This window comes from Chromobacterium sp. ATCC 53434 (assembly GCF_002848345.1).
GTDB lineage: Bacteria > Pseudomonadota > Gammaproteobacteria > Burkholderiales > Chromobacteriaceae > Chromobacterium.
On the sequence record NZ_CP025429.1, the window covers coordinates 619,198 to 674,075 of the forward strand.

A 54,878-nucleotide genomic window follows, 5' to 3' on the forward strand; every position below is an offset into this window, starting at 1 on the left:
TTCCGCGCTGAATTGTGTATTTGTGTGTGGATTTTGGCGTTGGCGCGACAAGGCATGGCGCCTGGCGCCATGCCGTCGGAGCGGGCGTTTATTTCGCCGCCGCGTCCTTCACGCATTTCTTGGTGAAGCTCTGCTTGGCGGCGCCGGCCAGCTTCTTCTCGGCGGCCTTGGCGTCGCAGCTGGCCTGGACCGCGGCGACGGCGTCCTTCTCGCATTTCTTCAGGAAGCTTTGCTTGGCGGCGCCGGCCAGTTTCTTCTCGGCGGCCTTGGCGTCGCAGGCGGCGTCGGCCAGCGCCAGATTGGCGCTGAACAGCGCGAGTACGGCGAGCAGCAGCGATTTACGCATGGTTGGGTTTCTCCGGTGGTGAGCCCGCGAACGGGCGGAAAGCTATTCGTTCTTTCTGGCGTTCAGCCAGTAAACGGTGGTCAGCGCCGCCAGTGAAAACAGCAGCAGCAGCAGCGCCAGCCGGTGGGCGGCGCCGTAGTTGGCCTGCTCCACCTGATTGTACAGCGCGATCGAGATCACCCGGGTCTCGCCGTCGATATTGCCGCCTATCATCAGCACCACGCCGAATTCGCCGACGGTGTGGGCGAATCCGAGGCAGGCCGCGCTGAGCACGCCGCTGCGGCAGGACGGCAGGATCACGTGGCGCATCCGCTGCCAGCGATTGGCGCCCAGCAGCCGCGCGCTTTCCAGTTCCTCCTGCCGCACCGCGCGGAAGCTGGCCAACAGCGGCTGCAGCACGAAGGGCAGCGAGTACAGCACCGAGGCGATCACCACCCCCTGGAAGGTGAAGGCGAGGCTGGGCAGGCCCAGTGACGCGGTCAGCTTTCCCAGCGGGCCGTGCGGGCCGAAGGCCAGCAGCAGGTAGAAGCCGAGCACCGTCGGCGGCAGCACCAGCGGCAGCATCGCCGCCGCCTCGGCCAGCGGCCGCAACCGCGAGCGGCTGCGCGCCAGCCACCAGGCGGCCGGTACGCACAGCGACAGCAGCAGCAGCGTGCTGACGCCGGCCAGCCGCAGGGTCAGCGCGATCGCGCTCCAGTCCTCCGAACTCACGGCTTGAAGCGATAACCGGCCTGGGCCATCAGCGCGCGCGCCTGCTCGCCCTTCAGGAAGGCCATCAGCGCGGTCGCGGCCGGCGTCGGCTTGATCTGCAGCGCGTCCTGGCGTATCGGCTGATGCAGTTTTTCCGGTACCAGCCAATAGTGGTCGCGTATGCCTTGCTCCAGCAATTGCGAATAGGCGACGAAGGCGAAGTCGGCGCCGCCGGCCTCGGCGAACTGCATCGTCTGGCCGATATTGTCGCCGGTCAGCAGCTTGGGCTTGACCGCCGCCTCCAGCTTCAGGGCGCCCAGCGTTTCCATCGCGGCGCGGCCGTAAGGCGCGGTGGCCGGATTGGCGACCGCCAGCTTGGCGAAATCGCCCTTGCGCAAGGTCGCCTCGCCGGCGTCGCCGCGTTTCTTGCTCCACAGCGCCAGCTGGCCGTAGGCATAGGTGAACTGGCTGCCAGGCTGGCCGACGCCGGCTTTCGCCAGCTCGGTCGGCCTCTCGTCGTCGGCGGACAGGAAGACGTCGAACGGCGCGCCCTGGCGGATCTGCGCCGCCAGCTTGCCGGAGGCGCCGGCGCTGGCCTTGATGTCGTGGCCGGTCGAGGCCTTGAACGCCACGGCGATCTTGTCCAGCGTCTGCTGGAAATTGCTGGCCACCGCGACCGAGACGGTATCGGCCAGCGCCAGCGAGGGCAGGGTCAGGCAGAGCAGGGCAAGGTTCAAGCGTCGCATGCGGCAGGTCTCCAGAATGATGGTGGTGGCATTATGCGACCAAAATCACGATGCCCGCGATGGCCTGGGTCAAATTTTGTCGCCGGCGGCCGCATCGAACGGAGGCGCAATCGGACAAGGGCTGGAGATTGCGGCAAAATGCCTGGGCTAGCCTGCGGCCAGCGTGTCGTCGGCGTACTGCAGCAGTTGCTGCCAATCGCAGACCAGCAGGTCCTGCCAGCCGTCGCCGCCGGGCGCGTCCAGCTGAGGCCGGGGTCCCCGCAGATTGACGCCGCCGGCCAGCAGGCGGCCATCCAGAGAGTCCTCCAGCTGGACGATGCTGGAAACCTGTTCCAGATAGGCGCCGATGCCGCGGGTCAGCGGTTCGAGCTCGACGGCGGACCGCCCCGGCCTCAGCGGCAGCGGAGAGGTGTCGCCGCTGTTGCCGCGCAGCACCAGCCGCAGTCGCGCGATCGCCGGACCGGCCTCTTCGGCCTGGGGCATCGCGGGCAGCCAGCCGCGCAGCAGCGCCTGCAGGCGCAGGTTGAGACTGTTGCCGGGGGAGGTGGAGCTCAGCAGCCAGCGGCCGTCGCGGTTGCGTTCCAGCAGCCACAGCGGCTCCAGCAGCAGGGCGCGGTAGGCGCCAGGCAATTGCGTCGGCGCGGCGCAGAGGAATTGCCGGTTGTGCCGTCCCTGACGGAACGCTTGTTGCGGCGCGCCGTAGCCGGGGCGCTGGCTGAGCCGGGCTACCCGGCACAGCTCGCCCCATGCCACCAGCGCGCATCCAAGATTAAAGAACGGTTTCATCGTCGTCGGCCATGATCGGGTGCGGCGCTCCGGACGAAGATCCGGATGCGGCGGGTTTGATCGGGGAATATAACGGAAACATAGGCAAAAGCCGGCGCGCTATTGTTGATATGGAGCAACTTATAGGGAATGCGGCCAGTGTGGCCTGGCATGTCGTACAGGCGGCTTGCTGGTATGATTCCGCCTTTGCCGCGCGGCGGTGCGATCACGAATTCAGGTTATGAGAAGACTTTCCGGCTTTTTACTATTGCTGCTGTTGTGTCTGGCCGGCTGGCTGGCCTGGGCCGCGCTGTTGCCGGTCGAACTGCCGGCCGGCGGCTACAAGCTGCTGGTGGGGCCCAACCGCACGATGAAGCAGATCGCCCGCACGCTGGAGCAGGATGGCGCGATACGCAACCGTCAGCTGCTGGTGGCGCTGGCGCGGCTGGACGGCGCCGATCGGCGGATCAAGGCCGGCCTGTACCGCTTCCAGGGGCCGCAGTCGATGCTGGACGTGTTGCTGCGCCTGAGCCAGGGACGGCCGGACGAGGCCAGCCTGACGACGATAGAGGGCTGGACCTTCCGCCAGTTCCGCCAGGCGCTGGACCGCAGCCCCGATATTGTCCACGACGCCAGGCCGCTCAGCGACGCCGAGCTGATGCGCCGGCTCGGCGCGCCCGACGCCAGTCCGGAAGGGCTGTTCTTCCCCAGCACCTATCTGTTCACGCCCGGCGTCTCCGACATGGACCTGTACCGCCAGGCCTTCTCGACGATGGAGCAGCAGCTCGCCGCCGCCTGGGCCGCGCGCAAGCCGGAATTGCCTTACCGCACGCCGTACGAATTACTGACGATGGCCAGCCTGATCGAGAAGGAAACCTCCAGCGAGGCCGACCGTCCAATGGTGGCGGCGGTCTTCGTCAATCGGCTGAAAAAGGGTATGCGGCTGCAGACCGACCCGTCGGTGATCTACGGCATGGGCGCCGGCTACCAGGGCAATATCGGCAAGGCCGATCTGCGCCGCGATACGCCGTACAATACCTATACCCGCGCCGGCCTGACGCCGACGCCGATCGCGATGCCGGGCAAGGCGGCGCTGTACGCGGCCGCCCAGCCGGCCGAGACCGACGCGCTGTATTTCGTCGCCCGCGGCGACGGCAGCTCGCAGTTTTCCAGCACCCTGGAGCAGCACAACCAGGCGGTGCGCAAATACATACTGAAGAAAGGCCAGCAATGAGCAGCGCGCAGCAGGTCCGATCCGGCCGTTTCATCACGCTGGAAGGCATAGACGGCGCCGGCAAGAGCACCCATCTGTCCTTCATCGCCGACTGGCTGGCGCGGCACGACGTCGACGCCGTGTTCACCCGCGAGCCGGGCGGCACGCCGCTGGGCGAGCAGGTTCGCGAACTGCTGCTGGCGCCGGAGACCGTGGTTTCGCTCGACGCCGAGACGCTGCTGGCCTTCGCCGCGCGCCAGCAACACATCGCCGACGTGATCGCGCCGGCGCTGGCCGCCGGCCGCTGGCTGGTGTCCGACCGCTTCACCGATTCCACCTACGCCTTCCAGGGCGGCGGCCGCGGCGTGCCGTACGAGCGCATCCGCGCGCTGGAGGACTGGGTGCAGCGCGGCCTACAGCCGGACCTGACGCTGCTGTTCGACCTGCCGACCGAAGTGGCGGCCGGACGGATGGCCGGCACCCGGGTGCCGGACCGTTTCGAGCAGGAGGCGGCCGATTTCCACCGGCGCGTGCGCGCGGCCTATCTGCGCCGGGCCGAGGAGGCGTCGCAGCGCATCGTCGTGTTGGACGCCGGCCGCGGCATAGAGGACATCCAGGCCGACATCGCCGTCCACCTGCGAAACCTGCTGGAGCGAAGCTGATGCTGTACCCGTGGCAGAGCGATGACTGGACGCGGCTCTCCGCCGAGCGCGAGCGGATGCCGGGCGCCTGGCTGTTCACCGGCGGCGCCGGCATCGGCAAGCTGGCCTTCGCCGAGCATCTGGCGCAGTCGCTGCTGTGCGAGGACCCTGCCGCCGGCCACCAGCCCTGCGGCCAGTGCCAGGGCTGCCGCTGGCTCGCCAGCGGCAGTCATCCCGACTTCCGTCGCCTGTCGCCGTTCGTCGACGAGGACGAGGAGGGCAAGGAGGCCAAGACCACGCGCAAGCTGCCGCAGATCAAGATAGAGGCGGTGCGCGAGGTGATAGATTTCGCCCACCTGACCGCGCATCGCGCCGGTCGGCGCGTGATTCTGGTGGAGCCGGCCGAGAACGAACCTGAACCTGGCCGCCGCCAACGCCTTGTTGAAAATACTGGAGGAGCCGCCGGAGGCGGTGCTGTTCCTCTTGGTGTCGCATTCGCCGCAGCGGCTGTTGCCGACGATACGCAGCCGCTGCCGCCAGTTCGCGCTGACCCGGCCGGCCGCGCCGGCCGCGCTGGCCTGGCTGAAGGAGCAGGGCGTGGCCAATGCCGAGGCGGAACTGGCGCACAACGGCGGCGCGCCGCTGTTCGACCACGATCCGGAGCTCGCCGCCCTGCGCGGCCAGTTCGTCCGCGGCCTGGGCCAGCCCAGCTTCGCCGGCATGCTGCAACTGGCGGAGCTGGCCGACAAGAACAAGCAGGTGTCGCTGTTGCAGCCGCTGTCCTGGTTGCAGAAATGGCTGCACGATCTGGCGGCGCTGGGCCTGGCCGGTCGCGTCCGCTATTATCCAGATCAGGAGACGGCGCTTTCGGCGCTGGCGGCGCGCAGCGACGCCGTCCAGCTGATGGCCTGCCAGCAGGCGCTGGCCGCGCTGGCGCCGTTCGCCCAGCATACGCTGAATCCCCGTCTGCAACTGGAGGCGGTCTTGATGGATTACCTGAAGATTTTCGCCAGCGCCAAGTCCGGCTGAGAACATACGAAGGGGCCCGCCGCATGGATGCCGCCAACAACCGGCCGGATCTGCACAATCCCAACCGTCCCGGCGTGCTGTCGCTGCATATCAAGGAGCGCAGCGCGCTGTTCGCCGCCTATATGCCCTTCGTCCGCAACGGCGGCATCTTCATCCCGACCAACAAGGAGATGCAGCTGGGCGAGGAGGTCTTCCTGCTGCTGACGCTGATGGAGGACCCGCAGCGCATCGCGGTGCAGGCCAAGGTGGTGTGGATCACGCCGGGCGGCGCCAACAACAGCCGGGTGCAGGGCGTGGGCGTCGAGTTCGTCGCCGGCGACGCCGGCAAGCAGGCCAAGGACAAGATAGAGAGCCTGCTCGGCGGCGTGCTCAATTCCAGCCGCCCGACCCATACGATGTGAGGCGGCGGTCGTGATATCCTGTACGCTGGATTCACGTTTTCGCCGCCTACCATGTTGATCGACTCCCACTGCCACATCAATTTTCCCGATCTCGCCGAGCGCATGCCCGAGGTGCTGGCCAATATGCGCCAGAATCAGGTGACGCACGCGCTCGTCATCGGCGTCAGCCGGCCCAAGTATCCGCAAGTGCTGGCGCTGGCCGAAGCGCATCCGAACCTGTACGCCACCGTCGGCGTCCATCCGGACGACCCGGAGGCCGAAGAGTACAGCGAGGACGAGCTGGTCGAGCTGGCCGCCCATCCGCGGGTGGTCGGCATAGGCGAGACCGGTCTCGACTACCACTGGTGCAAGGGCGATCTGGCATGGCAGCATGACCGTTTCCGCACCCATATCCGCGCCGCCAGGCGCACGGGCCTGCCGCTGGTGATCCATACCCGCGAATCGGCCGAAGACACGATACGCATCATGAGGGAAGAGCATGCCGAGCAATGCGTCGGCGTGATGCACTGCTTCACCGAGACCTGGGAGGTGGCCGAGGCGGCGCTGGCGCTGGGCTTCTACATCTCCTTCTCCGGCGTGGTGACCTTCAAGAACGCCAAGCAGGTGCAGGAGGTGGCGCAGAAGGTGCCGCTGGACCGGATGCTGATCGAGACCGATTCGCCGTATCTGGCGCCGGTCCCGTTCCGCGGCAAGATCAACGAGCCGTCCTATGTGCGCCATGTGGCCGAGTTCATCGCCCAGCTGCGCGGCATTTCGCTGGATGAGGTGGCCGCGGCCACCACCGACAACTTCTTCCGCCTGTTCGCCAAGGCGGAGCGCTGAAACGGGAGGCTGCGATGCGGCGGTTCGCGTCTGCTCTGGGCTTCATCGGTCTGCTGGCCGCCGCCGCGGCGTCGGCCAACTGCATCAATCTCGGCGGCCGCAGCTATTGCGCGCAGCAGGGCGGCCAGGCGGTGCTGCACCAGGGCCTGCCGTATTGCGGCGCCGGCGCCTGCGTCGCCGACGAGTTCGGCAATCTGTTCTGCTCGCCGTATCCCGGCGGCGGGGCGATACGCGCCGGTGGCGGCTTCTATGCCGGGCCGGGCATGTGCCTGCTGGGGCCCGACGGCAGCCCGCATTGCGCGGCGACGCCGGGCGGCAGCTGCAATATCGGGCCGGGCGGCCAGGTGGTCTGCGACGGCGGCGCCGTCGCGGTGCCGGCGGTGCGGCCGCAGCTATGCCGATGACGGCGGGGAGGAGCGTGAATACGCTGGAAGTCACCATCCTGGGCTGCGGCTCCAGTTCCGGCACGCCGGCGATAGGCTGCCGCTGCGCCACCTGCCTGTCGGACGACAGCCGCAACCGGCGCACCCGCGCCAGCGCCTATGTGCGCGTCGGCGAACTGGGCTTTCTGATCGACACCGGTCCCGATCTGCGTCAGCAGGCGCTGCGCGAGGGCCTGTCCCGGCTGGACGCGGTGCTGTACACCCATCCGCACGCCGACCACCTGAACGGCATCGACGATCTGCGCGCCTTCTGCTACCTGAAGCAGGGGCCGATCTCGCTGTACGGCAACGACTTCACCATGTCCAATATCCGCGAGCGCTTCGGCTACGCGCTGCAGCCGCCGTCCAAGATGTGGGACAAGCCGGTGCTGCTGTCGGAAACGATAAGCGGGCCGTTCCGCCACCAGGGCGTCGAACTGACGCCGATTCCGCTATTGCACGGCAGCTGGCCCTGCCTGGGCTGGCGCATCGGCAATATGGCGTGGCTGACCGACTTGTCGCGGATACCAGACGACAGCCTGCCGCTGTTGCAGGGCCTGGACCTGTTGTTCCTCGATTGCCTGAATCCGGATCCCTATCCATCCCATCTCAGCGTGGACGAGGCCCTGGCCTGGGCGGCGCGGCTGGGCGCGCGGCGCACGGTGCTGATCCACATGACGCACAGGCTGGAATACCATGCGCTGAGCGCGCGGTGTCCGCCCGGCGTCGAGGTCGGCTTCGACGGCTGGAAGGCCGAACTGGCTATGGAATGATGAGGGTAATGCTATAAAACATGATTTTTATCAATAGCTTACCATTTATTTCTGCATCGGGATTTTTTGATCGAGCACGGCCACCGCGGTGATGGCGTTGTCCGGGCTGCCGTCGATCAGCTTGTCGGAATACGTCAGATAGGTCAGCACATTGCGTTTGACGTCGACGATGCGCACCACCCGCACATGCTTGAACACGAAGGACGCGCCCTCCTTGAACACCTGTTGCTGGGCCGGCAGCGGGCCGCGGAAGCGTATCGCGCCGACCTGGCGGCAGGCGACCGAGAAGCGCGACGGGTCTTTCGCCAATCCGACCGCCCCCTTGTAGCCGCCGGTCTTGGCGCGCGACACATAGCAGGCGACGCCCTCTACCGACGGGTCGTCGAAGGCCTCCACCACCACCTTGTCGTTGGGGCTGAGCAGCTTGAAGGTGGTCGACACCTCGCCGACCTCCTCGGCGAGCGCCGGCGTGGAGAAAAGGGCGAGCAGCAACAGGGCGGTCTTGTTCATCGATTCATTCCTGGCGGGTTGGACGGCCATGCGGCGGCCGTCATGTCATCCGGATTGTAGGGAAAGCGGCCCTCCGTCTCAATCGGTCGCCGCGCGGGCGCGGAAGGCCGCCATCTCGTCGGCGACGAAGTGCGCGATCATCGCGCGGTAGACCGCCGCGGTCAGCGCCGCGTCGGCGCCCAATTCGCCGGCCAGCCGCTCGACGCGGCGCATCACCTGGTCGACGCGTTTGCCGCCTTCCACTTCCTCGCGGCTGCGCTTGAACGCCGCCGCCTGGCGCACATAGATGCCGCGTTCGGCGATCAGCGCCACCAGCGCGCGGTCGACGCGGTCTATCTGTTCCCTGACTTCTTCCAGGTCCTGGCATTGAAAAACGCTGTCCATTCGATTTCTCCTTGACGCATTGAGTCGATAATTATTCTGCGGGCGAGCAGGGGCGGGGTTTCGCCGACGGTTTTCAGCGGCCGGGGCGGGTAGAGCGCCAGCACAGCAGCGAGCCGGCGGTCACCATCGCCGCGCCCTGCCAGAAGGCGAGGCCCAGCGCGGTGCTGAGGATGACGGAGGCCAGCGCCGAGGACAGCACCGGGGTGGAATAGGAGGCGGCCACCAGCAGCATCATATTGCCCTCGGCGATGGCGACGTTCCACGCGGCGTAGCCGGCGGCCATCACCGCCGCGGCCAGCAGCAGGATGCCGATGGACGGCAAGGCCGGCATGGCCAGGCGCTCCGGGCTGAGCGCGTAGTGCATCCACAAGGCCAGCGCCGTCAGCGCGAAGAAGGGCGCGATGCCGTTCCGGCCTTGCGACAGCCGCTTGGCGACATTGCAATAGGTCGCCCATAGCAGCGCGCCGCCGAAGGCCAGCGAATAACTGAGCGGATTCTGCAGCGCGTTGCCCAGGATGCCGGCCGGCGACAGCGCGCCGCCGCTGATGATCCAGGCCACCCCGAGCAGCGACAGCAACAGGCCGGGCGGCAGCAGCCAGCTGGCGCGCTGGCCGTTGAACAGCAGGGCCAGCAGCACGGTGAGGCACGGCCACAGATAGTTGACGATGCCCAGCTCTATCGCCTGCATCCGGTTCTGGGCGAAACCCAGCGCCAGCGCCAGCGAGATTTCGTAGCAGGCGAACAGGCCGCCGCAGATCAGCAGATAGCGCGGCGGAAAATCGCGCAGGCGGGGCCAGCCCAAGACGGCGGCCAGCAGCGCGGCGCTGACGCTGTACATCAGCGCCGCGCCGCCCACCGGTCCGAAGCTTTCGCTGAGCAGGCGGATCAGCGGCGGGACGGCGCTCCACAGCGCGATGGCCAGCAGGCCGAGCAGGGTGCCGCGGCGCGTCGGGGCAGGGTTTGACATGGTCCGCATTCGGCTCAGTAGTAGTTGAGGCCCATCGCCGCCTTCACTTCGCCCAGCGTGCGGGCCGCCACGTCGCGGGCGCGGCGGGTGCCGGCCTTCAGCATCTCCAGCACCGCGGCCGGATCCTGGGCGTAATGCTCGCGGCGCTCGCGTATCGGCGCCAGCATTTCCTGCAGGCAATCTTCCAAATGCTGCTTGATCACGGTGTCGCCGAGGCCGCCGCGGCGATAGTGTTCCTTCAGACCGGCCACCAGCTCGCGCTCAGGATGGAAGGCGTCCAGATAGGTGAACACCACATTGCCTTCCACCTGGCCCGGATCGGCCACGCGCAGGTGGTTCGGGTCGGTGTACATCATCTTCACCGCCTGGCGGATGTCGTCGGGGCTGGCGGACAGCGTGATGGTGTTGCCCAGCGACTTGGACATCTTGGCCTTGCCGTCTATGCCCGGCAGGCGGGAACCGATTTCCGGCACCACCGCCCGGGCTTCGACCAGCACCGGCAGCGCCACGCTGGCGTTGAAGCGGCGCACGATCTCGTTGGTCTGCTCTATCATCGGGATCTGGTCGTCTCCGACCGGCACGATGGTGGCCTTGAAGGCGGTGATGTCGGCGGCCTGGGCGGCCGGGTAGGTCAGGAAGCCGGCCGGGATGTCTCGCTCGTAGCCGCGCTGCTTGATCTCGTCCTTGATCGTCGGATTGCGTTCCAGCCTCGCCACCGTCACCAGGTTCAGATAGTAGGACGCCAGCTCGGTCAATTCCGGCACCAGGCTCTGGATGAAGATGGTGCTCTTGGCCGGATCGATGCCGACGGCCAGATAGTCCAGCGCCACCTGCAGCACATTGTCGCGGACCTTCAGATAGTTGCCCATATTGTCGGTCAGCGCCTGGGCGTCGGCCAGCAACAGGAATTGCCGGCAGCGCTCCTGCAGGATGACGCGGTTTCTGAGCGAGCCGACGTAATGGCCCAGATGCAGCTGACCGGTGGTCCGGTCGCCGGTCAGGATGATGTCTTGCGAGCTGATGGTGTCCAGATTCATGCCTATCTCCGTCTGATTGGGGAGGGAGGAGACCGACAAGGTGGACTGGGAGTGACCGCCAAAAACTAAACCCGGTGCGCCTTGTCGGCAGCCTCCGGGTTTGATTGCATATGCGTTCGCCGGCGCCGCCTAGGAGAGGCGCCACCACCAGAATCGGATTGCGAATGCGGGTGCGATTTTCATGCTTTCATCAAAACACGGGGCCGCGCCCCGCGTCAAGCCCCGTCGGCGTCAGCAGCGGGAGCCGAGGTCGCGGTCGGCGGCCGGGCCCGCCAGCTGGCGGGTCAGTTCGTCGCAGGCGGTGATCCTGCCGTCGCGCAGCGTGATGTGGGCCTGGACCTGGAACAGCGCGGTTTTGCCGTCTTTCTTGGTGACGCGCACCCGATGGTGGGTCAGTACGCAGTCGTGGTCCTGGGCGACGGCCAGGAAGTAGACTTCCATTTTTTCGACGACTTCGCGCTGCGCGCGCAGGTGGCGCTTGAAGCCGGCCAGATCCAGCTCGCGGCCGTCGACGCGCTGGCGGTAGTCCGGCGAGATGTAGCGGGCGATACTGTCGTCGTCGACGCGGCCGGCTTCGATCAACTGGGCGAACATGCCGCGGACGATGGCGAGATTGTCGGGCGCGGGAAGGGTGGGGCTCATGTCGGCAATCTTCTGCGATGGGGCGATGCCGATACTGTAGGGGCTTTACCGCGTGATGCGTTAACGGCAAAGTATCAATTATTGTCGTGATCGGATCATTCTCGTGAGTGTCGTCAACTACCCGCTGCATTGTCTGGCCATGCGGGGGATATCGGACGGCGGCGTCGCCAGCCATGTCCACGACGTCGGCCAACTGATCTACCTGCGCCGCGGCGCGATGCTGTGCCAGAGCGAGACGATGCGCTGGCTGATGGCGGCGGGGCAGATAGGCTGGATTCCGGCCGGCGTGGCGCACAGCGCCGAGCTGGTGGCCGAGTTCGACGGGCTGATGGCCTATGTCGACGGCGCCGAGTACCCTCAGCTGCCCGCCGTGGCGACGGTGATGCCGGCCGGCGCGATGATGGGCTTGCTGCTGGAGCGGCAGCTGAGTTATGAGAGCGAACCGTGGACCGGCAGGCGGCAGCGGCTGGCCGCGGTGATCGTCGATGAGTTCTTGCGCCTGGCGCCGCTGCCGCAGCAACTGCCGCTGCCCGGCGAGCCGCGGCTGCGCCGGCTTTGCCTGCGGGTGCTGGCGGCGCTGGAGCGGTCGTGGCCGCTGGACGGTCTGGCCGCCGCGCATGGTTTTTCGCGCGCGGGACTGACGCGCGCCTTTGTCCGCGATACCGGCTTGCCGTTCGGCCGCTGGTTGAGCCAGGCGCGGATGCTGGCCGCGGTGCAGCTGCTGAACGGCGGCGTCGATGCCGGGACGGTCGCCTTACAGGTAGGCTATCAGTCCCAGAGCGCGTTTGGCGCCGCGTTCCGTCGTCATCACGGTGTGGCGCCGGGCGAATTCCTGCGTGGTCAGCGACGGGAATGAGATCGACGGCGAGTTGGCGATGGCGGGCTGCTGGTTCTGCAGCAGCCGGCGCAACAGCATTTCGGCGAATTCGCGCTGGGCGTCGTCGTCCGGCCGGGCGCCGGCCTCGACGCCGTTGACCTGCCGCTGCGGCGACGGGCGCTGTGGCGTGAACGGCAGGCGATTGGGATCGGGGATGTTCATCGTCGGTTATCCGGCGTGGTGATTTCCTTGTTTGAGAGCGATTAATTTCTATCGTTCTTTGCCGAATGGGAAATTTACAAATAAACAATGGGATAGCGATTGATCTGCTTGAGCCCGGATGGCATGAAAGGCCGTGGGGCGAGGCGGAAGCGCATGATGGAGAGCGGGAAATGGCGATAGCGAAGAACGGCGGCCTGGTATATTCGACCGAGCATGGCCGGATGTGTCCGGCGTGCCGGCGGCCGGAGGCGCAGTGCGAATGCCGGGCGGCCGCGCCGCCGGCCGGGGACGGCGTCGCGCGGGTGTCGCGCGAGACCAAGGGCCGCGGCGGCAAGGCGGTGACGGTGGTGAAGGGCTTGCCGCTGGCCGCCGACGAGTTGGCCAAGCTGGGCAAGCAGCTGCGGACCCGCTGCGGCAGCGGCGGCACCTTGAAGGACTGGGTGCTGGAAATTCAGGGCGACCACGTGGAGATCGTGGTCGCCGAACTGGTCAAACTGGGTTTCAAGGCCAAGAAAGTTGGCGGCTGACCCGCCCAGCGGTCAGAACTTCCTGCCCAGCGACGCCTTGTGCATGATGGTGGAGGCGATCTCTTCGATCGACTTGTGGGTGGTGCTGATGAAGGGCACGCCGTGGTGGCGGAACATCGATTCCGCTTCGTTGACCTCGCGCCGGCAGTTGTCCATGCTGGCGTACTTGGAGTCTGGGCGGCGCTCGGAGCGGATATTGTGCAGCCGCGCCGGATCGATGGTCAGGCCGAACATCTTGTCCTTGAACGGCAGCAGTATCTTCGGCAGCGTCGGGCTGCCGAGGTCTTCCGGCGTCAGCGGATAGTTGGCGGCGCGGATGCCGTATTGCAGCGCCAGATACAGGCAGGTCGGCGTCTTGCCGGAGCGGGACACGCCGACCAGGATGACGTCGGCCTCGTCCAGGTCTTTCAGCTTGACGCCGTCGTCGTGGTTCAGCGAGAAGTTGACCGCCTCGATGCGGTGGTCGTACTTCTCCTCGTTGACCATGCCGTGCGCCTTGCCCACCGTCAGCGAGGCCTTCTGGCCGATCTCGTCCTCCAGCCGGCCGATGAAGGTCTCGAAGAAGTCTATCAGCACCACGTCGTCCAGCCGCAGCGCCTCGCGGACTTCCGGATTGACGATGCTGGTGAACACCAGCGGGCGCAGGTGGTCGCGCTCGGCGGTTTCCCGGATGCGCTGCGCCAGCGTGCGCGCCTTGTCCACGGTATCGACGAAGGGGACGGTCTCGCGAATGAAGTCCAGCGTGTCGAACTGGGTCAGCAATGTGTGGCCCAGCGACTCGGCGGTGATGCCGGTGCGGTCGGAGATGAAGAAGGCGGAACGGCGGTGGGACATGTAGCACCTTGCGCAAGTGAATTCGATTCCGTCAAAGTGTATACCGGGCCGGTCGACGCCGATACCGGGCGATGACGGGATTTACTTTCATGTAATCACAACATTACATGACTTTGTCATAAATAGTCTGTTGTTTTTGAAATCAACTATTTGATTGCATTGGGCTTGAGCGGGGCGCTGTCGCAAAAAATCTTGTGCACTGCAAAAGTTGCTACGCAATTGGCACGTAATTCGGCTAGAATGCGGCCCATCGTCCCAATCCCAACACAGGAAGTGAAGTGATGGCAGAGAACTACGTCATCTGGTTCGAGAAACTGCGCATGACCGACGTGGAAGAGGTAGGCGGCAAGAACGCTTCCCTCGGCGAAATGATCAGTCAATTGGCCGGTTCCGGCGTGCGAGTGCCGGGCGGTTTCGCCACGACGGCACAAGCCTACCGCGATTTCCTTCAGCACAACGGCCTGGCGGACAGGATCAGCGCCGCGCTGGCCAAGCTGGATATCGACGACGTCAGCGAGCTGGCGCGCGTCGGCAAGGAAATCCGCCAGTGGATCATCGATACCCCGTTCCCTGCCAAGCTGGATGCCGACATCAAGGAGGCCTGGGACCAGATGGTGGCCGATGCCGGCGGCGCCGACATCTCGGTGGCCGTCCGCTCTTCCGCCACCGCTGAAGACCTCCCCGACGCCTCGTTCGCAGGCCAGCAAGAAACCTTCCTGAACATCCGCGGCCTCGACAACGTCAAGGACGCGATGAAGCACGTATTCGCCTCCCTGTACAACGACCGCGCGATCTCCTACCGCGTGCACAAGGGCTTCGCCCACGACGTGGTGGCCTTGTCCGCCGGCGTCCAGCGCATGGTGCGTTCCGACATGGGCGCGGCCGGCGTGATGTTCACCATAGACACCGAATCCGGTTTCGAGGACGTGGTCTTCATCACCGCCTCCTACGGCCTCGGCGAGACCGTGGTGCAGGGCGCGGTGAACCCGGACGAATTCTATGTGCACAAGCCGACGCTGAAGGCCGGCCGTCCGGCCATCCTGCGCAAGACCATGGGCTCCAAGCTGATCAAGATGGAGTTCACCGACGCGTCGCAGGCCGGTCGCTCGGTCAAGACCGTCGACGTGGAGCCGGCGCTGAGCAAGGCTTTCTCGATCAGCGACGCCGAGATCGCCGAGCTGGCCGAGTACGCGCTGATCATCGAGAAGCACTACGGCCGCCCGATGGACATCGAGTGGGGCCGCGACGGCGTGGACGGCAAGCTGTACATTCTGCAGGCGCGTCCGGAAACCGTTAAGTCGCAGGAAGACCGCAAGGACACGCTGCGCCGCTACCGTCTGAACAGCAAGTCCGAGATCCTGTGCGAAGGCCGCGCGATCGGCCAGAAGATCGGCCAGGGCGTGGTGCGCACGATTCGGGACGCGTCCGAGATGGACCGCGTCAAGCCGGGCGACGTGCTGGTGACCGATATGACCGACCCGGACTGGGAACCGGTGATGAAGCGCGCCGCCGCCATCGTGACCAACCGCGGCGGCCGCACCTGCCACGCGGCCATCATCGCGCGCGAGCTCGGCATTCCGGCCGTGGTCGGTTGCGGCGACGCCACCCGCGTGCTGAAGGAAGGCATGCAGGTCACCGTGTCCTGCGCCGAGGGCGATACCGGCAATATCTACGACGGCCTGCTGGACGTGGAAATCATCGATCTGGAACTGGACAAGATGCCGAAGGCGCCGGTCAAGATCATGATGAACGTCGGCAACCCGGAACTGGCCTTCGATTTCGCCCAGCTGCCGAACGAGGGCGTCGGCCTGGCGCGGATGGAGTTCGTCATCAACCGCCAGATCGGCATCCATCCGAAGGCGCTGCTTGAGTTCGACAAGCTGAATCCGGAACTGAAGGAAACCATCGCAGACCGCATCGCCGGGTACGCGAGCCCGGTGGACTTCTACGTCGACAAGATCGCCGAGGGCGTGTCCACGCTGGCGGCGGCGTTCTATCCGAAGAAGGTCATCGTGCGGATGTCGGACTTCAAGTCCAACGAGTACGCCAACCTGATCGGCGGCCAGCTGTACGAGCCGCACGAAGAGAACCCGATGATCGGTTTCCGCGGCGCCGCCCGCTACGTGGCCGAGTCGTTCCGCGACTGCTTCGAGCTGGAATGCCGCGCGATCAAGAAGGTCCGCGACGTGATGGGCCTGACCAATGTCGAAGTGATGATCCCCTTCGTCCGCACCTTGGCCGAGGCCGAGAAGGTGGTCGAGATTCTGGCCGAAAACGGCCTGAAGCGCGGCGACAACGGCCTGCGCCTGATCATGATGTGCGAGCTGCCGACCAATGCGGTGCTGGCGGAGAAATTCCTGCAGCACTTCGACGGCTTCTCGATCGGCTCCAACGACATGACCCAGCTGACGCTGGGCGTGGACCGCGATTCCGGCGGCCCGATCGCCTCGACTTTCGACGAGCGCAACGAGGCGGTGAAGGCGATGCTGCACATGTCCATCCAGGCTTGCCGCAAGCTGGGCAAGTATGTGGGCATCTGCGGCCAGGGTCCTTCCGACCATCCGGATTTCGCCAAGTGGCTGGTGGAAGAGGGCATCGAGACGGTGTCGCTGAACCCGGACACCGTGGTGGAGACCTGGCTGTACCTGGCCAAGGAGCTGAACGGCTGAGGCCGTCCGCCATCATCGGCAGGCAATGACGAACCGCCCGGAAACGGGCGGTTTTGTTTTGTCCGCGCGGCGGGCGGGCTTTCAGTTGTCCGATTGCTGCTGTCGCGCCTGCTCGATCTGCCGCGCTTTCTCCAGCAGCCGTTCGGTGCCCTGTTCGCGCTCGCTGTCCTGCTGCTGGCGCGCCTCGGCCGCTTCGCGCTCGGCTTCCAGCGCCTGTTGCTCGCCGGCGCTCAGCAGCGCGTCGATGGCGTCGAAGTCGAAGAAGTCGCGGGTGTTGGCCAGCCGTTCGGAGTAATGCACCACATTGCTGGCGTCGGCCAGAATCACCGCCGGAGCGGTGTAGCCGCTGAGCGGATATTCGGTGATCAGCACGCCATAGCGTTTGTGGAAGTCGCGGCCGCGCAGCGTGGACAGCAGCGCGATGCTGGGCAGGCCGTGTTCGTGGCGGGCGCGCGCCAGCGACGACGGCGAGTCTACGCTGATGATGATCAGCTTCAGGTGCGGCCAGCGGTCCAGGAAGCGCCGGGTTTCGCGCAGCAGGTACAGGCCGCCGTGCTCGTCCTCGTCTACCGACAGCAGCGTGACGATCAGTTTCGGCGTATGGGAGAAGCCTTCCAGCGCGGCGTCCCGCTTCTGGTCGTCGACCAGCATGAAGCTGGGCAGATAGTCGCCGGCGCGCGGGAAATCGCCGATCACCGGCAGCATCTCATCGCCGTATTGCACCCAGAAATCGCTCATGACCGATCCCTCCTCATGTTTTCATCGTGGACGAGGCTAGGACAAAAGCAAGAAATCCGTACTAAGTGCAACGAAAAACAGCCATCGGAACGGATGCCGTAATGACACACCGGGCGGAAAGCGGCGCCGGGCTTCGTTTCGCGGGGCGGGCGGAGCGCTACAGATCCTTGCGCATGATCACCAGATCGTGCCACACCCGCTTGCCGTCGCTGCCCGGCCGGTGTCGCAGCCGCGGCACGATGGTGTGGATGACGCGGAAGCCCTGGCGCTGGTAGAAGCGGTCGGCGGTCTGGGTGCCGAGATTGACGCGCGTCACGCCCTGCGCGCGCAGGTAGCGCCAGATTTCCTCGGCCACCCAGCCGCCGGTGCCGGCCGGCGCGTCGTCGCGTGCGACCACGGTGGAGATATAGGCGCAGCGTTCGCCGTCCTGTTCCGTTACCGAACCCGACATGCCGGCCAGCAGCTTCCCTTCCCCGTCATCCAGCTTCAGCACGAAGCCGGGCTGGATTTTTTCGTCCATCTCGTTGACGGCTTCCAGATAGAAGACGCCTGCGCCGTCTTCCGCCAACTCGCGCGCGTAGCTGCGCGTGTTGTCTGGGCCGGCGGGCATGTCCACCGTTTCTTCCCGGTAGCCGGCGGCGACGAGCGGGCCGCCGAGTTTGTCGCCGTAGGTGGTGAGGATGGCGATGCGCGCGAAGGGGCGGCCGCGGGCGGACTCGGCCGCGCCGATGCGCGCGTCCAGATAGGCGACGGGGTCGTCCAGCAGCCCGCTCAGCGGCTCCGGATATTCGACGACGATGTCGGGATTGAAGCCGAACTCGCGTTCCCGCTCGATCAGGATGGCGAAAAGCGCCTGTTGCTCGTCGCGCAAGCGTTGCCGCGTGGCGCAGCTAAGGTCGAGAAGGGTCGAGGTGAAAGCATTGGAATCAGGCATGGGGTCGCGGTCTCGCGTCAGAGTAAAGAACAATGCGCCCAAGCCGGGCGCGGCAAGTCGGCATTCTAGCGCGATGCCGACGTGCATGGCCAGGCGGCGTGCTTGGACTGTGGCGAAAACGGTCGCCTTATCCTCTTGGAATGATGGATGAAAAATACCCCTCGGGGAGGGGTATTTGAATTTTGGTTTGAACGTAGCCGCTCAGCGCGTCTGCAGCGCCGGCTCCGGCAGGGTGTCGGGGCGGGTCCTGGGCGGGGGCGGCGGTTCGGTGCCTTCCAGCACCTGGCGCATCCGCTCGACGTCCAAGGCCTTTTCCCAGCGGGCGATCACCACGGTGGCGACGCCGTTGCCGATCAGATTGGTGATGGCTCGCGCCTCCGACATGAAGCGGTCTATGCCGATCAGCAGCGCCAAGCCCTCCACCGGCAGCTTGCCGCCCAGCGTCGCCAGCGTCGCGGCCAGCGTGATGAAGCCGCCGCCGGTCACCGCCGCCGCGCCCTTGGACGTCAACAGCAGCACGCCTATGATGGCCAGCTCCTCGCCCAGCGACAGATCGACATTGGTGGCCTGGGCGATGAAGATCGCCGCCATCGTCAGATAGATCGACGTGCCGTCGAGGTTGAACGAGTAGCCGGTGGGCACCACCATGCCGACGACAGGCTTCGAGCAGCCGAGGTTTTCCAGCTTCTTCATGATGCCGGGCAGCGCCGATTCCGACGACGAGGTGCCCAGCACCAGCAGAATCTCTTCTTTGATGTAGACCAGGAAGCGCCACAGGCTGAAGCCGGACAGACGGGCTATCGTTCCCAGCACGATGAAGACGAAGGCGAAGCAGGTCAGGTAGACGCAGGCCATCAAGAAGCCCAGCTGCTTCAAGGAGCCGATGCCGTACTTGCCTATGGTGAAGGCCATCGCGCCGAAGGCGCCGATCGGGGCCAGCTTCATCAGCATGTTGATCACGCCGAACAGCGCGTGGGAGAACTCGTCCAGGATGTGGACGATGGTCTTGCCGTTGTCGCCCATCCGGGTCAGCGCCAGACCCAGCAGCACCGAGAAGGTCAGCACTTGCAGGATCTCGCCGCTGGCGAAGGCGCCGACGACGGTGTCCGGGATTATGTGCAGCAGGAAGTCGACCGTGTTCATTTCCTTGGCGCCGGCGGTGAACTTGGCGATGTCCTTGGAGTGCAGCGTGTGCGGGTCGATGTTGAGACCGGCGCCCGGCTGCAGCAGATTGACGACGATCAGGCCGATCACCAGCGCCAGCGTGGTGACCGCCTCGAAGTAGAACAGCGCCTTGACGCCGACGCGGCCCACTTCCTTCATATCGCCCATCTTGGCGATGCCGACGACGACGGTGGCGAAGATGATGGGCGCGATCATCATCTTGATCAGCTTGATGAAGGCGTCGCCCAGCGGTTTCATCTTGGCGGCGAAGTCCGGCGCGAAGGCGCCGAGCGTGACGCCCAGCGCGATGGCGATCAGCACCTGAACGTACAGGCGCGAAAAGAATGGGGTCTTGGTTTGCATGGTTCTCCCGACTGGCGTTGATTGCATGGCGTGTGGACTCTTCGGTCCATTTTCAACGCGATGCTAACAACTGGGATCAGCCGGGAGCATTGTCGATATCCCTATCGGGGATAACCCTGACGCGATATCCGCTGCGATGATTCAGTGCAGCTGCTTCAGATAGGAGGCGAAGCCGCTGAGCAGCATCTCCACCGAGATCGCCGTCAGCACCAGACCCATCAGTCGTTCGAGCGCGGTGATCGCCTGCTCGCCCAGCAGCCTCTGCAGCCGGTTGGAGAACAGGAAGGTGACGGTGGTGACCAGCATGCAGATGGTCAGCGCGCCCATCCATTCCAGCATCCGGCCCGGTTCGCGGGTGGATAGCAAGAGCACGGTGGCCATCGCCGACGGGCCGGCGATCAGCGGGATGGCGATAGGCACGATGAACGGCTCGCCGTGCAGCTTGTCGCCGCCGAACACGCTGCCCTCGCCGGGGAAGATCATCTTGATCGCGATCAGGAACAGGATCACGCCGCCGGCGATGCGCATCGACTCGTCGGTCAGGTGCATCAGTTCGAGGAAGTTGCGGCCGAACAGCATGAAGATGGTCAGCACCAGGAAGGCGATCAGACACTCGCGGTAGACCACGCGGCGGCGGCGCTCCGGCTTGACCTGTTTCAGCGCGGCGATGAACAGCGGGATATTGCCGAGCGGATCGGTGATCAGGATCAGCAGAATGGTGGCGGACAGGAAGGAGGTTTGCATATTGGGCGTGGCCAGGGTGGTTCCGGCCGCGATTATCGCATGTCGCCAGAATGGCGGCGAGCGCGGATGCGACTGAAAATTAACCGTTTTCGCGGAAAATGGACGAAAAAAATACCGCCCGGCTGGAAGGCCGGACGGCATGCTGGCGGCGGGCGCTTATTGTTCGTCGCCGGATTCGGCTTCGTCCCCGGCCGCGTCCTTCTGCTTGCGCGCGCTGCCCTCTACCATATTGATGACGAACAGCCGGCATTGCAGCGAGCCGTTGTACAGCGGCGTGCGGCGTTTCGGCGCCAAGTGGATCAGTTTGCCCAGGCGCAGGTCGCCGCTGAACAGGCAGGCGGTCCAGCCGGAGAAATGGGCTTTCAGCCAGTCGCCCAGCTCCGGATACCAGGCGGCCAGCTGGTCCTGTTCTTCCAGGCGCACGCCGTACGGCGGGTTGCTGATGATCAGGCCGGCCTCGGCATGCGGGCGGGTATCGACTATGTCGGCCGCCGCCAGCTCGATCAGGCCCGACAGTCCGGCGCGTTCCAGATTGGCGCGGGCCATATTGATCATGTCCTGGGCGCGGTCCGAACCGCGTATCGACAGCGAGGATGCCGGCTGTTCGGCCTTGCGGGCGTCCAGCAGCAGCTTTTCCCAGACGGCGGAATCGAAGCTCAGCAGCGCCTCGAAGCCGAAGCGGCGGGAACGGCCCGGCGCGCGGTTCAGCGCGATGTCGGCGGCCTCCACCAGGAAGGTGCCGCTGCCGCACATCGGATCCAGCAGCGGCTGGCTGCCGTCATAGCCGGCCAGCATCAGGATGCCGGCGGCCAGGTTCTCGCGCAGCGGCGCCTCGCCGGTTTCCTCGCGCCAGCCGCGCTTGAACAGCGGTTCGCCGCTGGTGTCCAGATAGATGGTCGCCTTGTCGGCGCTGAGGAATACGTTGACGCGGACGTCCGGATGGCGGGTGTCGACGTTGGGGCGGCCGTGCTGGGCCTGGCGGAAGCGGTCGCAGATCGCGTCCTTCACCGTCAGCGCGATGTAGTCCAGGCTCTTGACGCGGGCGGAGATGCCGTCGGCCTTCAGCTTGATGGTGCGAGACACGTCGAACCAGCGCGGCCAGTCCACGCTCATCGCCAGCCGGTAGATGTCCTGCTCGGCGCGATAGTCGCCATGGGCCAGTCGCAGCAGCACGCGGCTGGCGGTGCGGCAATGCAGGTTGGCCGACATCATCAGCCGCGCGTCACCGGCGAAGGCCACGCCGCCGTCGGTCGCCTCGATGTCGCCGGCGCCCAGCGCCAGCAGTTCGCCGGCCAAAACCTGTTCTAGGCCGCGCGGGCAGGGGGCGAACAGCGCCAGGCGGCTGTCCTGGCGGTGTGTGATCACGTTTTCGGCGCGAGGGGCCGGCGCATGGCCGTGGCCGCCATCGTGCGAGCGCTGCTCGAAACCGCGGCGCGGCTGGTCCATTCGGTGCGATTCGTTCAGCGGCTGCAGGCCGCGCGGGTGGTGCTCGGGCCGGCTGTCGCCGCGGTGGCGGCTGTCGCGTTCGCCGTCGCCGCGCTTGGCGAACAGCTTGCGCGGAGCGTCGCCGCCATCGGACGGCCGCTCGTCGCGTGCCGGCCACTGCGGTTTGTTGTCGTTGCGGAAACGGTTGTCGCGCTCGCCGTCCTCGCGTCGGGCGAAGGTCTTGCGCGGGCCGTCGCCGTCACGGGGCGCCCGCTCTTCGCGCGGTTGCCACTGCGGTTTGTCGTCGCGACGGAAGCGGTTGTCGCGCTCGCCGTCCTCGCGCTTGACGAAGCTCTTGCGCGGATTGTCGTCGCGGGGGCCGCGCTCTTCGCGAGGCTGCCATTGCGGTTTGTCGTCGCGCTGGACGCGTTTGTCGCCCTCGCGCTTGGCGAACAGTTTGCGCGGACCGCTTTCGTCGCGCGGCGCGTGCTCTTCGCGAGCTTGCCGCTGCGGCTTGTCGTCGCGGCGGGATTCGCCGTCGCCGCGCGGTTGGAACGGCCGCGGCGGCGCGTCTTCGGTATGCAGCGGCTTGCGGCCGGACGGGCCGCGGTCGCGGCTGTAGCGCTTGTCCTGCGGTGCGCCTTCGCGGTGGGCGCCGGCAGCGCGCTCGGCGCCGTCCGGCAGCGGTTTGCGGCTGGACGGGCCGCGATCGCGGTCGTAACGGCGTTCCTGGCCGGCATCCGGCTGGCGCTTGTCGAAGCGGCGGTCATCCTGGCGCGGTTGCCAGGCGGGCTTGTCGCCGTCGCGCTGGAAGCGCTGGCCTTCGCCGCGCTGATCCGGACGCTTGTCGAAGCGGCGGTCGTCCTGGCGCGGCTGCCAGGCTGGCTTGTCGCCGTCGCGCTGGAAGCGCTGGCCTTCGCCGCGCTGGTCGGGACGCTTGTCGAAGCGGCGGTCGTCCTGGCGCGGCTGCCAGGCCGGCTTGTCGCCGTCGCGCTGGAAGCGCTGGCCTTCGCCGCGCTGGTCCGGGCGCTTGTCGAAGCGGCGGTCGTCCTGGCGTGGTTGCCAGGCCGGTTTGTCGCCGTCGCGCTGGAAGCGCTGGCCTTCGCCGCGCTGGTCTGGACGCTTGTCGAAGCGGCGCGGCTCCTGGCCGGCCTTCCAGTCGGGTTTGCCCGGGCCGGGGCGCTGGCCGGAGTACGGCGCGCGCGGCTTGCCGTCCTGCGGCTGCCGATCGGGGGCGCTCGGGTTTCCGCCTGCCGGAGAGTTGGCCGCGCGTTCGCGGCTGGTTTGATCGCGGCGCTGGCTGGCGCGTTGGCGGGAGCGGAAACTGGACATGAAACGACCTCGAGTGGGCAAGCTAAAATAAGTAATCCTTTAATTTTAACGTATTTGGCCGTCGCCTGCTTGGTGACGCTGCGGCTTTCCGCTACCATAACCGGTTCGATTCAATGATGGATTGCGATGTTGCACAGCGATTTCGCCACCCGGCTGGTGGCCTGGCAGCGGCGGCACGGTCGCCATGATCTGCCCTGGCAGGTGAAGGACCCGTACCGGGTGTGGCTGTCCGAGATCATGCTGCAGCAGACCCAGGTCAAGAGCGTGCTGGACTACTACCCGCGCTTCCTGGCCCGTTTCAACGATGTGGCCGCGCTGGCCGCCGCGCCCGTCGACGACGTGCTGGCGCAGTGGAGCGGCCTCGGTTACTACAGCCGCGCGCGCAATCTGCACAAGGCCGCGCGCATGGTGATGGACGAGTTCGGCGGCGTGTTTCCGGCCGAGCGCGAGCAACTGGAGCGCTTGCCAGGCGTCGGACGCTCGACCGCCGCGGCGATTTCCGCCTTCGCCTTCGGCCGGCGCGAAACGATATTGGACGGCAACGTCAAACGTGTGTTGGCGCGCAGCTTCGGCATCGACGGTTTTCCCGGCGACAAGGCCGTGGAGAAGCGGATGTGGGCGCTGGCCGAAGACATCCTGCCGGCCGACGCCGCCGACATCGGCCGCTATGTGCAGGGCCTGATGGATCTGGGGGCGACGGTGTGCAGCCGCGGCAAGCCGGCTTGTACCGTCTGTCCTATGGTGGACGGCTGCGTGGCGGCGCGCGACGGACGCACCGGCGAGTTGCCGACGCCGCGGCCGAAGAAAGCGGTGCCGACGCGGCATACGGCGATGTTGTTGGCGCGCCACGGCGACAAGGTATGGCTCGAGCGCCGGCCGCCGACCGGCATCTGGGGCGGGCTGTTGTCGCTGCCGGAGTTCGGCACCACGCTCGAGATGGAAGACTGGCTGAACGGCCGCGGCGATGGCGACATGCTGCCGGCCTGGCCGGAGCTGGAACATGTATTCACCCATTTTCGCCTGATCATCACGCCGCAACCTGTCCGGATCGACCGTTTGACGGCGGGCGGCGTCGCCGAGGCCGACGGCCGGTGGCTGGATATCGATCAGGCGGTCGACGCCGGCGTGCCGGCGCCGGTGCGCCGCCTGCTGCTGAGGCTGGCGGCGAACGATTGAAGAGGGCAGGCCTGTTCTGCCTGTGTGGCCCATCCGATGGCCGGGCGCGCCCGGCCGTGGTTAAGACGGCGAGTCCGTCCAGATAGACAGATATGGTTTCCGTAGTCCGCACCGTTGCCGATACCCTGGCCGACGCCGCCGATCCGGCGCGCTGGCTCGAGCACATGTCCGCCGCCTTCCCCGCCGAGGACGGCGCCCTGCTGGCGCGCGCCTTCGACGCCGCGCGAGAGCTGTACGCGGGCAAGGTCGTCCCGGCCACCGGCGAAGACCTGTTCGGCCACGCGGTCGCCGCGGCCGCCATCGTCGCCGACCTGAATCTGCTGCCGGACGCCATCGTCGCGACGCTGTTGTTCGCCGCGCCGGATTATCGCGCCGATTGGCAGCCGTGGCTGGCCGAGGATTTCAATCCCACGGTGGCGATGCTGGTAGACGGCGTCGGCGGCGTGCGCCGCATCACCGAGTTTGCCCGCATCGACAGGATGGCGACGCCGGAGGACTGCGCGCGCCAGGCCGAGACCATGCGCAAGATGCTGCTGGCGATGGTGGCCGACATCCGCGTCGTGCTGATCAAGCTGGCCTGGCGCACCCAGACCATGCACTACCTGGCCAATGTGGCCGACGAGACGGTGCGCCGCCGCATCGCCGGCGAGACGCTGGAGCTGTTCGCGCCCTTGGCCAACCGGCTGGGCGTGTGGCAGATCAAGTGGGAGCTGGAGGATCTGGGCCTCAGGCATACCGAGCCGGACACCTACAAGAAGATCGCCAAACTGCTGGACGAGCGCAGGCTGGAGCGCATCGACTACATCGAACGGGTGCTGGACGTGCTGCGCGGCGAGTTGAAAAGCGCCGGCGTCAGGGCCGAGGTCGCCGGCCGGCCCAAGCACATCTATTCCATCTGGAAGAAGATGAGGAAGAAAAAGCTCGATTTCAGCGAGCTTTACGATATCCGCGCGGTGCGCATCCTGGTGGACAAGCTGCCGGACTGCTACACGGCGCTCGGCATCATCCACGGCATGTGGCAGCCGATACGCGGCGAGTTCGACGACTACATCTCGCATCCGAAGGCCAACAACTACCGCAGCCTGCACACCGCGGTGGTCGGTCCGGAGGACAAGGCGCTGGAGGTGCAGATCCGCACCTTCGAGATGCACGAGCACGCCGAGTTCGGCGTCGCCGCGCACTGGCGCTACAAGGAGGGCGGCAAGGGCGACGCCGCCTACGAGGAAAAGATCTCCTGGTTGCGCCAACTGCTGGACTGGCGCGAGGAGATGTCGGACCGCGAAGGGCTGGCCGAGGCGTTCAAGACCGAGCTGTTCGCCGACACCATCTATGTCTTGACGCCGCAGGGGCGGGTGCTGGCGCTGCCGCAGGGCGCGACGCCGATAGACTTCGCCTACGCCATCCACTCCGGGCTGGGCAACCGCTGCCGCGGCGCCAAGGTGGAAGGGCAGATCGTGCCCTTGTCCACGCCGCTGCAGAACGGCCAGCGCGTGGAGGTGCTGGTGGCCAAGGAGGGCGGGCCGTCGGTGAACTGGCTGCACGACGGCTGGGTCAAAAGCCACCGGGCGATCTCCAAGATACGCCAGTACATCCGGCTGCAGAACGCCGACACCGTGCGCGAGACCGGCAAGGCGCTGTTCGAGCGCGAGCTTTCGCGCCGGCCGCACATCCAGCCCAATCTGCAGCAACTGGCGGAAAAGCTCGGCTACGACAAGCTGGACGAGGTGTACGGCGCGCTGGGCCACGGCGAGCTGACCACCCGCGCCGTCAGCAACGCGATCACCAGCTTCGCGCCGCCGCCGTCGCTGGAGGTGCTGCCGGAGAGCCTGGTCAAGGCCAGCAAGGGCGGGCACGACGCCGGCGGCGTGTTGATCGAGGGCGTCGACAATCTGATGACGGTGCTGGCCAAGTGCTGCAAGCCGGCGCCGCCGGACCAGGTGATGGGCTTCGTGACCAAGGGCCGCGGCATCTCGATACACCGCAGCAGCTGCCTGACGCTGAAAAAGCTGTCGCAGGAGGTGCCGGAGCGGCTGATCGCGGCGGAGTGGGGCGAGCAGAAGAGCAGCGTGTTCCCGATAGACATCGAGGTGATCTCGCAGGACAGGCCGGGCCTGCTGCGCGACATTTCCGACGTGCTGTCGCGCGAGAAACTGAATCTGATAGGCGTCAACACATTGGCGCGCGACATGCGCAGCCGGCTGCGGCTGACGGTCGAGGTGCGCCAGGTGCAGGACATCAGCCGCGTGTTGTCGCGGATGATGGAGTTGTCCGGCGTGCAGGAAGCGCGCCGAGTCTGAGTTGGCATGGGGAGGCCGGCTGGAATGTCCGCGCGGCGGACATTGCGGCCGGTTTGGCTTTTTGGGCGCCGCCGCGCAGGCGGTTTGCGTTTGAGCAAGCGGGCGCGATTCGCGATTTGCTTTCACGTGAAGAAATTTTCATAATCATCCTTCTCCCGGGCAAGCATGACGTCATGCCGACGCGGCCTGGCCCGGGGGATTCCGAGAGAGAACGACATGTCTGCATTGATTGAAGCCGCGCGCCGCGCGCTGTCCCTGATGGACCTGACCACCCTCAACGACGACGACACCGACGAAAAAGTGATCGCCTTGTGCCGCAAGGCCAAGAGCCAGGACGGCACCGTGGCCGCGATGTGCGTCTATCCGCGTTTCGTGCCGATCGCCAAGAAGGCGCTGCGCGAGGCCGGCTGCCCGGAAGTGCGGGTGGCCACCGTCACCAACTTCCCGCACGGCAATGACGACATCGCCATCGCGGTGGCCGAAACCCGCGCCGCCATCGCCTACGGCGCCGACGAGGTGGACGTGGTCTTCCCGTACCGCGCGCTGATGGCCGGCAACGGCGACATCGGCTTCGAGCTGGTCAAGGCCTGCAAGGAGGCCTGCGGCGACAAGCTGCTGAAAGTGATCATCGAGAGCGGCGAACTGAAGGACGCGGCGCTGATCCGCCAGGCCAGCGAGATCTCCATCCGCGCCGGCGCCGATTTCATCAAGACCTCCACCGGCAAGGTGCCGGTCAACGCCACGCTCGCCGCGGCCGAGACGATGCTGGCGGCGATCAAGGAGCAGGGCGGCCACTGCGGCTTCAAGGCGGCCGGCGGCGTCAAGAGCGCCGCCGAGGCGGCCGAATACCTGGCGTTGGCCGCGCGCCTGCTGGGCGACGAATGGGTGAACGCCCGTCATTTCCGTTTCGGCGCGTCCAGCCTGCTGGCCAATTTGCAGATCGAGATCGCCGGCGGCGTCGCCAAGCCGACTTCGGGCTACTGATTCATTCAAGCATTCGCGGGCATACCGCACTCTGGCCGGGCGATTTCCCGGCCGCTCCCCATCGGCGCGTCCATCGCGCCGCTGGGACACAGGCAGGGAGATTGCCATGTTTTTGCCGCAGGAAATCATTCGCAAGAAACGCGACGGCCAGACGCTGTCGCAACAGGACATTCAGCAATTCGTCGCCGGCATCACCGATAACAGCGTCGCCGACAGCCAGATCGCCGCGCTGGCGATGGCCATCTACTTCAACGGCATGGAGCTGGACGAGAACGTCCACCTGGCGCTGGCGATGCGCGATTCCGGCCGCCGCATGCACTGGAAGGACCTGAACCTGCCGGGCCCGATCGTCGACAAGCATTCCACCGGCGGTGTCGGCGACGTGGTGTCGCTGATGCTCGGACCGATGGTCGCCGCCTGCGGCGGCTTCGTGCCGATGATCTCCGGCCGCGGCCTGGGCCACACCGGCGGCACGCTGGACAAGCTGTCGGCGGTGCCCGGCTACAATCCGTTCCCGGAGCCGGAGCTGTTCCGCAAGGTGGTCAAGGACGTCGGCGTCGCCATCATCGGCCAGACCTCCGATCTGGCGCCGGCCGACCGCCGCTTCTACGCGACCCGCGACGTCACCGCCACCGTCGAATCGATCGCGCTGATCACCGCCTCCATCCTGTCGAAGAAGCTGGCCGCCGGCCTGGATGTGCTGGTGATGGACGTCAAGGCCGGCAGCGGCGCCTTCATGCCGACGATGCAGAAATCGATCGAACTGGCCGAGCGCATCGTCAAGGTCGGCAACGGCGCCGGCGTGGCCACCACCGCGCTGATCACCGAGATGAGCCAGCCGCTGGCGTCCACCGCCGGCAACAGCATAGAAACCCGCGAGGCGGTGCGTTATCTGAACGGCGACGAGCGCAATCCGCGCCTGCATGAAGTGACGATGGCGCTGTGCGCGCAGATGCTGATAGGCGGCAAACTGGCCGCCGACGAGGCCGACGCCCGCGCCAAGCTGCAGGCGGGGCTGGATTCCGGCCGCGCAGCCGAGATCTTCGGCCGCATGGTGACCGAGCTGGGCGGTCCGGCCGACTTCATGGAAAACTACGACCGCCATCTGGCGCCGGCTCCCATCGTGCGCCCGGTGTACGCCGATCGCGCCGGCCATATCGGCGCGATGGACACCCGCGGCATCGGCATGGCGGTATGCGCGTTGGGCGGCGGCCGCCGTCTGGCCACCGATGTACTGGATTTCCGCGTAGGACTGTCGCAGTTCGTCGAACTGGGCCAGAATATCGGCAAAGACACTCCGCTGATGATGATCCACGCCGCCGACGAGGCGAGCTTCGAAGACGCGGCGCGCCGCGTCAGGGCCGCCATCCGCGTCGACGAAGCCGCGCCGTCCGAGCTGCCGCAGGTTTACCGCATCATCCGCGGCGAGTAAGGCCGGGGAGGCATCATGAAACGCGCAATCATTCTGATACTGGATTCCTTGGGCATCGGCGCCGCCGCCGACGCGCCGAAGTTCGGCGACGCCGGCAGCAACACGTTGGGCCACATCGCGATGGAGGCGGCCGCCGGCCGCGCCGACGTCGGCCGCAGCGGTCCGCTGAAACTGCCCAATTTGTCCAGGGTCGGCCTGGCCCACGCCTGCCGGCTGTCGTCCGGCTACTTCCCGGAAGGCATGGATCCGGCCGAGCCGGTGGCCGCCTACGGCTACGCCCGGGAGATTTCCAGCGGCAAGGACACGCCGTCCGGCCACTGGGAGATCGCCGGCGTTCCGGTGCTGTTCGACTGGGGCTATTTCTCGGACCACGAGGACAGCTTTCCGAAGGAACTGCTGGACGCCATCGTCGAGCAGGCCGGCCTGCCGGGCTATCTGGGCAACTGCCACGCGTCAGGCACCGAGATTCTCGACCGCCTGGGCGAGGAGCACATGCAGAGCGGCAAGCCGATCTTCTACACCTCGGCCGATTCGGTGTTCCAGATCGCCTGCCATGAAGAGACCTTCGGTCTCGACAAGCTTTACGCGCTGTGCAAGATCACCCGCGAACTGTTGGAGCCTTACAACATCGGCCGCGTGATCGCCCGACCGTTCATCGGCGAGGGCCGGGGCAAGTTCGCCCGCACCGGCAACCGCAAGGACCTGGCGGTGGAGCCGCCGGCGGCCACGGTGCTGAAGAAGCTGGCCGACGCCGGCGGCGACGTGGTGTCCATCGGCAAGATCGCCGACATCTACGCCCATGTCGGCATCACCGACAAGCACAAGGCCACCGGCTTCGACCAGCTGTGGGACGCGACGCTGACGGCGATGGAGCGGCACCAGGACAAGCCGGCCATCATCATGGCCAACTTCGTCGATTTCGACTCCAGCTACGGGCATCGCCGCAATACCGCCGGCTACGCCGCGGCGCTGGAGGAGTTCGACGCCAGGCTGCCGGAAGTGATGGACGCGCTCGGCGACGACGACATCCTGATCCTGTCCGCCGACCACGGCTGCGATCCGACCTGGCCGGGCACCGACCACACCCGCGAGCACATCCCGGTGCTGTGCTACGGCCGCAAGGTCAAGCCGGGAGCCATCGGCGAGCGCGCGACCTTCGCCGACATCGGTCAGAGCGTGGCGGCCCATCTGGGCCTGCCGGCGATGGACTACGGCACGTCCTTCCTGGACTGAGCCGACCCAGCCGGGCCGCGCGAGCGGCCCGGCGCCGTTTTTCCCGCCCCGGGCCCGCCGGGGCGCAAAGAATCATCTAGAGGAGACCTTTAATGGCAACCCCGCATATCAACGCCAAAGACGGCGCCTTCGCCGAAACCGTACTGATGCCCGGCGATCCGCTGCGCGCCCAACTGATCGCCGAGACCTTCCTCGAAGGCGCCGAGCTGGTGACCAATGTGCGCAACATCTTCGGTTATACCGGCACCTACAAGGGCAAGCGCCTGTCGGTGATGGCGCACGGCATGGGCATTCCGTCGGCCAGCATCTACACCACCGAGCTGGTCAAGGACTACGGCGTCAAGAACATCATCCGCATCGGCTCCTGCGGCGCGGTGACGCCGGACATCAAGCTGCGCGAGCTGTTCGTCGCGATGGGCGCCTCGACCGACAGCAAGGTCAACCGCATGCGCTTCCACGGCCACGATTACGCCGCCATCGCCGATTACACGCTGCTGCGCACCGTCGTCGACACCGCCGCCGAGCAGGGCAAGCAGATCACCGTCGGCAATGTGTTCTCCGCCGACCTGTTCTACGGCGTGCAGCCGAACATGCTGGACGTGCTGTCCAAGATGCAGGTCAACGTGATCGAGATGGAGCTGGCGGGCATCTACAGCGTGGCCGCCCAGTACGGCGCGCGCGCGGTCGGCATCCTGACCGTGTCCGACATTATCCCGACCGGCGAAGCCACCAGCGCCGAAGAGCGCCAGACCTCGTTCCGCGACATGATGGAAGTGGCGCTGGACGCCGCGATCAAGCTGTAAACCACTGAAAAGCATGGCGAGACGGACGTTTTTCCACGTCCGTTTCCCCATGGCGGAGCGGAGTGTGGCATGCGCGCAAATCGTTTATCGTGCAGTGCACAAAAAGTGCTTGCCTAATCCCGATGGGATACCGATAATCGGTAGTGCATCAGGGCGTTGCGCACTGCGGCGCCTTGATGTTGTCTCCTCCATCCTCCTTCTTATAGGTGGAACTTGGCGCAACACGCATCAGCGTTGCGCTTTTTTTTTGGGCCGTTTCCGGCCCGGATTCCGCCGTTTGTCGCCTTGTGGAAATCTGTTGTGTCACAAGGGTTTGACAGCACACCGGCCACTGCACTAGAATCCGTAACTTTCAAGAATTACGATGGAAGAGTTCCATGAAGACCTTTTCTGCCAAGCCGCATGAGGTAAAGCGCGAATGGTATGTGGTCGACGCCGCCGACAAGGTGCTGGGTCGCCTGGCTGCCGAAATCGCCCGCCGCCTGCGTGGCAAACACAAGCCGGAATTCACTCCGCATGTTGACACCGGTGACTTCATCGTCGTCGTGAACGTCGAGAAGCTGCGCGTAACCGGTACCAAGGCCCAAGACAAGAAGTACTACCGTCACTCCGGTTACCCGGGCGGCATCTACGAACGCACCTTCACCGAACTGCAAAACCAGTTCCCGGAGCGCGTTCTGGAAAAGGCCGTCAAGGGCATGCTGCCGAAGGGCCCGCTGGGCTACGCCATGATCAAGAAGCTCAAGGTGTACTCCGGTGCCGAGCACCCGCACTCCGCCCAACAGCCCAAAGTGCTGGAAATCTGATTTTAAGGCATAACAATGAACGGTAAATACTACTACGGCACCGGCCGTCGCAAGAGCTCCGTTGCTCGCGTGTTCATGCAAAAGGGTTCCGGCCAGATCATCGTTAACGGCAAGCCGGTTGACGAGTATTTTGCCCGCGAAACCGGTCGCATGGTGATTCGCCAGCCGCTGGCGCTGACTGAAAACCTCGAATCCTTCGACATCAAGGTCAACGTGGTTGGCGGCGGTGAAACCGGCCAAGCCGGCGCGATCCGTCACGGCATCACCCGTGCTCTGATCGACTTCGACACCGCGCTGAAAGCTGCGCTGTCGGCCGCTGGTTACGTTACCCGCGACGCCCGTGAAGTCGAGCGTAAAAAGGTCGGTCTGCGCAAAGCACGCCGCGCCAAGCAGTTCTCCAAGCGTTAATCGCCGGATTCTGCCTCAGAAAAACCGCCTGGCCTTCGGCCCGGCGGTTTTTTTTATGTTGCGGTGCACTTGCCGCCGGCGGCCGCACTGCCTAAACTGTCGCCTTTGCGACATTTTTTTATATAAAGGGCTGGCCATGATCAAGGTTGGGATCGTCGGTGGAACCGGTTACACCGGCGTGGAGTTGTTGCGTTTGCTGGCCAAGCATCCGCAAGCCCGCGTGACGGCGGTGACCTCGCGCAAGGACGCGGGCATCCGCGTCGACGAGATGTTTCCCAGCCTGCGCGGCCGCATCGATCTGGCGTTCACGACGCCGGACGAGGCCGGGCTCGGCGATTGTGACGTGGTGTTCTTCGCGACGCCGAACGGCATCGCGATGCAGGAGGCCGCCGCGCTGCTGGACGCCGGCGTCCGGGTGGTCGACCTGGCGGCCGACTTCCGCATCAAGGACGTGTTCGAGTGGGAGAAGTGGTACGGCATGCAGCACGCCGCGCCGCAGCTGGTCGCCGACGCCGTCTACGGCCTGCCGGAAGTCAACCGCGAGGCCATCCGGGGCGCCCGGCTGGTCGCCAATCCGGGCTGCTACCCGACGGCGGTGCAGCTGGGCTTCCTGCCGCTGATCGAGGCCGGCGTCGTCGACGCGGCCAGCCTGATCGCCGACTGCAAGTCCGGCGTGTCCGGCGCCGGCCGCAAGGGCGAGATCGGCGCGCTGCTGGCCGAGGCCGGCGATTCTTTCAAGGCTTACGGCGTGGCCGGCCATCGCCATCTGCCGGAAATCCGCCAGGGCCTGGCGCGGGTGGCCGGCAAGCCGGTCGGCCTGACTTTCGTGCCGCATCTGACGCCGATGATACGCGGCATCCACGCCACGCTGTACGCGCGGCTGTCCAAGGATGTCGATCTGCAGCAGCTGTTCGAGCAGCGTTACGCCGGAGAGGCCTTCGTCGACGTGCTGCCGGCAGGCAGCCATCCGGAAACGCGCTCGGTGCGCGGCGCCAATCTGTGCCGCATCGCGGTGCACCGGCCGCAGGGCGGCGACACCGTGGTGGTGTTGTCGGTGATAGACAATCTGGTCAAGGGCGCGGCCGGCCAGGCGGTGCAGAACATGAACCTGATGTTCGGCCTGCCGGAAGCGGACGGCCTCGATGTGGTGCCGCTGTTGCCGTGATGGTCGGGCTGGGGCTTGAACGCTCGCCATTCGCCCCGATATCCGACTAAAATAGTGGGTGAATGGCCGCTACCGGCCCGATTGAATTGCGAGGTTACACATGACAGAAGCTGCTACCGAAATGCCGTGCCCGATCAACTTCACCGAAAGCGCTTGCGCCAAGGTGCAGGATTTGATCGCTGAAGAGGGCAATCCCGACCTGAAACTGCGCGTCTTCGTCACCGGTGGCGGCTGTTCCGGTTTCCAGTACGGTTTCACCTTCGACGAGATCGCCAACGAGGACGATACCGCGATCGAGCGCCAGGGCGTGACCTTCCTGGTCGATCCGATGAGCTACCAGTACCTGGTCGGCGCCGAAATCGATTACCAGGAAAGCCTGGAAGGCTCGCAGTTCGTGATCCGCAATCCGAACGCCACGACCACTTGCGGTTGTGGTTCTTCATTCTCGGTGTGATACTGACAGTGGTAAGAATCCAGGCCCGGGCACTTGCCCGGGCCTTTTTGCTGTGGAATCCAGGACATGAACAAACTGCCGCCGGTGGTATTGCCCAAGATTGAATTCAGTCGCGAGTTCGCTTTCAGCGACGCCGACTTCGAGCGCATACGCAAGCTGATCTACAAGGAGGCGGGCATCTCGCTGAACCCGTCGAAGAAGGACATGGTGTACGGCCGGCTGGTGCGCCGCATCCGCGAGTTGAAGCTGCCCGGCTTCGCCGCCTATGTCGACTTTCTTGAGTCGATCAGCGGCAAGCGCGAGTTCGAGCAATTCGTCAACGCGCTGACCACCAATCTGACCTTCTTCTTCCGCGAGGAACACCATTTCCCGATTCTGGCCGAGCATCTGAAGAAAAAAGCCGCCGCCAGCGGCGAGCTGGCCATCTGGTGCGCGGCCTCGTCCACCGGCGAGGAGCCGTATTCGCTGGCGATCACCGCGCTGGAGGCCTTTCCGGGGACGTCCAAGCCCAATGTGTCGGTGCTCGCCACCGATCTGGACACCAGCGTGCTGGAGACCGGTCGCAAGGGCATCTATCCGGCCGACAAGATCGCCCGGCTGCCGGCCGGCCATGCGGTCAAGTATTTCGACAAGCTGCCGGACGGCAGCTACCAGGCCAAGCAGGCGCTGCGCAGCATGATCACGTTCCAGCGCCTCAATCTGATCGAGAGCAACTGGTCGGTGCGCAAGCAGTTCGACGCCATCTTCTGCCGCAATGTGATGATCTACTTCGATCGCGATACCCAGTTCGGGGTGCTCAAGCGCTTCGCGCCGCTATTGAAGCCGGACGGCCTGCTGTTCGTCGGCCATTCGGAAAACTTCTATTTCGCCTCCGATTATTTCCATCTGCGCGGCAAGACCGTATACGAGCACGCCAAGAAATAGCCTGTTTGTCAGACAAAACAGTCGCCGCGACGCGCGATTGCCATTACCATTCCGTCTCTAACGGGCAAGCGAGTCTTGCCCGTTGTCTTTGCGCGGGGAGGCGGTATGCGAGTGGCGGTTCTCGGAGCCGGCGTGGTGGGCGTGTCCACCGCCTGGTTCCTCGCCAGGATGGGGCATCAGGTGGTGGTGCTGGAGCGGGCCTGCGGTGCGGCGCGCGAAACCAGCTTCGCCAACGGCGGCCAGCTGTCGGTCAGCCAGTCTGAGCCGTGGGCCGGTCCGCGCGCGCCGTGGCAGGTGCTGCGCTGGCTGTGGCGCGACGACGCGCCGCTGTTGTTCCGGCCGCGGATGGACGCGGCGCAGTGGCGCTGGATCGCCGGTTTTCTGCGCGAGTGCCTGCCGGGCCGTTCGCTGGAGAACATGCGGCAGATGGTGGCGCTGGGCCTGTACAGCCGGGACGCGATGCGGCAGTTGCGGGACGAAACCGGCATCGCCTACCGCCGCTTGTCGCGCGGGATTCTCAGCCTGCATTACGACGCCGGCCAATTGCGCCACGCCGAGCGCTCGGCCGAGCGACTGCGCCGCCTCGGCGTCGACAAGCGCTTGCTGAGCCCGGAACAGGCGCTGGCGCTGGAGCCGGCGCTGGCGACGGCGCTGCCGTCTCTCGCCGGCGCCAGCTGGTGTCCGGACGACGCTTCCGGAGACGTTCATCTGTTCACCTGCGGCTTGGCCGCCGCGGCCGCGGGCCTGGGCGTGGAGTTCCGTTACAATACCCGGATCAATGCGCTGGAAACGGCGGGAGGAGAGGTGTCCGCCGTGTCGGTGACGGGCCCCGACGGCGCCTATCAACAAGTGACGGCCGACGCCTACGTGCTGGCGCTGGGCAGCCATTCGCCGCTGCTGGCGGCGCCGTTGGGCCTGAGATTGCCGGTCTACCCGGCCAAGGGCTATTCGGCGACGGTGCCGGTCAAGAGTCTGGCCGCCGCGCCGATGGTCAGCGTCACCGATGACGCGCACAAGCTGGTGTTCAGCCGGCTGGGAGACGAGTTGCGCATAGCCGGCACCGCCGAGTTGTCCGGTTATTCGTCCAGTCTCGATCCGGCGCGCTGCCAGGCGCTGATCCGGCGCGGCCGGGCGTTGTTTCCCGATGCCTGCGACTGGGAGGCCGCGCGCTTCTGGAGCGGCCTGAGGCCGGCGACGCCGGGCAATGTGCCGTTGATAGGCGAAAGCCGCGTCGGCAGGCTCTACCTGAACACCGGACACGGGACGCTGGGCTGGACCGAGGGCGCCGGCTCAGGCCGGGCGCTGGCGGAAATCATCAGCGGCGGCAGGCCGCAACTGGATTTTTCCTTCTGCGGCCGGTGACGGCGGCGAAGATCATCGCCGGCGCGGCGCGCCGGCATCAGGAGAACGAATTGAGCGAAGTGCAGGAAATGACGCCGTACCAGTTATTGGGCGGCGAAGGCGTGGTGCGTTGGCTGACGGACCGCTTCTACGACATCATGGACAGCGAGCCGGCGGTCAAGCCGCTGCGCGACATGCATCCGGCTGATCTCGCCGGTTCGAGACAGAAGCTGTTCATGTTTCTGTCCGGCTGGCTGGGCGGTCCGTCCTTGTACATGGAGGCTTTCGGCCATCCGCGTTTGCGTATGCGCCACATGCCGTTCGCCGTCGACGAGGCGGCGCGCGACCAGTGGATGTTGTGCATGCGGCGCGCTGTGGGCGAACTGCTTGTGGAGGAGTGGCTGAAGGACAAGCTGCTGGAGGCCTTTTACAACACCGCGGACTTCATGCGCAACCGCTGAAATCGGCGGCGGTCTTGACGCCGGCGCCGCTTTGTCCATGATGAAAGTGTCTAGGACCGGAGTTCGCCATGGCGCGCCGCCCGCTGCTGCTGCTGCTTGCCGTCATGCTGGGGAGCCAGGCCGCCGGCGCGGCCTGCCTGCCGAAAGCGATAATGTGCGCGTCGCCGCGGGACGAGGAGGTCCGGCAGCAGGACCGGGAGCCGCAGGGTTTGCAACTGGGGCCGGTGCGGCTGGAGCAGGACCCCGACGGGCACGCGCTGAGGCTGGCGCCGAACGTCGATCTGGGCAAACATACCCATCTGTCGGTCAAGATGCACAACAAGGATGTCGGCCTGAAGCTGAAGTTCAACACCGACTGAGCGCCGCGCCGTCCGGCGCCGCCTATGTCCTTCTTGAATTCACGAGCAGTCGAGCCCGGCGCCGAGGCGGACGATAGGCATGGCAGGGCCAAGGGCGCGCGGGGTCGCGCGGGCAGTCTTCAATGCGGCCGGTGGCCGCGTTCTATCTGCACGCCGACATGCTTGACGCCGGGCAGGATGCCCAGCTTGGTGACCGCCACCTTGACCCAGGGCGCGCCGAATTCCTCGCGCACCATCCTGGCGATGTGTTCCGCCAGGGCCTCCAGCAGCAGGAAATGCTGCTCTTCCAGCGATTGGCGCAGGCGCTCGACGACGACGCCGTAGTGTATGGTGTCGCCGATATTGTCGCTATGGCAGGGCGTATCGCTGGGAATGCCGATTTCCAGGTCGATTTCTATGGTCTGGGCGGCTTTGCGCTCCCAGTCGTAGACGCCGATCACGGTGTCGGCGCGCACTTCACGCAGGAATATGATGTCCATCTGTCTGTCAGGTAGTTGGGCTTTGGCGCCCGATACCGTAAAATCCGAAGCTTCCCATTCTAATGCAACGGATACCGCTCCACCATGACCACGACCGCATTTGCATTTGTGCTGGCCGCCTATCTGATCGGTTCATTGTCCTTCGCCGTGATCGTCAGCAAGGCGATGGGCATGGCCGATCCGCGCAGCTACGGCTCCGGCAACCCCGGCGCCACCAATGTGCTGCGCAGCGGCAAGAAGCTGGCCGCGGCGCTGACGCTGCTCGGCGACGGCGTCAAGGGCTGGGTCGCGGTGGCGCTGGCGTCGTGGCTGGGCCCGCGTTACGGCCTGGGCGAGCAGGGCATCGCGCTGTGCGCGCTGGCGGTGCTGTTGGGCCATATGTGGCCGGTATTCTTCGGCTTCAAGGGCGGCAAGGGCGTGGCCACCGCGGTCGGCATCCTGCTCGGCATCAATGGCTGGCTGGCGCTGGCGGCGCTGGCCACCTGGCTGTTCGTCGCCTTCGTGCTGAAGATCTCGTCGCTGTCGGCCATCATCGCCTGCGTGCTGGTGCCGGTGTACGCCTATTTCATCGTCGGGCCGCACAGCGTGTTCTTCGGCACCTGCATCGTCATCGCGATCTTGGTCGTGCACCGGCACAAGTCCAATCTGATCAAGCTGATGACCGGCCAGGAAGGCAAGATCGGCGAGAAGTCCGGCGGCAACTGAGCCGGGCGGGGCTGTTAGGACAAAGGCCGTCGCATCGCGACGGCCTTTGTCGTTGGCGCGATCCGGGCTCAACCGTCGGACAGCACCCGGATGTGGGCGGCGACGCTGCGGCCCAGCGCCGACAGGTCGTAGCCGCCTTCCAGCACCGAGACGACGCGGCCGGCGCAGTACTGGTCGGCGATCCGCATCAGGTGGCGGGTGACCCACTCGTAGTCCGATTCGGTCAGGCCCAGCGAGCCCATGTCGTCCTCGCGATGGGCGTCGAAGCCGGCCGAGATGAACAGCATCTGCGGCTGGAATTCGTGCAGCAGCGGCAGCCAGACGTTTTCGACCGTCTCGCGGAATTCGCGGCCGGCGCTGCCGGCCTTCAGCGGCACATTGTGCATGTTCGGCCCCAGCGGCGCGTCGCCGCTGTACGGGTAGAACGGGTGCTGGAAGATAGACACCATCAGCACCCGCGGATCGTCGTGCAGGATTTCCTCGGTGCCGTTGCCGTGATGGACGTCGAAGTCCACCACAGCCACCCGTTCGAACTGGTAGTGGGACAGCGCGTGGGCGACGCCGACGGCGATATTGTTGAAGAAGCAGAAGCCCATCGCCTTATCGCTCTCGGCGTGGTGGCCCGGCGGACGCACCGCGCAGAAGGCGTTCGGGGCCTTGTCCTCGGCCACCAGCTCTACCGCCTTCACCACCGCGCCGGCGGCGCGCCGCGCCGCGCGCAGCGTGCCGGGCGACATCGCGGTGTCCGGATCCAGGCGGAAGGTGCCGACGCCGGGCGAGCAGGCTTCCAGGTATTCGACGTAGCGCGGCGGGTGCACCCGCGCCAACTGCTGGTCGCTGACCTCGGGCGCCTCGATTTCCTGCAGGCTGTCGAAAATCTGCGAGGCCATCAGCTGGTCGCGGATGGCGGTCAATCGTTCCGGGCACTCGGGGTGGCCCACCCCCATATTGTGTTGCAGGCAGTCGGAATGGGTGATGTAGGCGGTCAGCCCGTTTCGCTGCAGGCGGTTCTTCAACCAAGTAAACACGAAGACTCCCTACAAAGTCTGTTCAAGGTCTTTTCGCTGCCGGAAAAAGACCTTGGACAGGCTCTAGACGCTTACAATGGGATGGCGATATGTGAATTTGATAAATACTGCGCGCAAGCGGGGTCAAATGCAATCACTCTCCCTGGCCTACCGGCAATTGAACACGCTGATCCTGGGCAAGCCGCAGGCGATCCGTCTGGCCTTCGCCTGCCTGATCGCCGGCGGCCACCTGCTGATCGACGACGTGCCGGGCGTCGGCAAGACCACGCTGGCGCACGGGCTCGCCGCCGTCATGGGGCTGGACTATCGCCGGGTGCAGTTCACCAGCGATCTGCTGCCGGCCGACATTCTCGGCGTCAGCATCTACCAGCGCGACAGCGGCCGCTTCGAATTGCACCAGGGGCCGGTGTTCACCCAGGTGCTGCTGGCGGACGAGATCAACCGCGCCTCGCCCAAGGTGCAGTCGGCGCTGCTGGAGGCGATGGAGGAGAGACAGGTGTCGATAGACGGCGCGACCCACGCGCTGCCGTCGCCGTTCTTCGTCATCGCCACCCAGAATCCGGGCGAGCAGCTGGGCACCTTCCCGCTGCCTGAATCTCAGCTGGACCGCTTCCTGATGCGGATCTCGCTAGGCTACCCGCCGCGCGAGGCCGAGCGCGCGCTGTTGATGGGAGAGGACAGGCGCGTCCTGCTGCAGCGTTTCCGGCCGGTGATGGGCGCCGAGGAGTTGTCGGCCCTGCAGCGCCAGGCGGCGGCGCTGCCGGTGACGCAGGCGCTGGCCGATTATCTGCTGGCCCTGCTGGAGGTCACCCGACAAAGCGGGCTGTTCTCCACCGGACTCAGCCCCCGCGCCGGCCAGGCGCTGGCGGCCGCGGCGCGCGGCTGGGCCCTGCTGTCCGGCCGCGACCATCTGCTGCCGGAAGACGTCAAGGCGGTGTTCCTGCCGGTGGCGGCCCACCGGCTGCAGGGGGCGTCCGGCATCGACGTCGAACGGGAACTGGGACGCTTGCTCGCCAATGTCGCCATTCCGTGATCGGCTCCGGCGCTGGCTGTGGCAGCGGCAGCCGCTGGAAGAGCGATGCCAGCTGTCGCAGCGCCGAATCTATCTGCTGCCGACCCGTTTCGGCCTGCTGCTGCTGGCGGTGGCGCTGGCGGTATGGGTGGGCGCGCTCAATTACCAGGTCAGCCTCGCCTACGCGCTGGCGTTCTGGATCGCCAGCCTGGTGCTGGTGGCGGTGTTGATGGCCTATCGCCAGCTGTCGGACCTGAGCTTGCGCGCGGAACCCGGCGCGGCGGTGTTCGCCGGCGAGCGCGCCGTTTTCCGGCTGTGGCTGGACAACCGGCAGCCCTTGCAGCGGCAGCTGCGCCTGCGGCTGGGCGAGGGGGAGGGCGAGGCCGTCGATTGCCTGCTGGAGGGCGGCAGCGAGATCCGCGTCGAGTTGGCGCTGGCTTCCGGGCGGCGCGGCTGGCTGGCGTTGCCGCCGTGCGTGGTGGAGAGCGACGCGCCGTTCGGCCTGATCCGGGCCTGGGCGGTGCCGCGGCTGCGCGCGCGGCTGCTGGTGTATCCGGCGCCGCTGCCGGACGCGGCGCGCGGCCGCAGCGGCGGGGACGACGGCAGCGGCGGCGCGGCCAGGCCGGGCGGCGACGATTTCTCCCACTTGGATAGCTACCGCCATGGCGACACGCCGCGGCAGATCGCCTGGAAGGTGCTGGCCCGGCGCGACGTGCTGGCCAGCAAGCGCTTCGTCGGCGACAGCGGCGCCGAGGAGCTGCTGCTCGACTGGCGCGATTACGGCCGGGAGCCGGATGTCGAGCGGCGACTGTCGCGGCTGGCCTGGCGCGTAGAGGAATGCGAGCGTCGCCGGCGGCGCTACCGGCTGTTGCTTCCCGACGGCGAAATCGGCCCGCAGCCGCGGCAGCGCGAGCAGGCGCTGGCGGCGCTGGCCTTGTTCGGGAGGGACGCGTGAGCGGCGTCGAGCCGCCGCCGCGCGGCATTCCCGCCTTGCTGGCGCTGGGCTGGACCGTCTTGCCGCTGGTCTGGTTTCTGCCGCCGTGGGTGCCGCTTTTGAGCATGCTGGCGCTGCTCGGGCGCGGCGGGCTGGCGCGGCGCGGCGCGGCGATGCCGTCGCGCTGGCTGCTGCTGCCGGCGCTGCTGCTGGCGGTCGCCGCGCTGTGGCTGAGCCTGCGCACCCTGGTCGGCCGCGAGGGCGGCGTGGCGCTGCTGGTGCTGTTGCTCGCCTTCAAGGCCTACGAGACCGCCAGCCTGCGCGATTGGCGGGTATTGCTGGCGTTGGGCTTCTTTCTGGCGGCGATGCCGCTGCTGTTCGATCAGTCGCCGGCGATGGCGGTCTGGCTGGTCGCCAGCCTGCTGCTGCTGACTTGGGCCACCGCGGCGCTGGCCGGCGGCGCGCCGCGCGGCAGCTGGCGCAGCGCCGGGCAGGCGCTGCTGTTGTCCTTGCCGATGATGCTGGCGCTGTTCGTGCTGATGCCGAGGCTGCCGGAGCCGCTATGGAGCGTGCCGGAGCCGCGCCATGCCGCCTCCAGCGGCCTGGGCGACGATATGGAGCCGGGCAGCATCAGCCAGCTGATCCTGAACCGCGAGCCGGCGTTCGCCGCGGTCTTCGCCGGGCAGGCGCCGGCGCCGGACCAGCTGTACTGGCGGGTGCTGCTGCTGGACGATTTCGACGGCCGGCGCTGGATAGGCGTAGGCGGGCAACAGGGCGAGCGCGCGGCGCTGGCCGGCGGCCGTCCGCTGCGCTACAGCCTGTTGCTGAAGCCGGACAGGGGCAGGCTGCCGGCGCTGGAACTGCCGCGGACGCCGGACGCCGACGCGCGCCTGGAGGCCGGGGGGCTGTTGCGGGTGGACGAGAAGCGCGACGAGCTGGCGCGTTTCTCGCTGGAAAGCGGACTGGGCGGCCGCTATCTGGCGCCGCTGTCCGCGCGCGAACAGGCCTTCTATCTGCGCCTGCCGCCGGGCAATCCGCAAAGCCGGGCCTTGGCGGCCAGGCTGGCCGCCGGCGCCGGAGACGCGCGCGGTTTCGCGCGCGCGGCCCTGGCGTACCTGCGGCGCGGCGGCTTCCGCTACACCTTGCAGCCGCCGCTGCTGGAGGGACAGGCCATCGACGGCCTGCTGTTCGGCAGCCGCCAGGGTTTTTGCGAGCACTATGCGTCGGCCTTCGCCTTCCTCGCGCGCGCGGCCGGCATTCCGGCGCGGGTGGTGGTCGGCTACCAGGGCGGCGAATACAACCCGGTCGGGCGTTTCTGGCAGGTGCGCTCGTCCGATGCCCACGCCTGGGTCGAAGTCTGGCTGGCCGATGCCGGGCAATGGCTGCGGGTCGATCCGACGGCGGCGGTGTCGCCGGGCCGGCTGGAGCAGGGCGCGGAACAGGCGCTGCCGGCCCTGCGCGGCGATGTCGGCGCCGCGGCGATATTGCCGCCGCGCTGGTGGCGGCATGCGCGGCAGCAATGGCAGGCGGTCGATTTCGCCTGGCAGCAATGGGTGGTGGGCTACGACGCCGACCGCCAGCAGGGCCTGTTCCAGCGGCTGGGGCTGGGGGGGCGGGTCGACGCGGCCAGCGTGACGCGCGGCTTGCTGATCGCCTTGCTGCCGGCGCTGCTGCCGCTGATGTGGTGGTGGCGGCGCAGGCCGGGCGGGCCGCCGCTGCCGGAGGGCTGGGCGCTGCTGCGGCAGCGGCTGGCGCGCCGGGGCGTGGCGGTGGCGCCGTCGCAGGGGCCGCTGGAGCTGCTGAAGGCGGCGCGGGCGCTGCCGAGCGACGATTACCGGCGCTTGAAGGCTCTGGTCGGCGAATACATCGATCTGCGCTACCGGGCGCCGCAGCCGGACCAGGTCCGGGCGCGGCGCTGGTTGCGGCGGGCGCGGCGCTGGAAATGACAAAGGCCCGGCAAGGACCGGGCCCGAGGCGGCGACCGCCGCGTTTCAGAGCAGGAAGTCGCGCGAGATGCCTTTGCGGCGCAGGATGCGGCGCAGCTGTTCCAGGCCCTCGATCTGGATCTGGCGCACCCGCTCGCGGGTCAGGCTCAGCGAGGCGGCCAGCTCTTCCAGCGTGCAGATCTCGTAGCCGTTCAGGCCGTAGCGCCGCTCTATCACCAGACGTTGCTTCTCGTTCAGCTGACTGAGCCAGTCATGGACGAACATTTCCAGCTGGCTGTTGTGCAGCTGCAGCTCCGGTTCCTCGTGCTGCTCGTCCGGAATCGACTCGCCGATGGACAGCATCGGGTCGATGTCCAGCGGCGCGTCCAGCGAGGCCATGCGCTCGTTCAGGTTCATCACCTTGCGCACGTCCTCGACCGGTTTGCCGACCAGGTGGGCGATTTCCTCTATGCTGGGCTCGCGGCCGATCTGGCTTTCCAGATGGCGGGAGGCGCGCAGATAGACGTTCAGTTCCTTGATCACGTGCACCGGCAGGCGGATGGTGCGCGACTGGTTCATGATCGCCCGCTCTATGCTCTGGCGTATCCACCAGGTGGCATAGGTGGAAAAGCGGAAGCCGCGTTCGGGATCGAATTTCTCCAGCGCGTGCATCAGGCCGATATTGCCTTCCTCGATCAGGTCGAGCAGCGCCAGTCCGCGGTTGATGTAGTGCTTGGCGATGTTCACCACCAGCCGCAGATTGTGTTCGATCATCTTCTGGCGGGCTTCGAACTCGCCCGCCACCACGCGCCGCGCCAGCGCCAGCTCTTCCTGCGGCGTCAGCAAGGCATTGTTGCCGATGTCGTTCAGATAGATCTGGGTGACGTCGGCCACCACGTCCTCGAAGACCGCGGTGCTTTCGGCGGCCTCTTCGGCCTCCGCCTCGGCTGCGGCTTCTTCGCTGTTTTCCTCGTCGAGAAGTTCGTTCTCGTCCAGGATGTCGGTTTCGTTGCTCATCTCGCTACCCCCGTCGCTGTCTTGTCCCGGCGGGCGTAGCTGGCTACGCCCGATCAGGACTTGTGTTCAAGATACTGCATCGGGTCCACCGGCTTGCCGAAGCGGCGGATCTCGAAGTGCAGCTTGACTTGGTCGGCATCGGAATTGCCCATTTCGGCAATCTTCTGCCCTTTCTTGACAGACTGTCCCTCCTTGACCAGCAATTGGCTGTTGTGCGCGTAAGCCGACAGGAAGGTCTTGTTGTGTTTGATGATGATCAGCTTGCCGTAGCCTCGCAGCCCGGCGCCGCTGTACACCACCTTGCCATCTCCCGCCGCGAGCACCGGCTGGCCGAGGCGCCCGCTGATTTCAATCCCCTTGTTGTTTTCCGAATAGCCTTTGCTGAGCTTGCCCTCGGTCGGCCACAGCCATGCCACCGCGTCTTCCTGTGCGGTCGGCGCGCTGGCGTCGGCGGCCGGCGAGGGCGATGCCGCGCTGGCTTCCGGCTTCTTGCCCGGCAGCGGGGCGCTGGCCGGGGTCGATGCCTGAGCGTTGTGCTTGTCTCCCGCGCGTCCCTCGCTCTGGGCCGCCAGGTCTTTCACCGCATCGCCGCCATATGGCAGCTTCAGGGCCTTGGGATAGGCCTTTACCGTTGTCGCGCCGCCGGCCTGGGCCGCGGCGTGGTCGGCCGCCGTCGCTTCCGGGGCCGGACGCGCGGCGGTGGAGGAAGCCGCCGGAGCCGAACTGCCCGGCGGCGTCAGCCGCAGCACCTGGCCGACCTTGATATTGGTGTCCGGCAGATTGTTCCAGGCGGCGACATCCTTGTATTTCAAGCCGTGGTTCAGCGAAACGCGGAACAGGTTGTCTCCCGGCTTCACCACATAGCTGCCGCTACCATCGGCGACCGCGGCCGTCTTGTCTACCGGCTGCATGTTCAGGCTGCCCTGGTCGCGATACGGCGCGGCGACGGTGTTGTCCGGGGCGGCGGCCGGCTGAGCCGGCTTGGCGGCGGCCACCGGGGCCGACACCGCGCTCTCCACCGGCGCCGGCTGCTGAGCGATGCTGCTGCAACCAGCCAGTGCTGCGCCAATTGTCGCGACTAATATATACGCATACCTGCAATGCATTTTTAGCATGTTTTTTTGTCGAATCGTTGAAGTTTGAGTTTTGCTTGATTGTCTGACAGCGCAAGTGTTGCGTTTTTGCAGTTTCAATTGCGCCCATTCAACAATGGAACGAATTTCACCGGATCGAGCTTGGTCTTCTGGACGCCCTGGGCGGTTTTTTCCAGCAGCCACAAGTGCTGCTCCTCGTCGCCCAGCGGCAGCACCAGTCGTCCGCCGTCGGCCAGCTGTTCCACCAGCGCGGCCGGCACCGTGCGCGCGGCGGCGGTGATGATGATGCCGTCGAAAGGCGCGGCTTCCGGCAGGCCGATATTGCCGTCCCCGTGCACCAGCCGGGCGTGGACCAGCTTGGCGGCGCGAAGATTGCGTCTGGCTTGGTCAAGAATCGCGCCCAGTCGTTCCATCGAATACACTTCGGCGCCGGCTTTCAGCAGCACCGCGGTCTGGTAGCCGCAGCCGGTGCCTATCTCCAGAATCTTGCCGGGTTGACGGCCCTGGAGCAGCAACTCGCTCATCCGCGCCACCGTCAGCGGCTGCGAAATGGTCTGTCCGTGGCCTATCGGCAGCGACACGTCGTCGTAGGCGCGGGTGGCCAGCGCCTGGTCGACGAATAAATGGCGCGGCACTTCGTGCATGGCCTTGAGCACCCTGTCGTCGCTGATGCCGTGCTGGCGCAAACGGTCGGTCATGCGCCGGCGCGTGCGCTCGGAAAGCATGCCGTATGCCTGGCTGTTCTGTGTCAGCGGTGCAGCCATGTGGAAATCCTGTCCAATTGCCCGTAGGCGGTCAAATCCAGCATCAGCGGGGTCACCGACACCTGTCCGGCCGCGACGCAGCCGAAGTCGGTGCCGGCGCCGGCGTCCTGCACCGCGCCGACCGGTCCTACCCAGTATATCGTCTCTCCGCGCGGATTCTGCGATTTGATCACCGGCTGCGCGGCGTGCCGGCGGCCCAGCCGGGTGACGGCGAAGGCCCCCAGCTCTTCCGGCGCGATGTCGGGCACGTTGACGTTCAGTAGCACCGGCTGCGCGAACGGATCGGCCATGCAGCGTTCGACCAGTTGTTCGACCACCTTGCCGGCGCTGGCGAAATGGCGGCCGCTATAGCCGGCCAGCGAGACGGCGACCGAGGGGATGCCCAGCATGAAGCCCTCGGTGGCGGCGGCGACCGTGCCGGAGTACAGCGTGTCGTCGCCCATGTTCGGGCCGTTGTTGATGCCGCTGAAAATCATGTCCGGCTTGAAATCGAGCAGGCCGGTGACGGCCAGGTGGACGCAGTCGGTCGGCGTGCCGTTGACGTAGTAAAAGCCGTTGGCCGCCTGGCGCACGGTCAGCGGCCGGTCCAGCGTCAGCGAGTTGCTGGCGCCGCTGCGATCGCGTTCCGGCGCCACCACCACCACTTCTCCATAGCGTTGCAGCGTCTGGGCCAGCATGGCCAGGCCAGGCGCGAAATAACCGTCGTCGTTGCTGAGCAGAAACTTCATACCGTCTTTCAGTGTTTACCGCGTGATTGTAGCGCCGCCGACATGACAGCGGATAGGGCCGCAGCGGCGCGCGGCCCGTAAAAAAACCCGCGCAAGGCGGGTTTCTCGGCCTGGTTCAGGCGTAGTAGCGTTTGCTGAATTCCAGCATGCGCTCGATGGGCACGCGCGCGGCGTCCATCTGTCCGGCGGACAGATAGTCTATCTCCAGGCCCTGGCCCTGCTGGGCGCGCTTGACCGCCTCGATGGTGTTCATCTTCATGTACGGACAGGAGTTGCACTGGCAGCCGGCGTAGATCGGCGCCTGGCGCAGATCGAGGTCGGGACGGGCCAGGCCCATGTTGTACAGGATGCCGTCCTCGGTGGCGACGAAGATCACCGCCTTCGGATTGCCCTGGTAGCTTTTCACCCAGTTCAGCATGCCGGAGGTGGAGCCGACGTAATCGGCCTTCTTCAGCACCGGCAGCGGGCTTTCCGGGTGGGCGATCAGGTATTTGTCGCCGGATGCGGCGGCGAAGGCTTCGTCCAGGGCCGCCTCGTTGAACTTGTCGTGCACCTCGCACACCGCCGACCACAGCGGCATGTTGTAGCCGTACAGATCGTTCAGATAGCCGCCCATATTGCGGTCCGGCGAGAAGATCACCTGCTTACCGGACGCGTACAGATGGGCGATGATGTCGTCGACGTTGCGGCTGGTGACGATCCAGTCGGACACCGCCTTGTGCTCGGCGCTGGAATTGATGTACGACACGTGGACGTGGTCCGGATAGCGTTTGCGCCACTGCGTCAGCTCGGCGACGTTGGTCTGGGTCACCAGCGAGCAGGTGGAGCCGGCGTCCGGCAGGATCACGGTGGCTTGCGGATTGAGGATCTTCGCGGTTTCGGCCATGAAGCGCACGCCGGCGAAGACAATGATGTCCGCCTGGGCTTCCTTGGCGTACAGCGACAGCTCCAGGCTGTCGCCCACCTTGTCCGCCATCTGCTGGATTTCGGGCGAGGTGTAATAATGCGCGAGGGTGACGACGCGTTTCGTCATGGTGTATCGGCTCCTGGCCGGGCGGACTTGGATCCTCCCCGGTTGCAATGGTGCAGCGCAATAAACGTTTGTTGCGAAATAGTAAAGATTAGCAATATTGTAAAGACTGCGCTACTGGCTGGGCGCGGATAGGCCGAAAATTGCCGTTGGCCGTCGCGGGAAAGGCATCCGGCGCCGGTTTGCCCGCGGTCAATATGGCGCCGGCCGGGCCGGGCCATGATGACGAGCCGCGAACGCCGGCCGCCGGCCGGGCAAATTCCGCCGCGATCGCGTAATCTGGCGGGCGCAAGCTCCCCGCGACGGCGGGCCGGCGCCTATCGACATCGTTTCCGAGGACAAGCGCGCATGAGGCCGCACTACCTGACTCCGCTGTTTTCCCCGCGCACCGTGGCCGTGGTCGGCGCCAGCGACCGCCCAGGCTCCATCGGCCAGGCGGTGTTCGCCAGTCTGCTGGCCGGTTCTTTCCAGGGGAAGCTGTTCCCGGTCAATCTGAACCACAAGGTGGTCGGCGGCATGCCGGCGGTGGCCTCGGTGCGGCTGATCGACGAGCCGGTCGAGCTGGCGGTGGTGGTGACCGCGATACGCTCGCTGCCGGCCATCATCAAGGATTGCGGCAAGAAGGGCGTCAAGGCGGTGCTGCTGGCCAAGGAGTTTTCCGACAGCGAGTTGCTGGAGCGGGAGCTGGTCAACGAGGCGCTGGAGATCGCGCGCCACTTCGGCATCCGCATCCTCGGACCCAATGTGCTGGGGCTGATGCGGCCGGTGGCCGGCTTCAACGCCAGCAACTACAGCGGCAAGGTGCGTCCCGGCAATCTGGCGCTGGTGTCGGAATCGTCGGCGCTGTGCGCGGCGATGCTGGATTGGGCCGACAGCAAGGAGATCGGCTTTTCCAGCGTGATTTCGCTGGGCGGGGCGCTGGATGTCGGCTTCGGGGAGATTCTCGACTATCTGGTCGCGGACAGCGCCACCCAGGGCATTCTGTTGCACGTGCACCACATCCATGACGCGCGCCGTTTCATGTCGGCGCTGAGGGCCGCCGCGCGCACCAAGCCGGTGGTGGTGATCAAGTCCGGCCGTTTCGAAGCCGCCGGCGGCGGCCAGACCCACGCCAGCAATCTGGTGGCCAGCGGCGACGCCTTCGACGCCGCGCTGGCGCGGGCCGGCGTGCTCAGGGTATCGTCTATCGCCCAGTTGTTCACCGCCGCCAAGGTGCTGGCGGCGAACTACCGCGTCGGCGGCAAGCGGCTGGCCATCGTCTCCAACGGCTTCGGCCCCGGCATGCTGGCGGCCGACAGCGCCATCGACTACGGCATCGAGCTCGCCCAGTTGGGCGAGCAGACCATAGGCCTGCTGGACGGCGTGCTGCCGCGCAACTGGTCGCGGCGCAATCCGCTCGACATCATCGGCGACGCCAGTCCGATGCGTTTTCGCACCGCGGTCAAGGCCTGCGTCGACGATCCCGGCGTCGACGCGGTGATGGTGATCTTCACGCCGCAGGCCGGCACCGACCACCTGACCACCGCCCAGCTGATGATAGGCCTGCAGCGCGAGACCGCGAAGCCGCTATTCCTGTCCTGGCTCGGCGACGCCAAGGTGTCGGAGAGCCGCGAATTGTTTTCCAAGGCCAAGTGCGCCCACTTCCGCGCGCCGGAGTACGGCATCGAGGTCTTCCGCCATCTGGCGGCCTATCAGCGCAACCAGCAGCTGCTGCTGCAGACGCCGGGGCCGCTGGAGGGCAGGCGGGCCGAGCCGGACGTCGCGGCGGCGCGCAAGGTGATGGACGCGGCGCTGGCCGAGGGCAGGGAGATTCTGTCGGAGCGGGAGTCCAAGCAGGTGCTGGCGGCCTTCGGCATTCCGGTCAATCCGACGGCGCTGGCCCGCAACGCCGACCAGGCGGTCAGGCAGGCGGTCAAGATAGGCTATCCGGTGGTGCTGAAGATCGATTCGCCGGACATCGTCTACAAATCCGACGTCGGTGGCGTCGAGCTCAATATCAGCAACGAGGCCACGCTGCGCGGCGCCTTCGACGCCGTCGTCGGCCGCGCGAGGCAGGCGCGGCCGGACGCCCGCATCGATGGCGTGACGGTGCAGCCTATGCGCAAGCGCCGCTTCGCGCGCGAACTGATCGTCGGCGTCGCGCGCGATCCCGCCTTCGGCCCGGTGATCGCCTTCGGCGCCGGCGGCATCGCGGTGGAGGTGATGCGCGATCTGGCGTTGTCGCTGCCGCCGTTGAACGACTATCTGGTCGACAGCATGATCAGCCAGACCCGCATCGGCCAATTGCTCGGCCCGTTCAAGAACCTGCCCCCGGTCGATGTGGACGAGTTGCGCCACGTGCTGTTGAAAGTGTCGGAGATGGTGTGCGAGCTGCCGCAGCTGAGGGAGATGGACATCAATCCGCTGGTGGCCGACGAGCAGGGCGTGATCGCGCTGGACGCGCGCATCTTCGTCGGGCCGGCGCGCGCCGATCTGAAACGCTACGGCCACATGGCCATCATGCCTTATCCGACCCACATGATGGTGTGCGCCAAGCTGTCGGACGGCACGCCGGTGATGATACGGCCGATCCGGCCCGAGGATGCCGACATGCAGCAGGCCTTCGTCCGCAACCTGTCGGAGGAGAGCCGCTACAACCGCTACCTGTCCAGCATCAAGCAGCTGTCGCAGAGTATGCTGGTCCGCTTCACCCAGCTCGACTACGACCGCGAGATGGCGCTGGCGATGACGCGCGACGGCGAGGCCGGCGAGGAAATGCTGGCGGTGGCGCGCTTCATCACCGATCCGGACAACGAGGCCTGCGAGTTCGCGCTGGAGGTGGCCGACAACTGGCAGGGGCGGGGCATAGGCAATCTGTTGATGCAGGCCTTGTTCGACGCGGCGCGCGAGCAGGGCCTGACGACGATGCGCGGCGAGGTGCTGGCCGGCAACAAGGCGATGCTGAAACTGATGCATAAACTGGGATTTAGCGCCGAGCCGCATCCCGAGGACAGGGCGCTGACGCTGGTGCTGAAAACGCTGTAAGTGGCCTGTCCGGCACAGACCCGCATTAAGCGCTTGCAAGATAAGGGAAAACTGCCCTAAAATCGTGGGCTTTTCTATATCCGTTTTCAAGGACAATCGACAATGGTAGTGATTCGTCTGGCCCGCGGCGGCGCCAAGAACCGTCCGTTCTACAACATCGTGGTGACCGATTCCCGCAACCGTCGTGACGGTCGCTTCATCGAGCGCGTTGGCTTCTACAACCCGGTAGCCAACGAGAAGCAAGAGCGCGTCCGCTTCACCATGGACCGTCTGAACTACTGGGTCGGCGTTGGCGCCCAGCTGTCCGACTCCGTTGCCAAGCTGCTGAAAGAGCAGAAAGTCGTAGCCGCTTAATCCGGCTATCCGACATCAAGACGGAATTGGGCGCATGCGCGACGAAGATCTCGTAGTAATGGGCTTTGTGCGCGGCGCCTTCGGTATCAAGGGCTGGGTGAAAATCCACGCCGATACCGAATACGCTGACAGCCTGTTCGACTACCCGACCTGGTGGTTGGGAAAAAGCGGCAGCTGGAAGCCGTACGCATTCGAAAACGGCGCGCTCCAGCCCAAGGCCCTTGCGGCCCAGCTGGAAGGCGTCGAGGACCGCGACGCGGCCGAGTCGCTGCGCGGCATGCAGATCGCCGTTCCGCGCAGCGAGCTGCCGGAAGCCGGCGACGGCGAATACTACTGGACCGATCTGATCGGCCTGGCAGTGCTGAACCAGCAGGGCGAGATGCTGGGCAAGGTGGACAACCTTCTTGAAACCGGCGCCAACGACGTGCTGGTGGTGAAGGACGACGCCGGCCAGCAGCGGCTGATCCCGTTTGTGGATCAGCACGTGCTGGAGGTGGTTCCGGCCGAAGGCCGCATCTTGGTGGACTGGGGTCTGGATTACTGATGCAGATCGACGCGGTGACGCTGTTCCCCGAGATGTTCGACTCGATTGCCCGCTTTGGCGTCAGCCAGCGGGCGCTCGACTTGGGCCTCTGGCATTTTCAGGCCTGGAATCCGCGCGATTTCACCCACGACAATTATCGGCGGGTGGATGACCGGCCTTACGGCGGCGGTCCCGGCATGGTGATGCAGATCGAGCCGCTGGAGCAGGCGATAGCCGCCGCGCGCGCGCGTCAGCGCGAAGCCGGCGTCGAGGCCAGCCACGTGGTCTACCTGTCGCCGCAAGGCGTCAGGCTCAGCCACGCCAAGGCGGAGGAGCTGTCGCAGCGGCCGGGCCTGATCCTGCTGTGCGGCCGCTACGAAGGCATAGACGAGCGTTTGATCGCCACCGAGGTCGATGAGGAAATCTCGATCGGCGACTATGTGCTGTCCGGCGGCGAATTGCCGGCGATGGTGCTGGCCGACGCGGTGGTGCGCTTGTTGCCGGGCGTGCTGAACGATGCGCAATCGGCGTACGAAGACTCATTCGTGGACGGTCTGTTGGACTGTCCGCACTACACCCGACCCGAAGAGTATCGGGGCATGCGGGTGCCGGACGTGCTGTTGTCCGGTAATCATGCCCTGATCGCCAAATGGCGGCTCAAGCAGTCGCTGGGCAGGACGTGGAAGCGTCGGCCCGAGCTGCTGCAGGACCGCGTTTTGACAAAACAGGAATCTCGGCTGCTGGCGGAGTACCAGCAGGAACAAGATATCCGCAAAAAACCGGAGTAAAACATGGATCTGATCCAGAAACTCGAGCAAGAAGAAATCGCCCGCCTGGGCAAGACCCTGCCGGAATTCGCCCCGGGCGATACCGTCGTGGTTCAAGTCAAGGTGAAGGAAGGCAACCGCGAGCGTCTGCAGGCTTACGAAGGCGTTGTGATCGCCAAGCGTAACCGCGGCCTGAACAGCGCGTTCACCGTGCGCAAGATGTCCGCCGGCGAAGGCGTTGAGCGTACCTTCCAGACCTACTCCCCGCTGGTGGCTTCCGTTGAAGTGAAGCGCCGCGGCGACGTGCGTCGCGCCAAGCTGTACTACCTGCGTGGTCGTACCGGCAAGTCCGCACGCATCAAGGAAAAACTGCCGGCCCGCAAGCAGGGTTAATCCTGCCGGCGACAGCCGCTATCATCAAAGCGCAAGGCCTGGCCTTGCGCTTTTTTTATTGGGAGTGGGGCAATGGACTATCGGGTGGTGATCGCCGCGCCGTTCGGCCGGCTGGGCGTGCGTTGCGAGGCCGGCGAGTTGCGCGAGCTGCGTTTCCTGCCGGCGGGCGCGGCCTTGCGGCCGCCCGAGCCGGGCAGTCTGGAGGCGGAGGCGGCGCGGCAGCTGGACGCCTATTACGCCGATCCGCGCCATGTCTTCACCGTGCCGTGGCGCTTGCTCGGCACGCCGTACCAACTGCGGGTGTGGGACAGGATTTCGGCGATACCGTGCGGCGAGACCCGTCGCTACCTGGACCTGTCCCGGGACTTGTCGTCGTCGCCGCGCGCCGTCGGCGGCGCCTGCGGCCGCAACCCGATTCCCATCATCGTGCCCTGCCATCGGGTGGTGGCGAGCGCGGGTCTCGGCGGCTTCAACCAATCCACCGGCGACGAGACGCTGGGCATCAAGAAATGGCTGCTGCGGCATGAGCTCGGATAAGGACAGCATCGACGCCTTCCTCGACCAGCTGTGGTTGCAGGACGGGCTGTCGCAGAACACGCTGGCCGCCTACCGCCGCGACCTGTCCAAGCTGGCCGCCAGGCTGGCCGAGGCGGGCGCCACGCTGCAGGCGGCCGGCCCGGCCGAGCTGGAGGGCGCGCTGCTGGCCGGCGTGGCCAGCGAGAAGCCGGCCACCCGCGCCCGACTGACGTCGGCGCTGCGCCGCTATTACCAGCATCTGCTGCACAGCGGCGCCCGCGCCGAGGACCCCAGCGCGCGGCTGGCGGCGCCGAAGCAGGGGCTGCGGCTGCCCAAGTCGCTGTCCGAAGTCGACGTCGAGGCGCTGCTGGACGCGCCGGACACGGCGACGCCGCTGGGCCTGCGCGACCGGGCGATGCTGGAGGTGCTGTACGCCAGCGGCCTGCGGGTGTCGGAGCTGGTCGGCATGACGCTGAACCAGCTGAACCTGCTGGACGGGGTGGTGAAGACGATGGGCAAGGGCAGCAAGGAGCGGCTGGTGCCGCTCGGCGAGATCGCCCAGGACTGGCTGCTGCGCTATCTGAAGGAGGCGCGGCCGCTGCTGCTGGCCGGCCTGCCGTGCGACGCGGTCTTCGTCACCCAGCGCAAGGCCGGCATGACGCGGCAGATGGCCTGGCATCTGATTTCGCAGTACGCGGCCCGCCAGGGCCTGGCCAAGGTCAGCCCGCACATGCTGCGCCACGCCTTCGCCACCCATCTGGTCAATCACGGCGCCGATCTGCGCGTGGTGCAGCTGCTGCTGGGCCACGCCGACATCTCGACGACCCAGATCTACACCCATGTCGCGCGGGAGCGCTTGAAGCAGCTGCACGCCCGTCATCATCCGCGCGGCTGAGGCCGGCGCGGGTCGAGGACCGAAACAAAAACGCCCGCTTGCGCGGGCGTTCGTTCTGGCGGGTTTGGATCAAACCGGTTCGGCCGCCAGCGCGCTCTGGTCGAACAGCAGTTCCACCTTGTCGTCGGCGACGGTGACGGTGACCTCGCCGCCGGCCACCAGCCGGCCGAACAGCAGCTCGTCGGCCAGCGCCTTGCGCAGCGTGTCCTGGATCAGGCGGGCCATCGGACGCGCGCCCATCAGCGGGTCGAAGCCGTTCTTCGCCAAGTAGCGGCGCAGCTCGTCGGTGAAGTGGATGTCGACGTGCTTCTCCGACAACTGCTGCTCCAGCTGCATCAGGAACTTGTCCACCACCTGCAGGATGATCTGCTCGTCCAGCACGCCGAACGGGATGATGGCATCCAGACGGTTGCGGAACTCGGGGCTGAACAGCCGCTTGATGTCGCCCATCTCGTCGCCGGCCGCCTTGGTCTGGGTGAAGCCCAGAGACGGCTTGGACAACGATTCTGCGCCGGCATTGGTGGTCATGATCAGCACCACGTTGCGGAAGTCCGCCTTGCGGCCGTTGTTGTCGGTCAGCGTGCCATGATCCATCACCTGCAAGAGCACGTTGTAGATGTCCGGATGCGCCTTCTCGATCTCATCCAGCAGCACCACCGCGTACGGATGCTTGTTGATGGCCTCGGTCAG

The 54,878-nt window shown here is 66.3% G+C and carries 59 protein-coding genes and 1 pseudogene (1 of these 60 running past the window's edge); 36 read left to right on the plus strand and 24 right to left on the minus strand.

The window, feature by feature from the left end:
- Positions 1-88: 88 nt before the first annotated feature.
- The 4 genes from CXB49_RS02770 to CXB49_RS02785 form a co-directional block, all read right to left on the minus strand.
- Positions 89-346, minus strand: coding sequence for a hypothetical protein (locus CXB49_RS02770; RefSeq protein ID WP_101706982.1), 258 nt, complete (start codon positions 344-346; stop codon positions 89-91).
- 42 nt (positions 347-388) lie between these two features.
- Entirely contained in the window at positions 389-1,057 is a 669-nt protein-coding gene (gene modB / locus CXB49_RS02775) for a molybdate ABC transporter permease subunit (RefSeq protein ID WP_101706983.1), read from the minus strand.
- Positions 1,054-1,782, minus strand: a complete 729-nt coding sequence (gene modA, locus CXB49_RS02780) for a molybdate ABC transporter substrate-binding protein (RefSeq protein WP_101706984.1) — start codon at positions 1,780-1,782, stop codon at positions 1,054-1,056. Before modA ends, modB begins: the two co-directional genes overlap by 4 nt.
- A gap of 147 nt (positions 1,783-1,929) precedes the next feature.
- A complete protein-coding gene (locus CXB49_RS02785) occupies positions 1,930-2,568 on the minus strand; it encodes a hypothetical protein (RefSeq protein WP_158300599.1) in 639 nt (212 codons plus the stop codon).
- A gap of 220 nt (positions 2,569-2,788) precedes the next feature.
- Between CXB49_RS02785 and mltG the strand changes: the two genes are divergently transcribed.
- From mltG to CXB49_RS02820, 8 genes and pseudogenes are all read left to right on the plus strand, one after another.
- Positions 2,789-3,781 carry an endolytic transglycosylase MltG gene (gene mltG, locus CXB49_RS02790; RefSeq protein ID WP_101706986.1) on the plus strand — a complete coding sequence of 331 codons (993 nt, stop codon included), beginning with the start codon at positions 2,789-2,791 and terminating at the stop codon, positions 3,779-3,781.
- The gene (gene tmk, locus CXB49_RS02795; protein WP_101706987.1) at positions 3,778-4,422 is read left to right on the plus strand and encodes a dTMP kinase; all 645 of its coding nucleotides are present in this window, start codon (positions 3,778-3,780) and stop codon (positions 4,420-4,422) included. Before mltG ends, tmk begins: the two co-directional genes overlap by 4 nt.
- Positions 4,423-4,478: 56 nt before the next feature.
- Positions 4,479-4,748: pseudogene (locus CXB49_RS24230) on the plus strand (DNA polymerase III subunit delta'); the annotation flags it as partial.
- Positions 4,749-4,839: 91 nt separating this feature from the next.
- On the plus strand, positions 4,840-5,430 hold the full coding sequence (locus tag CXB49_RS24235; RefSeq protein ID WP_255409589.1) for a hypothetical protein: 591 nt from the start codon (positions 4,840-4,842) through the stop codon (positions 5,428-5,430).
- Positions 5,431-5,453: 23 nt separating this feature from the next.
- Entirely contained in the window at positions 5,454-5,831 is a 378-nt protein-coding gene (locus CXB49_RS02805; RefSeq protein WP_101706988.1) for a PilZ domain-containing protein, read from the plus strand.
- A gap of 51 nt (positions 5,832-5,882) precedes the next feature.
- Positions 5,883-6,653, plus strand: coding sequence for a TatD family hydrolase (locus CXB49_RS02810; RefSeq protein ID WP_101706989.1), 771 nt, complete (start codon positions 5,883-5,885; stop codon positions 6,651-6,653).
- Between the two features lie 14 nt (positions 6,654-6,667).
- Positions 6,668-7,057, plus strand: coding sequence for a hypothetical protein (locus CXB49_RS02815; RefSeq protein ID WP_101706990.1), 390 nt, complete (start codon positions 6,668-6,670; stop codon positions 7,055-7,057).
- A gap of 14 nt (positions 7,058-7,071) precedes the next feature.
- Complete coding sequence (locus tag CXB49_RS02820) at positions 7,072-7,848, plus strand: MBL fold metallo-hydrolase (protein ID WP_101706991.1); 777 nt, start codon at positions 7,072-7,074, stop codon at positions 7,846-7,848.
- A gap of 45 nt (positions 7,849-7,893) precedes the next feature.
- Here CXB49_RS02820 and CXB49_RS02825 read toward each other — a convergent pair whose 3' ends face one another.
- From CXB49_RS02825 to CXB49_RS02845, 5 genes are all read right to left on the minus strand, one after another.
- Complete coding sequence (locus CXB49_RS02825; RefSeq protein ID WP_101706992.1) at positions 7,894-8,358, minus strand: CreA family protein; 465 nt, start codon at positions 8,356-8,358, stop codon at positions 7,894-7,896.
- 78 nt (positions 8,359-8,436) lie between these two features.
- The gene (locus CXB49_RS02830) at positions 8,437-8,742 is read right to left on the minus strand and encodes a chorismate mutase (RefSeq protein WP_101706993.1); all 306 of its coding nucleotides are present in this window, start codon (positions 8,740-8,742) and stop codon (positions 8,437-8,439) included.
- Positions 8,743-8,815: 73 nt separating this feature from the next.
- Positions 8,816-9,709, minus strand: a complete 894-nt coding sequence (gene yddG, locus CXB49_RS02835) for an aromatic amino acid DMT transporter YddG (RefSeq protein ID WP_101710577.1) — start codon at positions 9,707-9,709, stop codon at positions 8,816-8,818.
- 14 nt (positions 9,710-9,723) lie between these two features.
- Positions 9,724-10,746 (minus strand): tryptophan--tRNA ligase, encoded by a 1,023-nt coding sequence (gene trpS, locus CXB49_RS02840; protein WP_101706994.1) that lies wholly within the window; start codon positions 10,744-10,746, stop codon positions 9,724-9,726.
- A gap of 231 nt (positions 10,747-10,977) precedes the next feature.
- Positions 10,978-11,388 carry a nuclear transport factor 2 family protein gene (locus CXB49_RS02845; protein WP_101706995.1) on the minus strand — a complete coding sequence of 137 codons (411 nt, stop codon included), beginning with the start codon at positions 11,386-11,388 and terminating at the stop codon, positions 10,978-10,980.
- Positions 11,389-11,491: 103 nt separating this feature from the next.
- On the opposite strand from CXB49_RS02845, the gene CXB49_RS02850 reads away from it, so the two are divergent.
- Positions 11,492-12,244 (plus strand): AraC family transcriptional regulator, encoded by a 753-nt coding sequence (locus CXB49_RS02850; protein ID WP_101706996.1) that lies wholly within the window; start codon positions 11,492-11,494, stop codon positions 12,242-12,244.
- Here CXB49_RS02850 and CXB49_RS02855 read toward each other — a convergent pair.
- Positions 12,143-12,427 (minus strand): hypothetical protein, encoded by a 285-nt coding sequence (locus CXB49_RS02855; RefSeq protein ID WP_101706997.1) that lies wholly within the window; start codon positions 12,425-12,427, stop codon positions 12,143-12,145. The two genes, CXB49_RS02850 and CXB49_RS02855, sit on opposite strands and share 102 nt — an antisense overlap.
- A gap of 170 nt (positions 12,428-12,597) precedes the next feature.
- On the opposite strand from CXB49_RS02855, the gene CXB49_RS02860 reads away from it, so the two are divergent.
- Complete coding sequence (locus tag CXB49_RS02860) at positions 12,598-12,954, plus strand: translation initiation factor Sui1 (protein ID WP_101706998.1); 357 nt, start codon at positions 12,598-12,600, stop codon at positions 12,952-12,954.
- Between the two features lie 12 nt (positions 12,955-12,966).
- On the opposite strand, the gene CXB49_RS02865 is transcribed toward CXB49_RS02860, so the two are convergent.
- Positions 12,967-13,788, minus strand: coding sequence for a pyruvate, water dikinase regulatory protein (locus tag CXB49_RS02865; RefSeq protein WP_101706999.1), 822 nt, complete (start codon positions 13,786-13,788; stop codon positions 12,967-12,969).
- Between the two features lie 281 nt (positions 13,789-14,069).
- On the opposite strand from CXB49_RS02865, the gene ppsA reads away from it, so the two are divergent.
- Positions 14,070-16,457 carry a phosphoenolpyruvate synthase gene (gene ppsA / locus CXB49_RS02870; RefSeq protein ID WP_101707000.1) on the plus strand — a complete coding sequence of 796 codons (2,388 nt, stop codon included), beginning with the start codon at positions 14,070-14,072 and terminating at the stop codon, positions 16,455-16,457.
- 81 nt (positions 16,458-16,538) lie between these two features.
- On the opposite strand, the gene CXB49_RS02875 is transcribed toward ppsA, so the two are convergent.
- From CXB49_RS02875 to CXB49_RS24400, 5 genes are all read right to left on the minus strand, one after another.
- The gene (locus tag CXB49_RS02875; protein WP_101707001.1) at positions 16,539-17,195 is read right to left on the minus strand and encodes a thiol peroxidase; all 657 of its coding nucleotides are present in this window, start codon (positions 17,193-17,195) and stop codon (positions 16,539-16,541) included.
- 157 nt (positions 17,196-17,352) lie between these two features.
- Complete coding sequence (locus tag CXB49_RS02880) at positions 17,353-18,129, minus strand: hypothetical protein (RefSeq protein ID WP_199406768.1); 777 nt, start codon at positions 18,127-18,129, stop codon at positions 17,353-17,355.
- Positions 18,130-18,330: 201 nt separating this feature from the next.
- On the minus strand, positions 18,331-19,656 hold the full coding sequence (locus CXB49_RS02885; RefSeq protein WP_101707003.1) for a dicarboxylate/amino acid:cation symporter: 1,326 nt from the start codon (positions 19,654-19,656) through the stop codon (positions 18,331-18,333).
- Positions 19,657-19,797: 141 nt separating this feature from the next.
- The gene (locus CXB49_RS02890; protein WP_101707004.1) at positions 19,798-20,400 is read right to left on the minus strand and encodes a MarC family protein; all 603 of its coding nucleotides are present in this window, start codon (positions 20,398-20,400) and stop codon (positions 19,798-19,800) included.
- Positions 20,401-20,556: 156 nt separating this feature from the next.
- The gene (locus CXB49_RS24400; protein ID WP_101707005.1) at positions 20,557-23,157 is read right to left on the minus strand and encodes a THUMP domain-containing protein; all 2,601 of its coding nucleotides are present in this window, start codon (positions 23,155-23,157) and stop codon (positions 20,557-20,559) included.
- 129 nt (positions 23,158-23,286) lie between these two features.
- Here CXB49_RS24400 and mutY point away from each other — a divergent pair, with 129 nt between their 5' ends.
- From mutY to CXB49_RS02965, 14 genes are all read left to right on the plus strand, one after another.
- Positions 23,287-24,333, plus strand: a complete 1,047-nt coding sequence (gene mutY / locus CXB49_RS02900) for an A/G-specific adenine glycosylase (protein ID WP_101710578.1) — start codon at positions 23,287-23,289, stop codon at positions 24,331-24,333.
- Positions 24,334-24,425: 92 nt separating this feature from the next.
- Complete coding sequence (locus tag CXB49_RS02905; protein WP_101707006.1) at positions 24,426-26,630, plus strand: bifunctional (p)ppGpp synthetase/guanosine-3',5'-bis(diphosphate) 3'-pyrophosphohydrolase; 2,205 nt, start codon at positions 24,426-24,428, stop codon at positions 26,628-26,630.
- Between the two features lie 216 nt (positions 26,631-26,846).
- Complete coding sequence (gene deoC / locus CXB49_RS02910) at positions 26,847-27,614, plus strand: deoxyribose-phosphate aldolase (protein WP_101707007.1); 768 nt, start codon at positions 26,847-26,849, stop codon at positions 27,612-27,614.
- A 106-nt stretch (positions 27,615-27,720) separates the two neighbouring features.
- Positions 27,721-29,046: a thymidine phosphorylase gene (deoA, locus tag CXB49_RS02915; RefSeq protein WP_101707008.1), complete on the plus strand. Its 1,326-nt coding sequence runs from the start codon at positions 27,721-27,723 to the stop codon at positions 29,044-29,046.
- A 15-nt stretch (positions 29,047-29,061) separates the two neighbouring features.
- Positions 29,062-30,279 carry a phosphopentomutase gene (locus tag CXB49_RS02920; RefSeq protein WP_101707009.1) on the plus strand — a complete coding sequence of 406 codons (1,218 nt, stop codon included), beginning with the start codon at positions 29,062-29,064 and terminating at the stop codon, positions 30,277-30,279.
- Between the two features lie 92 nt (positions 30,280-30,371).
- Positions 30,372-31,082, plus strand: coding sequence for a purine-nucleoside phosphorylase (gene deoD / locus CXB49_RS02925; RefSeq protein ID WP_101707010.1), 711 nt, complete (start codon positions 30,372-30,374; stop codon positions 31,080-31,082).
- Between the two features lie 377 nt (positions 31,083-31,459).
- Positions 31,460-31,888, plus strand: a complete 429-nt coding sequence (gene rplM, locus CXB49_RS02930; protein ID WP_101707011.1) for a 50S ribosomal protein L13 — start codon at positions 31,460-31,462, stop codon at positions 31,886-31,888.
- Between the two features lie 15 nt (positions 31,889-31,903).
- Positions 31,904-32,296, plus strand: a complete 393-nt coding sequence (gene rpsI / locus CXB49_RS02935; RefSeq protein WP_101707012.1) for a 30S ribosomal protein S9 — start codon at positions 31,904-31,906, stop codon at positions 32,294-32,296.
- Between the two features lie 136 nt (positions 32,297-32,432).
- Positions 32,433-33,461: an N-acetyl-gamma-glutamyl-phosphate reductase gene (argC, locus tag CXB49_RS02940; protein WP_101707013.1), complete on the plus strand. Its 1,029-nt coding sequence runs from the start codon at positions 32,433-32,435 to the stop codon at positions 33,459-33,461.
- Positions 33,462-33,582: 121 nt separating this feature from the next.
- The gene (erpA, locus tag CXB49_RS02945) at positions 33,583-33,915 is read left to right on the plus strand and encodes an iron-sulfur cluster insertion protein ErpA (protein WP_369826569.1); all 333 of its coding nucleotides are present in this window, start codon (positions 33,583-33,585) and stop codon (positions 33,913-33,915) included.
- Positions 33,916-33,981: 66 nt separating this feature from the next.
- On the plus strand, positions 33,982-34,839 hold the full coding sequence (locus CXB49_RS02950; protein ID WP_101707014.1) for a CheR family methyltransferase: 858 nt from the start codon (positions 33,982-33,984) through the stop codon (positions 34,837-34,839).
- A gap of 105 nt (positions 34,840-34,944) precedes the next feature.
- Positions 34,945-36,201 (plus strand): D-amino acid dehydrogenase, encoded by a 1,257-nt coding sequence (locus CXB49_RS02955; RefSeq protein ID WP_101707015.1) that lies wholly within the window; start codon positions 34,945-34,947, stop codon positions 36,199-36,201.
- A gap of 59 nt (positions 36,202-36,260) precedes the next feature.
- Entirely contained in the window at positions 36,261-36,641 is a 381-nt protein-coding gene (locus CXB49_RS02960) for a group II truncated hemoglobin (RefSeq protein ID WP_101710579.1), read from the plus strand.
- Positions 36,642-36,709: 68 nt separating this feature from the next.
- Entirely contained in the window at positions 36,710-37,000 is a 291-nt protein-coding gene (locus CXB49_RS02965) for a hypothetical protein (protein WP_101707016.1), read from the plus strand.
- Between the two features lie 119 nt (positions 37,001-37,119).
- Here CXB49_RS02965 and CXB49_RS02970 read toward each other — a convergent pair whose 3' ends face one another.
- Positions 37,120-37,479 carry a dihydroneopterin aldolase gene (locus CXB49_RS02970; RefSeq protein ID WP_101707017.1) on the minus strand — a complete coding sequence of 120 codons (360 nt, stop codon included), beginning with the start codon at positions 37,477-37,479 and terminating at the stop codon, positions 37,120-37,122.
- Positions 37,480-37,563: 84 nt separating this feature from the next.
- Between CXB49_RS02970 and plsY the strand changes: the two genes are divergently transcribed.
- Positions 37,564-38,184: a glycerol-3-phosphate 1-O-acyltransferase PlsY gene (gene plsY / locus CXB49_RS02975; protein ID WP_101707018.1), complete on the plus strand. Its 621-nt coding sequence runs from the start codon at positions 37,564-37,566 to the stop codon at positions 38,182-38,184.
- A 68-nt stretch (positions 38,185-38,252) separates the two neighbouring features.
- On the opposite strand, the gene CXB49_RS02980 is transcribed toward plsY, so the two are convergent.
- Positions 38,253-39,212: a histone deacetylase family protein gene (locus tag CXB49_RS02980; protein WP_101707019.1), complete on the minus strand. Its 960-nt coding sequence runs from the start codon at positions 39,210-39,212 to the stop codon at positions 38,253-38,255.
- Between the two features lie 127 nt (positions 39,213-39,339).
- On the opposite strand from CXB49_RS02980, the gene CXB49_RS02985 reads away from it, so the two are divergent.
- From CXB49_RS02985 to CXB49_RS02995, 3 genes are read left to right on the plus strand one after another with little or no spacing between them, the layout of a single operon-like run.
- Positions 39,340-40,245 carry a MoxR family ATPase gene (locus tag CXB49_RS02985; RefSeq protein ID WP_101707020.1) on the plus strand — a complete coding sequence of 302 codons (906 nt, stop codon included), beginning with the start codon at positions 39,340-39,342 and terminating at the stop codon, positions 40,243-40,245.
- Positions 40,229-41,179, plus strand: a complete 951-nt coding sequence (locus CXB49_RS02990) for a DUF58 domain-containing protein (protein ID WP_101707021.1) — start codon at positions 40,229-40,231, stop codon at positions 41,177-41,179. The genes CXB49_RS02985 and CXB49_RS02990 overlap by 17 nt, the downstream gene beginning before the upstream one ends.
- Positions 41,176-43,104: a DUF3488 and transglutaminase-like domain-containing protein gene (locus tag CXB49_RS02995; RefSeq protein WP_101707022.1), complete on the plus strand. Its 1,929-nt coding sequence runs from the start codon at positions 41,176-41,178 to the stop codon at positions 43,102-43,104. Before CXB49_RS02990 ends, CXB49_RS02995 begins: the two co-directional genes overlap by 4 nt.
- A 45-nt stretch (positions 43,105-43,149) precedes the next feature.
- Here the strand turns inward: CXB49_RS02995 and rpoS are convergent, their stop codons facing one another.
- From rpoS to nadA, 5 genes are all read right to left on the minus strand, one after another.
- Entirely contained in the window at positions 43,150-44,100 is a 951-nt protein-coding gene (rpoS, locus tag CXB49_RS03000; RefSeq protein WP_101707023.1) for an RNA polymerase sigma factor RpoS, read from the minus strand.
- A 53-nt stretch (positions 44,101-44,153) separates the two neighbouring features.
- Complete coding sequence (locus CXB49_RS03005) at positions 44,154-45,377, minus strand: peptidoglycan DD-metalloendopeptidase family protein (protein WP_233492925.1); 1,224 nt, start codon at positions 45,375-45,377, stop codon at positions 44,154-44,156.
- Positions 45,290-45,958, minus strand: coding sequence for a protein-L-isoaspartate(D-aspartate) O-methyltransferase (locus CXB49_RS03010; protein ID WP_101707025.1), 669 nt, complete (start codon positions 45,956-45,958; stop codon positions 45,290-45,292). Before CXB49_RS03010 ends, CXB49_RS03005 begins: the two co-directional genes overlap by 88 nt.
- Positions 45,943-46,686 carry a 5'/3'-nucleotidase SurE gene (gene surE / locus CXB49_RS03015; RefSeq protein WP_101707026.1) on the minus strand — a complete coding sequence of 248 codons (744 nt, stop codon included), beginning with the start codon at positions 46,684-46,686 and terminating at the stop codon, positions 45,943-45,945. The genes CXB49_RS03010 and surE overlap by 16 nt, the downstream gene beginning before the upstream one ends.
- Before the next feature lie 115 nt (positions 46,687-46,801).
- Positions 46,802-47,719 carry a quinolinate synthase NadA gene (gene nadA / locus CXB49_RS03020; RefSeq protein ID WP_101707027.1) on the minus strand — a complete coding sequence of 306 codons (918 nt, stop codon included), beginning with the start codon at positions 47,717-47,719 and terminating at the stop codon, positions 46,802-46,804.
- Between the two features lie 345 nt (positions 47,720-48,064).
- Between nadA and CXB49_RS03025 the strand changes: the two genes are divergently transcribed.
- The 7 genes from CXB49_RS03025 to xerD all read left to right on the plus strand — a co-directional run bounded on the left by CXB49_RS03025 (position 48,065) and on the right by xerD (position 54,188).
- Positions 48,065-50,740 (plus strand): bifunctional acetate--CoA ligase family protein/GNAT family N-acetyltransferase, encoded by a 2,676-nt coding sequence (locus tag CXB49_RS03025; protein ID WP_101707028.1) that lies wholly within the window; start codon positions 48,065-48,067, stop codon positions 50,738-50,740.
- A gap of 102 nt (positions 50,741-50,842) precedes the next feature.
- On the plus strand, positions 50,843-51,094 hold the full coding sequence (gene rpsP, locus CXB49_RS03030) for a 30S ribosomal protein S16 (RefSeq protein WP_011137222.1): 252 nt from the start codon (positions 50,843-50,845) through the stop codon (positions 51,092-51,094).
- Positions 51,095-51,128: 34 nt separating this feature from the next.
- Positions 51,129-51,638, plus strand: coding sequence for a ribosome maturation factor RimM (gene rimM, locus CXB49_RS03035; RefSeq protein ID WP_101707029.1), 510 nt, complete (start codon positions 51,129-51,131; stop codon positions 51,636-51,638).
- Positions 51,638-52,405, plus strand: a complete 768-nt coding sequence (gene trmD / locus CXB49_RS03040; RefSeq protein ID WP_101707030.1) for a tRNA (guanosine(37)-N1)-methyltransferase TrmD — start codon at positions 51,638-51,640, stop codon at positions 52,403-52,405. Before rimM ends, trmD begins: the two co-directional genes overlap by 1 nt.
- 3 nt (positions 52,406-52,408) lie before the next feature.
- Positions 52,409-52,777: a 50S ribosomal protein L19 gene (rplS, locus tag CXB49_RS03045; RefSeq protein ID WP_011137219.1), complete on the plus strand. Its 369-nt coding sequence runs from the start codon at positions 52,409-52,411 to the stop codon at positions 52,775-52,777.
- Between the two features lie 72 nt (positions 52,778-52,849).
- Positions 52,850-53,314 carry a methylated-DNA--[protein]-cysteine S-methyltransferase gene (locus tag CXB49_RS03050; protein ID WP_101707031.1) on the plus strand — a complete coding sequence of 155 codons (465 nt, stop codon included), beginning with the start codon at positions 52,850-52,852 and terminating at the stop codon, positions 53,312-53,314.
- Entirely contained in the window at positions 53,301-54,188 is an 888-nt protein-coding gene (xerD, locus tag CXB49_RS03055) for a site-specific tyrosine recombinase XerD (protein ID WP_101707032.1), read from the plus strand. Before CXB49_RS03050 ends, xerD begins: the two co-directional genes overlap by 14 nt.
- A gap of 69 nt (positions 54,189-54,257) precedes the next feature.
- Here the strand turns inward: xerD and clpA are convergent, their stop codons facing one another.
- A protein-coding gene (clpA, locus tag CXB49_RS03060) for an ATP-dependent Clp protease ATP-binding subunit ClpA (protein WP_101707033.1) crosses the window boundary here: on the minus strand, positions 54,258-54,878 show its 3' portion. Its footprint extends 1,656 nt past the window's final position; only the last 621 of its 2,277 coding nucleotides appear in the window; its start codon lies off the right edge, out of view; it ends in the stop codon at positions 54,258-54,260.

Excerpts from the sequence above, each read along its gene's own strand:
- CXB49_RS02865 (WP_101706999.1), bottom strand. The coding sequence starts at position 13,788 with ATGTCCCACCGCCGTTCCGCCTTCTTCATCTCCGACCGCACCGGCATC.
- deoC (WP_101707007.1), top strand. The coding sequence starts at position 26,847 with ATGTCTGCATTGATTGAAGCCGCGCGCCGCGCGCTGTCCCTGATGGAC.
- CXB49_RS02990 (WP_101707021.1), top strand. The coding sequence starts at position 40,229 with ATGTCGCCATTCCGTGATCGGCTCCGGCGCTGGCTGTGGCAGCGGCAG.
- surE (WP_101707026.1), bottom strand. The coding sequence starts at position 46,686 with ATGAAGTTTCTGCTCAGCAACGACGACGGTTATTTCGCGCCTGGCCTG.
- CXB49_RS02890 (WP_101707004.1), bottom strand. The coding sequence starts at position 20,400 with ATGCAAACCTCCTTCCTGTCCGCCACCATTCTGCTGATCCTGATCACC.
- CXB49_RS02950 (WP_101707014.1), top strand. The coding sequence starts at position 33,982 with ATGAACAAACTGCCGCCGGTGGTATTGCCCAAGATTGAATTCAGTCGC.
- CXB49_RS02955 (WP_101707015.1), top strand. The coding sequence starts at position 34,945 with ATGCGAGTGGCGGTTCTCGGAGCCGGCGTGGTGGGCGTGTCCACCGCC.
- argC (WP_101707013.1), top strand. The coding sequence starts at position 32,433 with ATGATCAAGGTTGGGATCGTCGGTGGAACCGGTTACACCGGCGTGGAG.
- CXB49_RS02905 (WP_101707006.1), top strand. The coding sequence starts at position 24,426 with ATGGTTTCCGTAGTCCGCACCGTTGCCGATACCCTGGCCGACGCCGCC.
- rplS (WP_011137219.1), top strand. The coding sequence starts at position 52,409 with ATGGATCTGATCCAGAAACTCGAGCAAGAAGAAATCGCCCGCCTGGGC.
- CXB49_RS03050 (WP_101707031.1), top strand. The coding sequence starts at position 52,850 with ATGGACTATCGGGTGGTGATCGCCGCGCCGTTCGGCCGGCTGGGCGTG.
- CXB49_RS02880 (WP_199406768.1), bottom strand. The coding sequence starts at position 18,129 with ATGCCTGATTCCAATGCTTTCACCTCGACCCTTCTCGACCTTAGCTGC.
- trpS (WP_101706994.1), bottom strand. The coding sequence starts at position 10,746 with ATGAATCTGGACACCATCAGCTCGCAAGACATCATCCTGACCGGCGAC.
- CXB49_RS02875 (WP_101707001.1), bottom strand. The coding sequence starts at position 17,195 with ATGAGCGATTTCTGGGTGCAATACGGCGATGAGATGCTGCCGGTGATC.
- CXB49_RS02805 (WP_101706988.1), top strand. The coding sequence starts at position 5,454 with ATGGATGCCGCCAACAACCGGCCGGATCTGCACAATCCCAACCGTCCC.
- CXB49_RS02920 (WP_101707009.1), top strand. The coding sequence starts at position 29,062 with ATGAAACGCGCAATCATTCTGATACTGGATTCCTTGGGCATCGGCGCC.
- CXB49_RS02810 (WP_101706989.1), top strand. The coding sequence starts at position 5,883 with ATGTTGATCGACTCCCACTGCCACATCAATTTTCCCGATCTCGCCGAG.
- rplM (WP_101707011.1), top strand. The coding sequence starts at position 31,460 with ATGAAGACCTTTTCTGCCAAGCCGCATGAGGTAAAGCGCGAATGGTAT.
- tmk (WP_101706987.1), top strand. The coding sequence starts at position 3,778 with ATGAGCAGCGCGCAGCAGGTCCGATCCGGCCGTTTCATCACGCTGGAA.
- CXB49_RS24400 (WP_101707005.1), bottom strand. The coding sequence starts at position 23,157 with ATGTCCAGTTTCCGCTCCCGCCAACGCGCCAGCCAGCGCCGCGATCAA.
- CXB49_RS02830 (WP_101706993.1), bottom strand. The coding sequence starts at position 8,742 with ATGGACAGCGTTTTTCAATGCCAGGACCTGGAAGAAGTCAGGGAACAG.
- rimM (WP_101707029.1), top strand. The coding sequence starts at position 51,129 with ATGCGCGACGAAGATCTCGTAGTAATGGGCTTTGTGCGCGGCGCCTTC.
- rpsI (WP_101707012.1), top strand. The coding sequence starts at position 31,904 with ATGAACGGTAAATACTACTACGGCACCGGCCGTCGCAAGAGCTCCGTT.
- CXB49_RS03025 (WP_101707028.1), top strand. The coding sequence starts at position 48,065 with ATGAGGCCGCACTACCTGACTCCGCTGTTTTCCCCGCGCACCGTGGCC.
- xerD (WP_101707032.1), top strand. The coding sequence starts at position 53,301 with ATGAGCTCGGATAAGGACAGCATCGACGCCTTCCTCGACCAGCTGTGG.
- plsY (WP_101707018.1), top strand. The coding sequence starts at position 37,564 with ATGACCACGACCGCATTTGCATTTGTGCTGGCCGCCTATCTGATCGGT.
- modA (WP_101706984.1), bottom strand. The coding sequence starts at position 1,782 with ATGCGACGCTTGAACCTTGCCCTGCTCTGCCTGACCCTGCCCTCGCTG.
- CXB49_RS02985 (WP_101707020.1), top strand. The coding sequence starts at position 39,340 with ATGCAATCACTCTCCCTGGCCTACCGGCAATTGAACACGCTGATCCTG.
- CXB49_RS03010 (WP_101707025.1), bottom strand. The coding sequence starts at position 45,958 with ATGGCTGCACCGCTGACACAGAACAGCCAGGCATACGGCATGCTTTCC.
- erpA (WP_369826569.1), top strand. The coding sequence starts at position 33,583 with ATGCCGTGCCCGATCAACTTCACCGAAAGCGCTTGCGCCAAGGTGCAG.
- CXB49_RS02770 (WP_101706982.1), bottom strand. The coding sequence starts at position 346 with ATGCGTAAATCGCTGCTGCTCGCCGTACTCGCGCTGTTCAGCGCCAAT.
- CXB49_RS02965 (WP_101707016.1), top strand. The coding sequence starts at position 36,710 with ATGGCGCGCCGCCCGCTGCTGCTGCTGCTTGCCGTCATGCTGGGGAGC.
- CXB49_RS02885 (WP_101707003.1), bottom strand. The coding sequence starts at position 19,656 with ATGCAAACCAAGACCCCATTCTTTTCGCGCCTGTACGTTCAGGTGCTG.
- rpoS (WP_101707023.1), bottom strand. The coding sequence starts at position 44,100 with ATGAGCAACGAAACCGACATCCTGGACGAGAACGAACTTCTCGACGAG.
- CXB49_RS02815 (WP_101706990.1), top strand. The coding sequence starts at position 6,668 with ATGCGGCGGTTCGCGTCTGCTCTGGGCTTCATCGGTCTGCTGGCCGCC.
- CXB49_RS02845 (WP_101706995.1), bottom strand. The coding sequence starts at position 11,388 with ATGAGCCCCACCCTTCCCGCGCCCGACAATCTCGCCATCGTCCGCGGC.
- ppsA (WP_101707000.1), top strand. The coding sequence starts at position 14,070 with ATGGCAGAGAACTACGTCATCTGGTTCGAGAAACTGCGCATGACCGAC.
- deoD (WP_101707010.1), top strand. The coding sequence starts at position 30,372 with ATGGCAACCCCGCATATCAACGCCAAAGACGGCGCCTTCGCCGAAACC.
- trmD (WP_101707030.1), top strand. The coding sequence starts at position 51,638 with ATGCAGATCGACGCGGTGACGCTGTTCCCCGAGATGTTCGACTCGATT.
- CXB49_RS02825 (WP_101706992.1), bottom strand. The coding sequence starts at position 8,358 with ATGAACAAGACCGCCCTGTTGCTGCTCGCCCTTTTCTCCACGCCGGCG.
- deoA (WP_101707008.1), top strand. The coding sequence starts at position 27,721 with ATGTTTTTGCCGCAGGAAATCATTCGCAAGAAACGCGACGGCCAGACG.
- CXB49_RS02785 (WP_158300599.1), bottom strand. The coding sequence starts at position 2,568 with ATGAAACCGTTCTTTAATCTTGGATGCGCGCTGGTGGCATGGGGCGAG.
- CXB49_RS02855 (WP_101706997.1), bottom strand. The coding sequence starts at position 12,427 with ATGAACATCCCCGATCCCAATCGCCTGCCGTTCACGCCACAGCGCCCG.
- mltG (WP_101706986.1), top strand. The coding sequence starts at position 2,789 with ATGAGAAGACTTTCCGGCTTTTTACTATTGCTGCTGTTGTGTCTGGCC.
- CXB49_RS02860 (WP_101706998.1), top strand. The coding sequence starts at position 12,598 with ATGGCGATAGCGAAGAACGGCGGCCTGGTATATTCGACCGAGCATGGC.
- CXB49_RS02970 (WP_101707017.1), bottom strand. The coding sequence starts at position 37,479 with ATGGACATCATATTCCTGCGTGAAGTGCGCGCCGACACCGTGATCGGC.
- rpsP (WP_011137222.1), top strand. The coding sequence starts at position 50,843 with ATGGTAGTGATTCGTCTGGCCCGCGGCGGCGCCAAGAACCGTCCGTTC.
- nadA (WP_101707027.1), bottom strand. The coding sequence starts at position 47,719 with ATGACGAAACGCGTCGTCACCCTCGCGCATTATTACACCTCGCCCGAA.
- yddG (WP_101710577.1), bottom strand. The coding sequence starts at position 9,709 with ATGTCAAACCCTGCCCCGACGCGCCGCGGCACCCTGCTCGGCCTGCTG.